We start from the raw sequence: 56,848 nt of genomic DNA, 5'->3' as shown, positions 1-56,848 counted from the left end.
TCGCAAAAATCTTTAAAGTAAAATGGATCATTTATATCCTCCAAAAACTCATGCACTACATAAAAATCATCTTTGCTAAGAATATCATCTATCCAAGTGATAAGCGACTTAATAGGCATAAATTTTTCAAATTCTTCATTATCTCTTTTTAGCAAGACCTCCTTATAAACCAAAAGCGCCTCTTTAGCGGCCTTTAGCCTCTCTTCTGTACTATCCTTATCTTTTGCAGCAAGTAGCATGATATCTCTTATAATATCCTTTACTTTCCAGCCTGGATAGACATTGTAAGAGATAAAAGCCACGCCGTTTTGGCTTAAATTTTCTCTTACAACCCTTAGTATCGCATCTTTTACAAAGTCAGGCACCCAGCTAAATACACCGTGAGCTATGATGTAGTCAAATTTCTCATCACTTTTAAACTCACAGATATCGCCGTGAATTAGCTCTAAATTGCTTAATCCTATCTTTTTTACGATCTCTTTGCCGCGCCTTATCTGCTCACCGCTAAGATCAATGCCAACTACTCTTGCATCTTTATTATTTACAGCAAATGGGATCAAATTTCCACCAAAGCTGCACCCTATCTCAAGCACTTTTGCGTTTTTGCAAGGCGGTGGATTGATGCCAAGAAGTGTGGCGCAAGCCTCTAGTTTATAGGGCGATGACTGCGCAAATGCTGCTGATTTATATGTTAGCTCGTCATAAGACTTTTCGATCTTGTTATTTTTGTCCATTTTCTATCCTTAGTAGTCTTCGTTTTTTATCTTCTCCAGCATATTTTTAGCGTCGTTTTCAGGCTCATCAACGATATATGCGCGCCTTATATTGCTGCCTTTTATGATAAGTGTTTGACGAAAGTAAAATTTATGCCCATTTGAAGCTGCAAATACCGGAAGCTCAAGCGCTCGCTCTAGCATAAACTCGCTATCGTTTAAAAACATCACGCCAGTTGCGGTCTCTTCTTCAAATTTCTTCTGAGCTGCGATATCTTGGGAGCCAATAGCTACTACCATAAAGCCAAGATCGTTAAATTCTTTAAGAAGTTTTTTGTAGTTTATCGCTTGCTTCGTGCAGCCTTTCATGCCTGCAGTATTTTGCAGCTGCTTGCTTAAAAGCTCAAAGTCCTCGCCTATCTTTGGGTAGATAAAAACCACGCAGTCATGGCTCCTTGCAAAGGCAGAAAAGTCAAATTCTTTACCGTCTAAAGTCCTTAGATAGATGCTTGTAGGCACTTTTATCATCTTTCATCCTTTAAAATTTTTATCTATTATATATCTTTAAGCTTTTTTTGAATTTAAGAGATAGACGACAAAAAGAACGAAAAAGCTAATTGTTAGCATCAAAAGTGCGTAGATGTGAGCTTTGGTATAGTCAAGCATCTCAACTGCTTCAAATATCGCGATACTAGCGACCTTGCTCTCGCCAGCCACGCTGCCACCTATCATCAAAACCACTCCAAACTCGCCCATCGTATGAGCAAAACTAACGACGATCGCGGTTAGTAAGTTTGATCTGATACTTGGTAAGATGACCCTAAAAATGGTCGTAAGCTTGCTTTTGCCAAGGCTGTAGCTCGCCTCAAAAAGGCTCTTTTTTAGGCTATTTAGTCCAGCGTAAATGGGCCCAAACATAAATGGCAGCGAGTAGATGCAGCTTGCTACAACAAGGCCCGTGAAGTTAAAAACCAGTCTCACGCCAAAGAGCTCTTCTATAAATTTGCCAAAAAATGAGTAAGGCGAGAGAAAAATGAGCAGATAAAAGCCAAGAACGCTTGGTGGCAGCACTAAAGGCAGCGAGATGATGGACTCTAAAAATGCCTTGCCAAAGAATTTCTTTTGCGACATAAAGTAAGCAAGTCCTACGCAGAAGAAAAATAGTATAAAGGTCGTGATAAAAGAGAGTTTTAGCGAGAGCCAAAACGGCTCATAATCAATATTTGCTAGCTCGTTCATCATGCTTTTACCAAATTTACGCCAAAGGCTTTTGTGCTAACTATGGCCGCGTCACCAGCTTTTAGCCCACTAGCTTCTGCGCTACTTAGCACGACCTCGCAAATTTGACGGTTTATTAGCACGCTTGCCACAAAAATGGCGTCACACTTTTTGATCTCCAAAACCTTAGCGTTAAATGCAAATTTCTGCGATCCAGCACTTTTTAAAAATATCTCGCTCGCACTGCCAGACCTTGAAATTTTGCCATTTTCAAGGACGAAAACCTTGCTACAAAGCTTATAAATTTCAGCTATGTCGTGACTTACTAAAATAACGCTCATCTTAAACTCATCGTGAAGTGCTAGCAAATAGTCTTGTAGCTTCTCGCGCATGGCGTTATCTAGGGCACTTAGTGGCTCATCTAGCAGTAAAATTTCTGGCTTTCTCATCACCGCACGAGCGAGTGCCACGCGCTGCTTTTGACCGCCTGAAAGCTCGCCTATTTTGGCGTTTTTTAGGCTCTTTAGCTCGCAAATTTCAAGCAGTTTGTTTGCTAAATTTTCATCATTATTTGCAAAGAGCAAATTTTTAAAGACATTCATATTTTCAAAAAGGGCGTAGTCTTGAAACAAAAAGCCGATATTTCGCTTTTGCGGGGCTAAATTTGTCTTTTCATCAAAAAAGATCTTATCTGCAACCTTTATCACGCCACTTTGTGGGGCTTCAAAGCCAGCGATGAGCCTTAAAATCGTAGTCTTGCCTCCGCCACTTGCTCCATAAAGTGCGACAAACTCGCCACTTTCAAAGGCAAGCTCAGCCTCAAGCATAAATTTACCGCCACCGCCATTTAGCTCTTTTTTGCAAGAAATTTCTATCATTTTTAAGCACTTACGTGGATACTTGTTGATTTAATGTAGGCAAAAACCTGCTCGCCTACCGCTAAATTTAGCCCTTTTAGAGCGTGATCTGAGATGATAGTCTCAAAGCAAAGCTGCTCACACTTTAGGCTAACTATACTTAAAATTTCGCCACGAGTTATGCCAGCGACCTCGCATTTTAGCTCATTTTCAAGCGAACTAGCCTCAAGTCTAAGCCTTGATAAGATGACGTCTGAGCTTTTGAAATTTAAGCTCACCTCATCATTTAGAGCAAATTTGCTAGCCTCATTTAAGGCTAGCATATATAAATTTGTCCCTAAATCTAAGCACTCAAGCTCAAAAAAACTGACGCCATCTTTGGATGAAATTTGAGTGATCTTTGCTCTAATCATTTAGCTGGGACGTTGTAGCCAAATTTCTTGAAAATTTCTTTTGCCTTTTCGCCCAAGATAAACTCATAAAATGCTTTAGCATCAGTGTTGCCATCAGCATGTTTTAAAAGCACGATGCCTTGATCGATCGGAGTGTAGAGCTCTTGAGGCACGAAGATGTAGTTAGTGCCCTCTTTGTATTTTGCCATTTTCTCGCTAAAAAGCGCGCTAGCAGCGATAAATCCAACATCTGAAGCGCTCAAAGCTTGAGAAAGTGTCTCAGAAATTTTTTGAGCGTAGACGATGTTTTTCTCTACTTCGTCATAGATTTTTGCATTTTTAAGAGCCTCGATACTAGCCTTGCCGTAAGGTGCTGTTTCTGGATTTGCTACCGAGATCGCTTTTAAGCCGCGAACCACTTCGATACCTTTTTTAAAATCCACATTTCTTATAGAAAAGATCGCTACAGCGCCTTGCGCATAAACTTTTGGAGCAGCCACTGCAAACCCTGTGTCGTAGGCCTTTTGCGCAAAGCCCATATCAGCAGCCATGAAGATATCAGCTGGAGCCGAGTTTTGTATCTGCGTGACAAGGCCGCCGCTTGCGCCAAGAGTTAGATTGATCTTAGCGTCTGGATGAAGCTTGTTAAACTCTTTTATAAGCTCAGGAAACGCATAAGTCGTGTTTGCTGCGGCATAGACATTTACCTCTGCGCCAAGTGCGTTTATGGCAAGCAGAGCTGCCACACATAGAAATTTAAAAACCTTTTTCATTTATACTCCTATTATGATTTGAGATGATTTTACTATGGCTAAAAGCGTGTCACCAACGCCTATTTGCATATCCATCGCGCTATCTTTTGTGATGATGGCAGTTAAAGTTTGCTCATCACTTAGTTTTAGCGTGACCTCAGCATTTACAGCACCTATCTTTGCCTCGATGACCTCACCTTTTAGCTGATTTTTAGTGCTTATTTTTATATCAAGATCTTTTGCAAGGATGACAGATGGCGCTTTAAAGATGAAAACTACCTTTTGACCCACTTTTAGGCCTAAATTTTTCTCGCTTTCAACTGTTATGGTGGCTTCAAGCGTGTTGCCATTGCTTAGCTTTGCGATGATTTCAGAATTTACAGCACCTCTATTTATACTGACGATCTCACATGAGAGCTGATTTCTCGCACTTAAATTCATATTCATCCTTTGTAAATTTATGATATCGACATCTTCAAAATCAACCTTTTGGCAAATTTTTTGCAAAAAATCCTTTTGTGTCTCGAGGATAGCGTCGTAAATTTTTATCAGTTTTTTGGCGTATGGGCTAAGCTCTGAACCGCTATTTTTCTTGTTGCCATCAGCTCTTATGATGAGAGGCTTGCTGCTTTTGTTATTTATCGTATCTAAGCAGTCCCAAGCGTTTTTATATGATATGCCGACAACCTCAGCCGCTTTTGTGATACTTTTTGTCTCTTTTATCGCCTTAAGTAGCGCTATATGCTTTGCTAAAACCTGCGTATCTTCGCCCAGAAATAGCTCTAAATTTATATCTGCTTTCAAATTTTTAACCTCTAAATATATAATAATAACTTGCAAAGTATATCTAATTATATTAATACAAAAGCTTAAAATTACAAATTTTCTTTAATTTCTTGTAAAGTTTCAAGAGGATAAAATCAAGCTGTATTTTGTAAATAAATTTTAAGGTTTTATGATGAAATTTTTGCTTGCTATCTTTTGTAGCCTGCTTTTAGCCTGTGCAAGTGCTGATATAAATGCGACTAATGGCAATGAAAATGACGATTTTGACGTTGAATTTGAAGCAAAAAAAGATGTGTTTGACCCGCTTAGTGGCTACAACAGAGTGATGACAAATGTAAATGACTTTATCTACATAAATATGCTAACTCCAGTTGCAAAAGGCTACGCTTATGTCGTGCCAGCTACGGCTAGAACGATGGTTGCAAATTTCTTTGACAACCTCCTTTTTCCAGTGCGTTTTGTAAATAACTTACTTCAGTTTAAATTTCAAAACGCTGGTGAAGAGACTTTGCGCTTTTTGGCAAATACGATAATTGGCTTTGGAGGGCTAACAGACGGGGCAAAATACTATGATCTAAAGGCTCACAACGAGGACTTTGGACAAACACTTGGCTACTGGGGGCTTGGAAGCGGCTTTCACATCGTTTGGCCACTTATCGGACCATCAAATTTAAGAGATACTGGAGGCCTAGTTGGCGACTATTTTGCCGATCCTATCAGCTACGTAGACCCTATGCTTTTATCGCTTGGTATCATGTCTTATAGGACGTTTAACAGCTTTGCACAAGACCCAACAGCATATGAAAAACTACGCAAAGACGCGATCGATCTATATCCATTTTTACGCGATGCTTACGAGCAAAGACGCGATAAACTTATCAAGGAGTAAGTATGAAAATTTTTAAAGCTTTTGCGGTGATTTTACTTTTAGCAACTAGCCTTTTTGCCCTCTCAAAAGAGCAGATAAAGCCTGAGATAGAGGCAAAGACAACAAAGGTGATTGAAATTTTAAAAAATACAAATTTAGACAACAATGCAAAGACAAAGGAGATTTTTGCTCTGCTTGATCCACTATTTGACTACAAGCAAATGGCAAAGATCAGCCTTGGCAAACGCTACAACAGCCTAAGTGCTGACGAGCAAGCTAAATTTGACACAGCATTTGAGCAAAAGCTAAAAAGCTCATATATCGACAAGCTCTTAGGCTACAAAGACCAACAGATCCACATCACTGGAGAGAGTGAGCCTCAAAAAAATAGATACTGGCTCACATCAGAGCTTCTAAATGACGGCAAAAACTATGAATTTGTCTATAAATTTTACGATGCAAAAGAGCGTGGATGGCTCATTTATGACCTTGATATCGTTGGTGTGAGCATCATTCAAACTTATAGAAGCCAGTTTGGCGACGTGCTAAATAACGCTGATTTTAATACGCTTTTACAAAAACTAAACGAAGCGGTTTTGCCTGATCAAAACAAAACTAATCCTTAATGCGACAAATTTTTAAATTTATCATTGCCAAAAACAAGCTTGTTATCTCGCTTGTGCTAGTTCTAAGCGTGGTTTTTGGCTGCCTTAGCACAAAGCTTAGCATCGATGCTTCGGCTGAGACCTTACTGCTTGAGCATGACCCAGATCTAAAAGCCTATAGGCAGATCGCAAAGCGCTACGACTCGCCAGGGCTTTTGGTGGTCGCTTTCACCCCAAAAGATGATCTTTTTTCACCTAAAAATTTAGAGCTTATTAAAAATTTGAGTGGCGAGCTAGCCAAAAACGATATGGTTAGCAGCGTTATCTCTATCTTAAACGTGCCACTTCTAAATAGCGTAAAAGGTGGCGTTACAGGCATCTTAGATCACACGCCAACACTAAGTGATAAAGATATAAATATCTCAAAAGCAAAGCTTGAGTTTGCAAAAAGCCCCATTTATAGCGGAAATTTGATAAGCAAAGATCTAAAAACCACAGCGATCGCGCTAAATTTAAAGCAAGATGATAAATTTAACGAGCTTTTAAATGAGCGAAATTTACTTAGTCAAAAAGAGTCAAACGGCACTATCACGCAGGCTGAAAAAGAGAAATTTAAAGCGCTTTTAGCGGAGTTTAAAGCTTACCGAGATGAGCTTAGAAAGAGCGATCACAAAAACCTTGAAGCCATAAAGGCAGCCATCGCTAAATTTAACGCAAACGATGAGCTCTTTTTAGGCGGCGCAAACATGATCGCTGATGATATGATAGGCTTTATAAAGAGCGATCTTTTGGTTTATGGCCTAAGCGTTCTAGCGCTTCTTAGCTTTAGTTTGTGGCTATTTTTTAGGCAGATTAGATGGATCGTCTTGCCGATGTTTATCTGCGCGGTAAGTGCCATTTTTACGACTGGGATTTTTGGTATGTTTGGCTGGGAAGTGACGGTCATTAGCTCAAACTACATCGCACTTCAGCTCATCATCACCATCTCAACAGTCATCCACCTAGTCGTTAGCTACAGAGAATTTTACGCAAAGCATCCAAAATACAGCCAAAATCAGCTCATCTACCTGACACTTCGTGACAAATTTTCTCCATCTTTTTGGGCGATATTTACGACAGTCATTGGCTTTAGCTCACTCATGAGTGCCGATATAAAGCCAGTTATCATGCTTGGCATTATGATGAGTGCTGGCATTAGCGTTTCACTTGTGCTTGCCTTTTTGCTATTTGGCGCGATAAATGTAAATTTAAAGAAGCTTGCCCCTGTTAGGACATTTGAAAACAGCTTTAAATTTACAAAATACTGCGCAAATTTAGCCCTAAACTCAAGAAAGATCATCTACGCAGTTTGCGTGCTTGTTGTCTGCTTTGGCGTTTATGGCATCAGTAAGATAAAGGTCGAAAACAGCTTCATTGGCTACTTTAAAGAGAGCACGCAGATCCGCCAAGGCATGCAGGTCATCGACACAAAGCTTGGCGGCACGATCCCAGTTGATGTGATAGTTAAATTTAAAGAGAGCGAGCCAAAACAAGAAAAAAGTGATGAGAAAGATGACTTTGAAAGCGAGTTTGAAAACGACGCAAAGAGTGCGAAATACTGGTTTAACAGCTATCACACAAGAGTTGCAGAGAAAATTCACGACTATCTAAAAGAGCAAAATTTTGTAGGCAACGTAAGCTCGCTTGCAACGCTCATAAAGGCGATAAAAGAGCTAAATAACGGCGTTAGTGATGATTTTTTGCTAGCTGCGATGTACGAAAAACTACCACTTGAGTATAAAAAGATCTTGCTAAGTCCTTACGTGAGCGTCGAAAACGACGAGCTTAGATTTAGCCTAAGGATCGTTGATAGCGATCCAAATCTTAGACGAAATTTATTTCTAAAAGAGCTTAGAGAGGGGCTTGCAGAGCTTACTAAAAACGATAACGTAAGCATCGAAGTTGTCGGTATGATGGTGCTTTATAACAACATGCTTCAAAATTTACTTAGCTCGCAGGTTGATACATTTGGACTAACGGTTGCGATACTTTTTGTTATATTTTGCTTTGTTTTTAGAAGTATCAAGCTAGCAACCATCGCCATAGTTTCAAATTTGATCCCGCTTTGCACCCTTTTTGGCGTGATGGGATTTTTTGGCATTCCGCTTGATGTGATGAGCATTACGATTGCTGCCATTAGTATAGGTATCGGCGTTGATGATATCATCCACTACATCCACCGCTTTAAAGAGGAGCTGCTTACAAAGGACGTTTTTGAAAGCATCAAGGCTGCGCACGCTAGCATTGGATACGCGATGTATTACACCTCATTTACCATTTTCCTTGGCTTTAGCGTGATGATAACAAGCAACTTTATACCGACAATTTATTTTGGCTTGCTAACTGATCTTGTTATGGTCTTTATGCTACTTGGTGCGCTCATCATCTTGCCAAGTTTGATAGCAAGCTTTGTGAAAAAGCGCGAGGTATAAATTTATTTGATAACTTTGATAAACGAATAGACATCAGCCACGCCGTCAATGTGCTTAGCGTACCAAATGGCGTGCTTTTCTTGCTCGATGCTATCTACCACACCGCTAAAAACAACGTCACAGCCAACGATGCTAACACGCACATTTGTGCCCTCAACGACGCTATCTTTGAAGAGATTTTGCTTTAAATTTGCAAGAATGCTTAGGCTATCGCACGGATACTCGCTCTTTTTTACCCTAAGATAGGTGTAAATTTTTCGCACTCCGTCCGTGCTTTTGGCAAGCTCAACTAGCTTATCTCCTAGCTCTTTGCTATCAACAAGCCCTATAAGATAGGCGTCGCCATAAAAGACCTCTATCTCGATGTCAATGTTGCTAAGCCCTTTTGAAAACAAAATTTTGCTTTGTAGCTTGCTTTGGATAAATTTATCACGAGAGATCGAGTAGATGCCGCGTTTATCGCGAGAAATGGAGTATGCGTCATATACATTTAGCGGCGCTGTTGCTGGGGTGAGGACTGAGGAGCAAGAGCAAAAAAATAAGACCAAAAATGCAAAAACGCTAAATTTAGAAATCATAAATCCTTTTGTAATTTCAAAAAGTTTATATAAAATGGGCTAAAATTTATCTAAATCTGCTAAAATAACGCACACGGAGGATAAAGTAATCTGGTGATGCTCACGGGCTTCAAACCCGATGACTGGGCGGTTGACCGTCTGGTGGGGAGTTCGATTCTCTCATCCTCTCGCCACTTTTGCTTCTTTTAATTTCTACTTTTTAAATTATCTGTTTTTTGATTTAAGGTGCAGTTAGCTAGTAAAATTTTAAAAATAATGGTCGCAAATTTAAACCATGGTCTTTAAATTAAAGTTTAAATTTTTATATCCAAAACGTGCGGCTCTTCGCTCTCTTCTTCGCTATCAAGCTCGTCTTCAAAGACCTCTTCATATTTGGCTTTTGCGTTTTGCTCTTCGTTCTCAAACTCGCTCGCCTCTTCTTCGCTCTTTTGACGCTCGTGCTCTTTTTCAGGGTCTATTTTATATGACTCCTCCATCGGGCGCACCTCTTTGATCTCCTCATTTTGCTGGGTGGCTAGCTCAGCAGCCATTAGCGCTTGCATGTCAAAGCGTGCTTGCTGGTTTGCATGCACCTGCGAGACGACTGGGGCGTTTTGGTTGATGAAGTTGCTGTTTCCTAAAGGTGTTACCGCCATTTTTAGCCTTTATTTATGATGATCGTTTTGTAGTGTGTGTAAGTGACATTTGCGCCATTTTCGCGCCTTAAATTTTCACGTTTAGTGTAATCCACCTCATATCTGCCAGCCCCTTTTACGCTAAACTCCACGCAAAATTTGGCAGCCATTTCTAGCACGTCTTCTGGCACTTTGCTCTTATTTGTCTTGATGATGACGTGAGCGCTTGGAGCGTCTTTTAGATGAAGCCAGATGTCATCTTTTTTGGCAAGATCAAGCAAATTTATATTACCTTTTTCATTTCTGCCAACTAAAATTTTAAACTCTCTAACGTAGAAAATTTCAGCATTTTCGCTCACATCTTTTATCTGTCTCTCTCTTTGTTTTGCCTTGTTTTTTGGGCTTAAAATTTCAAGCTCGTAAGCACTTTTTGCCTCTTTTAAAAGCGACTTTAGCCCTTCTAAAAACTCTATTTTCTCACTTAAATTTCTCTTTTCTATCTCTACACCAAGGGCTTTTGCACGAAATTTTTTTGACCTTGCGTAAAATTCATTTGCGCTATTTTTTGGCGTGTCGCTAAGAGTTAGTTTTATCTCATTGCCGTCAAAATCATTAAGAGAAATTTCTCTCTCATAGCCCTTAAAATTTGCCAAATTTGCAAGCAAAAGTGAGCCATAGTTTGCAAACTCCTCGCTCTTTTTCATAAGCTCATCTTTATCTTCAAGCGAGTTTAAAATTTCACTCATGCTATCTATCTTTTTTTGCACGCTAGTAAGCTTTGCCTCTTTTAAGCTAGCTATCCTAGCCTCATTTATCCTGGCTGCTTCACTTTTAAAAAATGCCTCAAAGTCAGTTATAGGCTCGCACGGCTTTTCTTTGATGGCGATGGTTGGCAGCTCTTTTAAAACCTCGCCAGTTTCTATCTTGCGGTAGCTATTGTCGATATGTCTTAGCGCCTCGATGATCACGCTATTTTCATCAGTTATCACGGCGTTTGTAAAGCGGCCTGTAAATTCAAGATAAAGGATGAAATTTTCGCTTTTATATGAGCCACTTTGCGTGCAGGTAAATTTTAAAATTCTATTGTCTTTTAGGCACTCGACGCTTTTTATATGCGAGGCGTTAAAGCGCTTTTTTAGGACATTATCAAAGGGCGCTTGATAAATTTTCACCTCTTTTAGCTCATCATCTTTATATATCGCAGAGTTTGACTTATTTAGATCAAAAATGATCTTTTCGCCGCTAAATTCAATAAGTATAGCCATGTCGCTTACGCGCTTTGCTTGGCTGATCTTTTTAAATTTTGATAGATAATTTGCTATTTGAACTAAATGTGCGTACTTCATGCGGGGATTATATCAGAAATGTTGCAAAAATGTTTTAATGAAATGTCCTAGCTGGCTTGCTAGGACAAAAGTTAAAATTTGTTTTTAGCGACCTCTTTTACGATCTGATCAGCGATCTCATCGACCTCGTTTGTGGCCTTGTTTGTTTGATTTGCCACTTCGAGATTTTCTTTTGTTAGGTTGTCGATGTCAGCAACTAGAGTGTTTATCTGAGCGATCGCTATGGTTTGCTCGTTTATCGCCGCACTCATGTCGTCGATGTTTTGCGTTAGGATATTTGCATTTGCTTCGATCTCACCAAGGCTTTTTTGAGTGCGCTCGGCTAAATTTCTAACCTCATCAGCCACAACCGCAAAGCCCCTGCCATGCTCTCCCGCACGTGCTGCTTCAATGGCAGCGTTAAGGGCTAGCAAATTTGTCTGATCAGCTATGTCGTGGATGATGGTGATGATATTTTTTATCTCCTCAGATTGCCTTTTGACATCATCAGATCTTGCATTTACCTGCCTCATAGATGCGCTCATTTGCTCAACCGCAGCCGCACCCTCAGAGAGCGATGTAGCACTCTTGTTTGCCTTAGTGGTAAGCTCCTGCATATAGCCTTTTAGCGCCTTTGCGCGGTCTTCTAGCAGTTTTGCGACATCTTCATTATTTTTTAGCATCTGCGCGATCTTGTCGCCAAGTGCGTCAATGCCTTTTGCGATGACGCCCTCGTCGTTTATCCTGGCGGTAAAGTCATTTTTAAAGTAAATTTCTAGCGCTTTTAAGATATCGTGCTCATTTGAAGCGATATTTGTCTTTAGTGAGTCACGTAGATCGCCAAATGCCTCTTTTAGTTTAAGCAGAGCTTGGCTATTTGTCGTCGCTTCAAGCGTTGCTCTAAAGTCACCACCTTTTATCTTGCTTACAAATTCTTGCGTTTTGGCTAAAAACTCGCGCTCGTTATTTAAATTTTCTTTTGTGCTCTCGATGTTTTCGTTGATGATACTAGCCATAACGCCTAGCTCGTCGTTACTTTTTAGCTTGATAGGCTCGACGTTTGAAGTTTTGTTGTTTATAAATTTAAAGACCTCGATTAGTCCATTTTGTATTGTTAAAACTGGTCTTAAGAAGTATCTAACGACCACGATGATGGCGATGATGACTGAGATCAAAAACAGACTAAACATCAAAATTTGCTTGTTTGAAGCGCTTTTTATCTCAGCTACAAACTCATCAGCATCAGCCACTATACAGACGTTCCAGCCTGTTAGCTTTTGTTTTTGGCAGTAGATGACGTTTCTCATGCCTTTATAGAAAAACAGTGAGACCTTGTCGCCATCTATGCTGTTTTTCATATTTTCTTTGATGAGGTTTTTGTAGGTTTCATCTTCTTTTGAAACTAAATTTATATCAGGATGAACTATCACTTTGCCGTTATCATCGGCGATCATGATGTTTGAAGTCTTAGTTGTTTTTATCTCTAAAAGCTCTTCGCTAAGGCCGTTTAAGAAGATATTTGCGCCGATTACCGCTACAAGCTTGTGGTTGCTATCAAAGATAGGAGCGTAGGCTGTGATGGTTAAATTCTTTGTCGTGACATCTATATATGGCTCTGAAAATCCAGGCTTGCCGCTACTGCTTGCACCCTGAAACCAAGCCCTCGTGCGACCGTCAAAATTTGGTATCAAAAATGGCTGATTGTTTTTCAAAAGATCAGTCTTTATGACGTTGCCGTTATCTGCATAGCCCACAAATAGCGCGTCAAATGGCGAAATGATAAACGCACCCTTTAGTGCCTCGGCTATATCGTCCTTGCTAGCGTAGGTCTTTTTATCCTCAAGCTCTTTTGCAAAATTTTGCACCATGTGAAGTCTTGATTTTAAAAACTCATCGACAAAATACATCGTCGATTTTAGTCCAGTTTTACGCACATTGTTGTAAGACTGAATTTTTTCCGATTTGGAATTTGAGTAGTTTATGCTAAAAAATATGCCTATGCCTATTAGCATCCAAGCTGTCAGCAAAAAGGCTATCTTGTTAGACAAGCTAGAAAATAGTCTCTTCATCTTAAATCCTTTTAAAATTTTCGGCGTATTTTATAATAAAAGTTAAATAATATCTCTTAATTTTTATTTTTAAGAAAAAATGGCAAAAAGTAGCTAAATAACGCTTGTTATGATAAATTTTGCTAAATTTTATTAATTTAATTATCCAAAGTAATAAACAAAGTATTTTAGGGATTTAGCATAAAATTTAAGGCTAAATTTTACGTTGAATTGATTTTAGTTGCTTAAATTATAATTTTAAAATATATAAAAAAGAAAATTCTATCTTGTAAATCTTATCCGCACAAATTTTTTATAATAAATTTTTTGTCAAATTTATAGTGATTTAAAGCGCTGGCTAAATATCTTTTTATACAAATTTCGTTAAAATCGCCTCAAAATTTAAAGGAAATTTATGAAACAAACTATCACCGAAAAAATATTTTCAGATCACGTTGGCAAAGAGGTAAGCGCAGGAGAGATTATCGAGAGTAAGATTGATATGATCATAGGCAACGACATTACGACGCCTATCTCGATCAAGCAGTTTGAGCGAAGTGGCGCTAAAAAGCTAGCCAACCCAGACGGCTTTGCCATCGTGATGGACCACTACATCCCGACAAAGGACATCTTAAGCGCAAATCAAGCCAAAATTTCACGCGAATTTGCCTACAAACACGACCTCAAAAACTACTTCGACGAAAAAGATATGGGCATCGAGCACGCGATTTTGCCTGAAAAAGGGCTAGTCATCCCAGGCGACGTCATCATCGGCGCAGACAGCCACACCTGTACGCACGGCGCTCTTGGGGCATTTAGCACCGGTATGGGTAGCACCGACCTAGCTTACGCGATGATCACTGGCAAAAACTGGTTTAAAGTGCCTGAGAGCATCAAAGTCGTCTTTAAAGGCAAGCTTGATAAGCACGTCTATGGCAAGGACCTCATCCTTGAGATCATCCGCCAAATAGGCGTTGATGGCGCACTTTACAAGGCGCTTGAGTTTAGCGGCGAGGTGATAGATGGCCTTAGCATGGATGATAGATTTTCAATGTGTAACATGGCGATCGAAGCTGGCGCAAAGAGCGGTATCATTGCGGTTGATGAGATCACAAAAGAGTTTTTAAAAGATAAAAATTTACGCGATAAACCAAAATTTTTCTACTCAGATGAGGGTGCAAAATACGACAAAATTTTAGAGATAGATGTCACAAACCTTGATCCAGTCATCGCATATCCATTTTTGCCAAGCAACGGCAAGAGCGTAAGACAGGCGGTTCGAGACGATCTAGCTATAGATCAGGCATTTATCGGCTCATGCACAAATGGCCGTCTAAGCGACCTTCGCATAGCAGCGCAAATTCTAAAAGACAAAAAAGTAGCTCGCAAAACAAGGCTCATCATCACTCCAGCTACGCAAAAGATCGCAAGAGCTGCTGAAAAAGAGGGGCTTATCGACATTTTCATAGAAGCAGGTGCGATTGTGAGCAACCCAACATGTGGTGCTTGTCTTGGCGGATATATGGGCATTTTGGGCGCAAATGAGCGCTGTATCTCAACGACAAATAGAAATTTCGTCGGTCGTATGGGCGATAGGACGAGTGAAATTTATCTGGCTAACTCGGCGGTTGTGGCGGCGAGCGCGATAGCTGGTAAAATCGCCGATCCAAGGGACTTATAGGCGTTAGCTTTTAAGTATCTTTGAATGAGTTAGAAATTTTCACACTTTGATAAACTATGTGTTTTATCTTGTGTGAAAATTTCGTCACAACATCCAAATCTATCTTAAAATCTTGCCGCTAAATTTTTAAAATATAAATCCGACCTAGCAATCGACATATTCTTGCATTAATCTTGAGATGAAATTTGCCCTAAAAACTATTAAACCCATCTCACGATACTTTGCCTTACGTTTTGACAAAATTTGACTATTTTTTATTTAGCATCTAATTTTCTTTTTGAAATATCACAGAAATTTGAAGAGTTTGTATAAAATAAATTTAACTGGCAAATCCAGCTATTTTTTGCAAATTTACCGGTTTTTAGCGCATTAAAACGCTGTTATAGTTGCCAAAAGTCCAAAGATTATGCCTGGTAAGTTTGCAGCTGAAAGCGGATAGTCTTTTTTAGCTTTTAGTAGGCCGTAACTTGTCCAGATCGTGCAGTTTATCGCAGCTGCTAGTGGCTGGATAAAAGGCGTTTTATGGCCATCGAGGTTGCCCATTATTTGTGGGATGTATGAAAAGTACATAACAACCGATAAGCACGTGCCTATCCAACCTAAAATTTGTAAATTTCTTTCACTCATGTGATCTCCTTTAAAAGTAAGCCATTATATTATTCTTAGCTTTATGATTAGCGTGGTAAAAAAATTAATTTTATCTGCCAGAAAGTAGCCCATTGTTTTGGCAAAAGCGCTTTTTTGCAAATTTAAGGGCAAAGCTTTGTAAAGTGATAATAAATTTAAAACAATATGGGTTAGAAAATTTGGTTATACTTTTGTAATTTTTAAAATTTAAAAGGATAAAAGATGCAAACTTGCGTCATTTTAGCAGGGGGCAAGAGCTCGCGCATGGGGCAGGATAAGACCTTGCTTCCATTTGGGGGCTTTGAAACGCTTACGCACTATCAGGTCGCTAAATTTAGCAAAGTTTTTGATGAGGTTTTTGTAAGCTCCAAATTTGAGAAATTTAGCCCACCACTAAAGCTCATAAAAGATGAGAACAGCGAGGAGTATTCGCCGATGTTAGCGCTTTACTGCGTGCTAAAAAGCTTTGATCACAGCGTCTTTATCATCCCAGCTGATATGCCATTTTTTGATCTAAAAAGCTTAGAAGAGCTCGCTAAATTTAAAGATGAATTTGAGATGGTCGTGGCTGGTGATGATGAGCATATACATTCGCTTTGTGGCTTTTTTAGCCCAAATTTAGCCCCATTAGCCAAAGAGCTTTATCTAAAAAATGAGCATAAAATAGGTCTTTTAAGAAAAAGTTGCAAGCTTAAGGTGGTAAATTTTGAAAATAAAGAGCAGTTTTTTAACGTAAATTTCCCAGAAGAATACAAAATAGCAAATGAAATTCAAAAAAAGGAGCAAAAGGATGCGTAAGTTTATACTATTTTTGGCTCTTGCCTTTAGCCTTCTAACAGCAAGCGAGCTTAGCGAGTTTCAAAGGGCGCAGGCACTTGAGCAAAGTGGCGATATAAAGGGTGCTATGCAAATTTATAAAAGCATCGCCGCAAACTCTATAAACGCGCAAAGCGTAGCTTCCAAGACTAGCCTAAATACCGAGCCAGCGACGCCAGAAGCAAAGGTAAAGCAGGCTAAGATCACACAAGAAAACAAGGCTGACCACCATCTGCAAAACGCACTTGGCATAGAGCTTTATAAATTTAACTACCTTTTGCCAATAACTTATGCGAAAAATATACCAAATGACAGCAGAAAGAGCGTTGAGACTAAATTTCAAATAAGCCTTGCAAAGCCGCTATTTTACGACGTTTTTGGCCTTAGAGAGAGCCTTGTAGCGGCATATACGCAGACTTCGTGGTGGCAGATCACTAAAAAGTCATCGCCGTTTCGCGAAACAAACTATCAGCCAGAAATTTTCTTAAATTTTGCCTCACCAAAATATCTAGAGAAAATCGGCGTCCAAAACCTAAAATTTGGCCTTTTACATGAGTCAAACGGACGAGATGGCAGCAAATCAAGAAGCTGGAACAGAGCCTATGTGCAAAGCGACTTTGTCTATGGCAACTTTAGTGTCTCGCCAAGAGCTTGGGTAGTCGTTGGCGACAAGGGCGACAACAAGGACATCTTAAAATACATCGGACACGGCGATGTGAGGCTTAGCTACAACCTAAACGACCACATCTTTAGCCTAATGCTAAGAAATAACTTACATTTTGATAAAACAAATAAAGGCGCGGCCGAGCTTTCATATATGTTTCCGATATTTTCAAGCGGCGTTTATGGCTATTTGCAGTATTTTACAGGATACGGCGAGAGTTTGATTGACTATGATAGGCACACTGACAAGGTTGGTCTTGGCTTTGTTATTTTAAAATAGCCTTAAAAATTTAATCTTATAAAGTGGCTAAATTTGGGCAGATGAAGTAAATTTTAGATAAATAACGAAAAAAATTTAACTAATAGAAAAACTTAAAAATATTAGAAAAAATATAAGCAAATTTTGCTAAAATCACTGGCAAAATCTCACAACAAAGGAGTTTTCATGAGCGGTATAGCTTTGATTGTCTGTTTTGTTATAGCAATCATCCTTATGATCGTTATGATCTCAAAGTTCAAGGTGCATCCATTTTTGGCACTTATGAGTATATCTTTGGTACTCGCGATCGTCGCAGGTATCGATCTATCCAAGATCCCAGCGATGATAGGCGTTGGCTTTAGTGGCACATTTAAGAGCATCGGCATCGTCATCATCTTTGGAACGATCATCGGCACAGTGCTTGAAAAAACGGGAGCTGCGCTAAAGCTAGCAGACATGGTCGTTAAGCTAGTCGGACAAAGACGCCCTGAGCTTGCCATGCTTATAATGGGCTGGGTTGTTGGCATACCAGTATTTTGCGATAGCGGTTTTGTCGTCTTAAACTCTATCCGCGAGGCACTTTATAAGAAAATTTCAGCAAGTCCAGTTGCTATGTCAGTAGCACTTAGTGGCGGTCTATACGCTTCTCACGTCTTCATCCCGCCAACTCCTGGCCCGATAGCCGCTGCTGGCACACTTGGCCTTGGAGGAAATTTACTTCTTGTCATCATCATGGGTACAGTAGTTTCAGTGCCTGTTTTGGTAGCTGTTTATTTCTTTTCAAAAAGTATCGCTAAAAGCGTAACTATCAGTGACAAAGAGGCTGACGCTACGATAACAGCTAGCTACGAGGAGCTTTTAAAGAAATTTGGCAAATTGCCTTGCGGATTTTTGAGCCTTGCTCCTATCATCATGCCTATCATCTTCATGGCGGTTGGCTCTGTGATCGATGTTTTAGCAAAACAAGGCATGCTTGATAAAGCCGCGCTCTTACCAAAGATATTTTTATTTTTAGGTAACCCTATCATCGCCCTTGCGATCGGCGTGATCTTTTGCGTATTTTTACTAGCTGAAACTAAAAAGATGAGAGAATTTGACCATATAACAAACGAATCATTAAAGATCGCTGGTCCAATACTCTTTATCACCGCAGCTGGCGGCGTTTTAGGCAACGTCATCACCGAGGCTGGCTTTGTAAATTTCATAAAAGAAAATGCCTCAACTATAAAAGCGGTAGGAATTTTCTTCCCATTCATCATCTCAGCCGTCCTAAAAACAGCTCAAGGAAGCTCGACCGTGGCTATCATCACGACAGCCTCTATCATGGGCGCATTTAGCGATGGCAACTCGCTCATGCACATACTTGGCTTTACGAGCGAAATTTCAGCCGCACTTTGTGTCATGGCGATAGCATCAGGTGCGATGTGCGTATCTCACGCAAACGATAGCTATTTCTGGGTCGTGACAAACTTTAGTAAGATGACCGCAGATCAAGGATACCGCACGCAAACTGCGATGACATTTATCATGGGCGTTGTTGGAATGATCAGTGTTTATATTTTATCTTTGGTGCTTTTATGAGAATTTTGGTTGCGATAGATTCATTAAAAGGCTCGCTAAGCTCACTTGAAGCGGGCCTTGCTATAAAAGAAGCCCTTGAGGATTTTTGCGACGTCGTCGTAAAACCAGTCGCTGACGGCGGCGAGGGCAGCGTAGAGGCTATGGCTGACGCGCTTGATGCTAAATTTATAGATACCATTGTTAAAAACCCACTTGGGACTGAAATTTTAGCTAGATATGCCCTAAAAGACGACCTTGCCATACTTGAGATGTCAAGCGCTTCAGGACTTACTCTTATAAATCCTGATGAGAGAAATCCTATGAAAACTAGCACATTTGGCTTTGGTCAGATGATAAAAGATGCCATTAGCAAGGGTGCAAGGAAATTTATCATAGGCATCGGCGGAAGTGCCACAAATGACGCTGGCACAGGTATGCTAAGCGCTCTTGGTTTTAAATTTTATGATAAAAACGGCGCTTTGCTTGAGGGCAAAGGCGAGGATCTGGCTCAAATTTGCGACTTTTCATATGAAGAGGCGCTAAAAGAGCTAAAAGAGTGCGAATTTTTAATCGCCTGTGATGTGGATAATCCACTTTACGGTCAAAAGGGCGCAGCCTACGTCTATGCACCACAAAAGGGCGCAAATGGCCGCATGGTAAAGCAGCTTGATGACGGCCTTAAGCACTTTGCAAGCCTTGTAAAAGAGAAAAATGGCACCAAATTTCACACGCAAAAGGGCGCTGGAGCAGCTGGCGGACTTGGCTTTGCTTTTGTGGCATTTTTGGGAGCGAAGCTCAAGCCTGGCATCGAGATCATCACGCAGACCATCGCACTTGAAGATGAGATCAAAAAGGCCGATCTTGTCATCACTGGCGAGGGCCGCATGGACTTTCAAAGCACCATGGGCAAGACCCCAACAGGCGTGGCAAAGCTAGCTAAGAGGCATCATAAGCCAGTCATCGCGCTTGCTGGAAGCGTGCAAAGGTGCGCCAAAGACTGCCATAAACACGGCATAGATGCCTATTTTTGCATACTAAATGAGCCAATGAGCCTTGAAGAAGCCATGCGAAAAGATAATGCCCTTAGAAATTTAAAGATGACTGCCGAGCAAGTCATCCGTCTTTATATGCTAAACCATAAAGCATAAATTTAAAAAGATAGAAGCTAAATTTCTATCTTTTTCTCTCTAAATTTCAACTTCAAATTCTACTCACAAAGTGCTACAAAAATTCTCAAAATTTAATACATTTTGTAAAAAGATAAAATAAACTTTAGAAAAAAAATTTACTATGTTAAAATAAGAAAGACTTCTAAAAAGAAAGGAGAATTTCTTATGCAACAGACCCTAAACTCTCGTCGCAGTTTTATCGCAGCTGCAGGACTATTTTTCGCTACGACTGCGCTAAAGGCAGCACCAAAGGACTTTAGTGGTAGTGGCGTTCGCTACGGCATGGCGATAGATCTAACAAGATGTGTTGGCTGCCAGTCATGTACTATGAGCTGTATGTTGGAAAATGACGTTCAGCCAGGTGCTTTTAGGACCATCGTCTCTGAGTACGAGGCAAAGGATAAAAGCGGCAAAATGGCAGTCATTGCGTCACTTCCAAGACTTTGCAACCACTGCAACAAACCAGCCTGTATCGACGTTTGTCCAACAGGAGCAAGCTATCAAAGAAGCAACGGCATCGTAAAGATCGACACAAAAGAGTGCATAGGCTGTGCGCTTTGCGTGGAGGCCTGTCCATATCACGCAAGATATCTTAGCTTGCATACCTACAAGGCCGATAAATGCACCTTCTGCGACCACAGACTAAGAGCGGGACTTCAGCCAGCATGCGTAGAGAGCTGTGTGGGCGGTAGCCGTATAATAGGCGATCTTAACGATCCTAACTCAAATATCAGAAAATTTCTAGCCACACACGAGACTATGGTTATAGATAGCCCTAAAAATACAAATCCACAGGTGTTCTACCACGGCGTTAGCGAAATTTTGGCTAAAAACGATAAGAAACTCGAGCTTGATAATGGATACAAAAAGGTTATCAGCTGGAGCGAAGAGATAGCACAGTAAAAGGAGATAAGCAATGCAAAGAAGAGAATTTTTAAAAAGATCAGCCGTACTCTCAACACTAACCGCGAGCGCTGTGCTAGCAGATGGAGAAAAAGACGACTACAAACCGCAGTCAAACTCACTAGAGCCTGAATTTAGCGTAAAAGATGGCAAAATTTCACTTAACGACGGACATAGCGTTGTCTTTTCTATGTGCCACGGCTGTACAACGAAGTGTGGCATAAGACTTCACGTAGATGATAAAAACGACCGAGTTTTAAGATGTAGCGGAAACCCATACCACCCACTCTCAAACGTACACTGGGCAAATTTTGACACATCTATAAACGACGCTTTGCTTGCCACAACACTAAGCGGCGAAGATGAAAAGCGAGCCACAGTTTGCGCTAGAGGAGCGATATTACCTGAGATGATAGACTCGCCTGCAAGGATACTAACGCCACTAAAAAGAGTTGGCAAAAGAGGCGAGGGCAAGTGGAAGAGCATAAGCTTTGAGCAGCTAGTAGAAGAGGTCGTAGAGGGTGGAGATCTCTTTGGTGAGGGGCACGTGGATGGGCTAAGAGCGATATATAGTGACGAGCTAATAGACAGCGAAAACCCAGAATACGGCACCAAACGCAATCAATTTTTAAGCTTTTACCTATATGACGGACGCTCAGACATAGTTGATCGCTTTGTCAAAAAGTCATTTGGCACTATCAATCACTACTCACACGGCGGAATTTGCGGTGGTGGCTTTAGGGTCGGCGGCAAGATCGCACACAACGCAAAGGGCTTTGCACACACAAAACCAGACTATGAAAACTCTAAATTTGTTATCTATTGGGGCACTTCGCCGTCAAATGGTGGCAACCCTTTCCAAAAACAGGCAAAAATGCTCTCTTACGCAAGAGGCACTAGAGATGACTTTAGCTATGCAGTTGTAGACCCGAGCGTTACAAACGCTGTAAAATACGCCTCTTCAGATAAAGGCCGTTGGATAGCGATAAAGCCAGGCACCGACTCAGCTCTAGCTATGGCTATGATACGCTGGATCATAGAAAATGAAAAATACGCTACAAACTACCTTATCCAGCCAAATTTAGACCAAGCAAAGCTAGCAGGCGAGATACACTGGTGCAACGCCACGCATCTAGTCATCACCGAAAAAGGTCACAAAGACTACGGCAAATTTGCACTTATCAATAACGAGTGGCAGGTCTGCTCGCAAGATGGCAAGATACAAAGCTACAAGGTAAATGAACCAGCCAAGCTCTACTACAAAGGTAAAATTTTAATAGACGGCAAAAAAGTCGAGGTTAAAAGCTCGATGCAGCTTTTAAAAGAGTCAGCTTATAAGCATAGCTTAGAGGAGTACTCAAAAATTTGTGGCGTGAGCGTTGAAGATATCATCTGGCTTTGTGAAAATTTCACCAAAAACGGCAGACAGGTGAGTACAAACGTGCATGGTGGTATGATGCATACGCAAGCTGGTATGACTACTTTTGCGATACTTTGTCTAAACACGCTAATGGGCACTTACGGCTATAAAGGCGGCAACGTCAATGCAAGTGCCGGCACACACGAGTTTTTAAAGGGCAGATATGACCTTGAGAGCTTTGAGGGCGCTTATAAGCCAAATGGTTTAAATTTATCAAGATCAGGCAAATACTACGAAACAAGCTCTGAGTATAAGCGCAAAGTAGCAGCTGGTGGCAGTGGCTATCCATCAACTCAGCCATGGTACCCTATCTCTATGCCACTTGTAAACGAAACGCTTACAAGCCACAAGGCTGGCTATCCATACAAAGTAAAAGTTTTCATAAATTACATGACAAACGTACTTTACGGCCAAGCAGGACTTGAAAGAGCGGTTTTAGACGCGCTAAAAGATAGTAAAAATTTACCACTTTTTGTTGGCATAGACGCCTTTATGAACGAGACAAACGCCTATGCTGACTACATCGTGCCAGATGGGGTAAATTTAGAAAACTGGGCGCTTCCAAACTCTCTTTGGGGAACGATCGCTAAAACTTCAGTCGTGCGCTATCCAGCTGTTAGCTCAAAGCAGGCAAAGGATAAAAATGGCGGCGTGATCGACGTTGAGGCGTTTTATATAGCCGTAGCAAAGAGGCTTGGACTAAAAGGCTTTGGTAAAAATGCCTTCAAAGACAAAGACGGAAATTTCATGGACCTTGACGTAAAAGAGCAGTACTACGCGGCTGCACTAGCAAATTTAGCCTTTGATGGCGAGGGCGTGAAAGATATAAGCGACGAGGACAAAAAGCTTAGTAAGATTTCAAGAGTGATGACAAAACTCGATCCTTATCTAAAAGACGAAGAGAAGCCAAAAGTAGCACACGTACTAGCAAAAGGCGGTAGATATGATAGCTACGAGAGCGCGTACAAGGGCGATAAAACAACCGTAAAAGTGCCAGCACCTACGCCAGCTTCTATCTACTATGAGCCACTTGGCGGACACAGACACTCGGTAACGGGCGAATTTATGCCAGGAGTGCCAAGTCTGATGCTACCAGTAGCAAGTGACGGCACGCCGCTTGAGAAATTTTTCCCACGCTCTGAGTGGAAATACACAGTTAGCTCAAGAAAGTCAAATATCCAGCACTTCTACACCTTTGTTAGCCCAAGGCTAAGAGCTGTGCATCCTAGCAACTTCGTAAGGATAGCGCCAGATGTAGCGAGCGAGCAGGGCATTCGCTCAGGCGATAAGGTCAAAGTGACTACGCCTTATGGCGCGCAAGTTGGCGAGGCTTTTGTAACTGACGGCGTTGCTAGCGGAGTTATCAGCATAGAGCATGGATTTGGCCATGATGAGTTTGGTATAAGAACGCACATCGTCGATGGAAAGCCAGCTTTTGGGATAGCAAATTTAGAAAAAGGGGTCAATCACAACAAGCTTGGACTTCTTGATCCAAAAAGAAATGGCGAATTTAGCCTAAATGACTGGCTGGTTGGTACTTGCGCTAGACAAGCACTTCCTGCAAAGATAAGAAAGATAGGTTAGTTTGATATAAATTTGGCGAGCAGAGTAAAATTTGCTTGCCAAATTTGCCTATTTGTAAAGCAGTTTGTGTCTAAAACTTCTTACCCAAAGAAGGATAAGGACAAGCGACTTTAAATTTAAAATCGCTATCTTTTACGCCAGCTCATCAAGCCTTTTCTCATCAAGTGCGCCGAGTTTATTTTTTAGCATTTTTAGCAATGCAAAGTCCTTTGGTAGCTTGTTTTGTGGTGGTAAAATGATAAATTTGCGTTTTTCTCGCTACTAATGTATAAATTTTGATTTAAATTTACTCATTTGCCAGATCCTCAGCTACTTTAGCAGCGAGTTTTAGCTTGTCACTATCAAAGTGTGTGTAAATTCGTGAGGTGTTTAAGCTTGCATGTCTAAAAGCTTTTTGCACTAGTTTAAACCTTTATGTGGTTACGACCAAGAGAAATTTAAAAGGTAGGCTTAAATTTAAATATAAAAACTATAAAAGCTTAAGCACATATCCATTTTCGGCAGCTTCAAGCTTATATTTGTGCATCTTATCAAGCTCTAAAACCACTCTAAAATAGCTATCGTGCCAGCCGATTATGACGTTTTTAAATGTCTCGTTTTCGAGCTTTAAATTTCTTGTTTTAAAGCTTCGTGGAAGTTTTGCAAAGTCAAGCACGATCTTGTTTTTTTCATATGCAAAGTGCTTTAAATTTTTAGCTTTTGTGATGATATTTAGCTCTTTCTCGTGCACTAAAAAGCTGATAAACCCTAAGAATTTAACCTCTTTTTCGCTGCTTTTTATCTCCCCAACAGGTTTTGTGGCTGGCTCGATCTTAACTTCTACTACCTTTTGCTCAGGCTTAGCTGGCTCTTTTGCTTTTTTTGTGCCAAGGTCGATCACTACGACGTTTGGAGTTGGTACGTCTGAGGTTTTATTTCTATCTTTATTTGAAATTTTAGTCTCATTTTTTTCTATTATTACTGGCGTGCTCACCTTTTGAGCTGGCACCTCTGCCATCGTAACAGAAACATCTAGCTTTTTAGCTGCGACTGGCTCTGGATTTTTCATCTTGCTTAGGGCAAATTCATCGTTCCAGTCGATAGTTTTGTTTATATCAGTTAGTCTTTTTTCTTTTATGCTGCCGTCACTCGCCCTATATCTTATGCTCACATCCATCAAAAGCGCTGCGTCGCTTGGAAATTTAAACGAGAGCGAGTTGAAGCTGTCATATTTTTCGACGATATTTGTCGTCATGACGCTTGTATTTAGCTCGCTAATAGGCATAAATGGGTTTTCTCTAGCGCATAAGCTCGCAGTTAAGATAGATAAAACTAACCAAATTTTCTTCATCGTTCCTACTTTTTATTAGAGTCTGGCTCAAGGCCTTGTAGTTCAAAATAATCTTTTTGCAGACGTGCGTTTAGTTTTTTCAAAATTTCCACGTCTTCGCTAAGCCTCTCTTTTTTGCTCTGAAGGCTTAGCATCACATCAAGTGAGCGTTTGCCAAACATCATGTTGCCCACGTAAAAGGCAAACATAGCCACACAAATGGTGGCTATGACGTAGCGTAATGTCGGCCGAACAAATTTTATGATTTTATGAAATATGCCATCTTCTTTGCCATATTCATCTAAAATTTCGCTCAAATATTATCCCCTAAAAACTCACCCGCCTCAAGCTCGATCTCGAGCAAGCGGTTGTATTTCGCGTTGCGCTCGCTTCTTGAAGTAGCACCCGTCTTTATCTCGCCAGTGTTTAGTGCGACCGCAAAGTCAGCGATAAACGCATCTTCGCTCTCGCCGCTTCTGTGGCTCATTATGCAGCGGTAGCCGTTTCTTTGAGCAAGGCGGACAGTTTGCATAGTTTGCGTGACTGAGCCTATTTGATTTGGCTTGATTAAGATCGCATTTGCGATGTTTTTCTCGATGCCTTCGCGTAAAATTTTCTCATTTGTAACAAATAGATCGTCACCAACTAGCTGCACCTTGCTGCCAAGCCTTTTTGTAAGCTCAGCCCAACCGCTCCAGTCGTCCTCGCTAAGGCCATCTTCGATAGAGAATATCGGATATTTTTCGCAAAGTTTTTCATAGTAGCTAATAAGCTCGTCGCTGCTAAATTTCTTGCCCTCAAGCTCGTATTTGCCGTCTTTATAAAGCTCGCTTGAAGCGACGTCAAGGGCAAGTTTTATCTGGCTGCCTAGCTCATATCCAGCCTCTTTTACAGCTTGTGAGATTAGTTTTAGTGGCTCTTCGTTGTCTTTTAAATTTGGAGCAAAGCCACCCTCGTCGCCGACAGCCGTGCTGTGACCAGCTGCGTTTAGGATAGATTTTAGCTTGTGGTAAATTTCAGTTGCAGCTCTAAGTGCCTCGCTAAATGTGCTAAAGCCAAATGGCATGATCATAAATTCTTGAAAATCAACGCTATTGTTTGCGTGTGCGCCGCCATTTATGATGTTGAACATCGGCACTGGCAAGATGCTAGCGTTTGCACCGCCAAGGTAGCGATAAAGCGGGGTATTTAGGCTCTTTGCAGCTGCGCGAGCTACCGCCATAGATACGCCAAGGACTGCGTTTGCGCCTAAATTTGAGTAGTTGTGCGTGCCATCAAGCTCAAGCATCTCTTCATCGACTGCTTTTTGGTTATAAGCATCAAGGCCGATTATCGCTTCAGCGATCTTTTCATTTACGTTTGAAACAGCCTTTAAAACGCCTTTGCCAGCGTATCTCACATCTTTGTCGCGAAGCTCTAGCGCCTCGCGCTTACCAGTACTTGCGCCGCTTGGTACGATCGCGCTTGCCTCGGTTCCGTCGCTTAGTCTAACTGTCGCACGAACTGTTGGGTTGCCTCTGCTGTCTAAAACCTCGTGAGCTTCTACGTCTTCAATAAATACCATTATTCATCTCCTGCTTCGTTTGTGTCGTCGTCTTCGTCTTTTGCACCGCTGCTTATTAGGTGGTCTATACCCATTGAGCCTTTTATCGCCGCTACTATCTCATCAGAAATTTCTGGGTGCTCTTTTAGGTAGGCTTTGGCGTTTTCTCTGCCTTGACCTAGTTTTTCGGCCTTGTAGCTAAACCACGCGCCTGATTTGTCGATGATGTCGAGCTTTACGCCATAGTCGATGATCTCGCCCTCTTTGCTCACACCCTCGCCAAACATAATGTCAAATTCAGCCACTTTAAATGGAGGCGCGACCTTGTTTTTAACGACTTTTGCTTTTGTGCGGTTGCCGATAGGCTCGTCGTTTTGTTTAAGTGTGGCTATCTTTCTTACATCGATCCTTACAGATGAGTAAAATTTAAGCGCATTACCGCCAGTTGTGGTCTCTGGCGTGCCATATCCCATCATGCCGATCTTCATACGAATTTGGTTGATGAAGATAACAGTTGTCTTCATCTTGCTTAAAATTCCAGTTAGCTTTCTAAGCGCTTGGCTCATTAGTCTTGCTTGAAGGCCCACGTGCTGGTCGCCCATATCGCCGTCTATCTCGCTCTTTGGAGTAAGAGCAGCGACGCTATCAACTACGATAAGATCGATCGCACCACTTCTTGCAAGCGTTTCAACGATCTCAAGTGCCTGCTCGCCAAAGTCAGGCTGGGAGACGTAGAGGTTGTCGGTATTTACACCTAAATTTGAAGCGTATTTTACGTCTAGTGCGTGCTCTGCATCGACAAACGCACAAATTCCACCAGCTTTTTGCGCTTCAGCGATGATGTGAAGTGTGAGCGTGGTCTTACCAGAGCTCTCTGGTCCGTAGATCTCGATGATCCTGCCTTTTGGAACGCCGCCTATGCCAAGAGCCAGATCAAGCCCTAGTGAGCCAGTCGGTATCGACTCGATAGCCTCAACCTCTTTGTCGCCAAGTCTTAAAAGCGTGCCTTTGCCAAAAGCTTTATCGATCTGCTTTAGCGCAAGCTCAAGCGCCTTTTTCTTGTCCGCTTCGCTCTCTGGGATAGCTATCTTTTTGTCACTATCTTTTTCTTTTGCCATTTTTTACCTTATAGTTGAAATTTGGCTTGATTTTATCTAAAAAGAGATGAATTTTACTTGATTTACTCGCAAATTATAATATTTTCGCCAAGCAACGCAGCGCTATCAATAAGAGCAAAAAGCTGCTCTTTTTCAAACAAAAATCCATAAATTTGATCTTCATTTTTTAGTATCGCAAGCTTAAGTGGCTCTACAAGCGAACTTGCGCAAAGGTTTAAAAAAGCTTCGTCGATATGATTTTGCGAAATTTGGGGCTTATTTTTAAAATTTTCATCTTTTATAAAAGAGATAAATTTTTCTTGTGAGGTAGATTTATTAAATTTAAAAATTAATTTTTCTTTTAAGGCCTGAGCTAAAATTTCATCAAATTTAACTAGGTCGATGTGATCTTTTACGTCTAAAATTTTGGCAAAATTTAGCAAGTTTTTATCATAACTAGCCACATTTTTCTCATGCTCACTTTGCGCCTTTTTAGCCCTATAAATGGCGTAAAAACCGATAGCTATAAATAAAAATGAAAGGGTAAAAACTTCGCTCAAAAACTCACTCATCATCATCCTTATAAAATGCAAACTTCAGTCTTAAGCTCTACGCCAAATTTCTCTAAAACTCTAGCTCTAGCCAAATTTATAAGGCCAGTGGCGTCTTCAAAGCTTGCGTGGTTAAAATTTATCAAAAAATTTGCGTGCTCTTCGCTAAATTTCGCTCCGCCGATCACGTATCCCTTTAGCCCAACTGCCTCAATCAATGCCCCTGCAAAGTGCCCTTCAGGATTTACAAAACAGCTGCCAAAGCTAGCGCCTTTTGGTTGATTTGCCCTTTTTGCGCTTATAGCTTCAGATATGCTCGCGTCAAAGCCACTAGAAAGCTCAAATTTAGCCCCCAAAATGGCCTCATCTATGCCACTGTGACGGTAGCTAAAGCTTATCTCATCTTTGCGTACCCAGCCACGAGCCAGACGCACATGCGTGAGATTGTCGCTTATGCTAAATTTAAGCAGTCCAGCGTTCATTTTTATAAGTCCGCCAAGAGTGCCTGGGATATTTTTTAAAAACTCAAGGCCAGCTATGTTGTTTTGCTTGCAGAAGTTATAAATTTTAGCGGATTTTGTCGCAGCACCTATCTCAAGGTAAATTTTCTCATCACAAATTTCTAAATTTATATAGTCAAAGCTCTTGCCAAGCATCGCCATTTTTGGGGGATTTGGCGAGATAAGAAGGTTGTTGCCCCCGCCTATCATCACAGAGCCTAAAAAGTGAGGCGAGCTTAGATCTTCAAGGCTATCAACCTCGAAAATTTCATGCACGCCGCCTATCCTAACCGAGGTAAATTTAGAAAAATCAACAAGCCTCGTCACTGGATAAATTCCGGTATAAAATCAAGCATGCGAGTGGTAAATTCAACCATCATCGAGATCATCCAAGGCATTAAAAATATGATAACAACGACGACTAGCAAGATTTTTGGCACGAAGCTTAGCGTGGTTTCGTTTATCTGCGTGGTCGCTTGAAAGATGGAGATGATAAGACCTGCTATTAGTCCGCTTAGTAGCATCGGAAGGCTGATATAAAGGGCGATCTTAAAGGTTTCAACTCCAAGTGAGACAAGCGTGCTTTGCATCAGCTAAACCTTACTTCGTTGTATTCAGTTGGAATTAGATAGTCGTTTACGTCGATTGGCTTTTCAAAAAAACCTTTGTCGTAGCCTATTTGATATAGCTTATTTAGTGCTTTTAACTGCGTTTCGTTCATGCTTATTGACTCGTCATTTGCGTATAAATTTAGATACGCTTTAAGCTCGTCTTTGCCAACTCTGATGAGGTTTCGCTCCATTAGCATGTGAGATAAAAATGGCTTGTGCGAAGTGGCGATCCTAACGGCCTCGCTAAGCACTCTCTCGCACTCTATCGCGTCGGTTATCGGTAGGCTTCGTCTAAGCGCCATGCCACCAAGTGGAAGCGGTAAATTTTCGCCGTTTAGCTCGCTCCAGATATCCCAAATTTCGCGCTCTACGCAGAGCTGGTCTGAGAAATTTAAGATACTTTCATGTATAAGCACCCCAGCATCGACCTCGCCGCTAAGCACGGCATTTTCGATCTCTAAGAAATTTTTATAAACGATCCTTGCCTCTGGGTAGGCTATGCGAAAGAGCAGGGCGTTTGTCGTGTTTTTGCCAGATAGCGCGACCTTGAAATTTCGCTTTAGCTGCTTATCTTTTAGCTTGATAAGCTTTGGTCCGTATCCTTTGCCAAAGCTCACCGCACAGCGTAAAAGCGCAAATTCATCGCAAATTTTAGGATAGAGCGCAAAGCTGATCGCTGTGGCCTCATAAGTGCCTTTTAACGCCTCTTCGTTTAGCGTTTCTATATCAAGCGCCTTTGATGTGAAGGCTAAATTTTTACTGCTAACCCAGCCAAATTTGACCGCGGCATACATGAAAATATCGTCAGCGTCCGGCGAGTGAGCGACGTTTATGGTTTTTAGATTATGCAAAGGTGATCCTTTTTTTGATTACGCCATTTTAATGAAATTTATTTAAAATAAAGTTTTAAGGGTGGTTTTGAAACGATTTTACCAGCTTTGCCTCTTTGAAATTTAGCACGTATTTCACGTCTATGGCGTCTTTAGCACCTTTTCTTCGAGATAAGATCGTCGAGTAAAATGGATGCTTAAGTTCTAGCATCTTAAGCAGTTTTTGATCGCTATCTTCTTTTTTTATATTTTCAACGATTATTGTCGTTATAAATTTGCCCTCAAACTCGTAAAATGACCAGACCATAACGCCAGCGTCGCTTGTTTTAAAGTCCGTGATTTTAGATTTTTTAGGGATATTTAGCATGGAGATGATCTTTTTGCGTGAGCTATCTGCATTTTGCACTGAGATCACCTTTACAAGCAGGTCTTTTTTGACACCGATACCATTTTGACTAAAGCGATAAACGCCGTCTTCAACTATGCCAACCTTTTCAAAAGCGTTAGCGTAGTTTGCTGCGGTGCAGGCGGTTAGAAAAAGCGCTAGAAACGTTAAAATTTTTATAAATTTCATCTTTCTCCTAAAATTTCACTCTTTTTAGTCTATCTGAAGCGTAATTTTTCCTGCCAAATTTAGCCTCGCTTTTGCCGTTTAACTCGACTAGATCGCCTGTAAAGCCACAAATATCATTTTTAACAAGATAGCTTCCCACGCCGTAAATATCAACTGGGGTGTTAAATTCCTCAAATTCGCTCATTTTTTGCGGGTTAAAGCCTGAGCTAACGACGATTTTAACGTGCTTAAAGCCAGCCTTATCAAGCGCCTCTCTTAGGGCAAATATAAGCTCCTTGCAAACGCCGTGTGGGTCAAATTTACTCGTATCTTTGCCTTCAAAATACTTGTCTATCAAATTTTTACTAGTATCCACTCTAACCGCGCCAAGTCTCTCTTTTAGGGCATTTGCAGCCTTTAGTGCGTCTGTTATCACGTCGTTGTTGTAATCAACTAGTGCTGTGATCTGCTCGTTTTCAAAGGTTTTAGCATAAATTTGGCAAGCCTTCACCACGTCTCCGCCGCACATTTGAATGAGTGCGTGAGGCATGGTGCCACCACCTTTTAGCCCTGTAAGCTCGCCCTGAGCGTCTGTGGCGACCTTTTTTATACCGCCGATAAATGAAGCGTAGCCGTCGCCTGGCTGCGTGCAGATGTCGTCTTGTCTGTCCGCCATGCTAAAGACGTCCTTGCCATTTGCCGCTTTTATCACGTCTCTGGAGTTTGTCGCCACGCAGCTTCTTCTAGTAAGCGTCGCGTCGATGACGTTTTCTAAAAAGCCAAAATCCTCATACTTGCCACTTATCTTTAAAACTGGCTCGTTTGCGTTTATGATATCGCCATCATCAAGCGCGTAAATTTCAAGCTCGCTTGGGTTTTTGGCAAATTTATTGATTATCGCTAAAACCTCGTCGATACCGCAAAGCACGATATCATCACGCCTTTGAAAAAACTGCATCGTCACGTGCTGTTCAGGCAGGTTTTGCTTAATTATCTCATTTACTTTTAGAAAGTATTTCGCTGTAAAGTAGCCCTCGCCGATCCTAAGATCTAGCCTAAAAGTCTTATCTGTTAGCCTATCTATCTTGCCTTGCATCTTTAGCTCAAGTTCGTTCATGTCTGTCCTTTTGTTTTTGCGAGATTATACCATTTTGGCAAAATTTGGCGCAGGCAAGAGGGCTAGTAAATTTATGCAAGCAATCTTTATGCCTCAAAAAAGCGTGGCAGCAGCCTTTATCCTAGCGCTCTCGCGAGGGCTTGGCGAGGTTGGCATAACGCTCATTTTAGGTGGCAATATCATAGGCAAAACAGACACCATCTCACTTGCTATCTATAACGCTGTCTATGACGGCAGAAGCGATCAGGCACTCGCTTTAAGCTTTGTTTTAGTTGTGCTTAGTTTTATCTTATTTTTTATTATAAATTTGCTAGAAAAAAGTAGAATTTAGCACAAATTTTATGCTAGCTAAAAATTAAATTTATTTAAATTTCGCTACAATTAGGGGCTTATATAAAAATTTAGGAGAATTTTCTATGAAAAAAGAAGATATAAAAGAGCTTATCGAATTTTTTAATGGTATGGAGATGAATCATATCAAGATAAAAAGTGGTGATTTTGAGGTCGAGGTAGAGAAATTTGCTGATTATTGCGCGCCTGCAAAGCCAGCGGCACAAGCAGCAGCTCCAGCGCCAACACCTGTAAATGTTGTCGTTAGCTCAGAGGTAAAACCATCTGCAAATTCGCCAAAAGATAGCATAAAATCTCCTATGGTAGGTACTTTCTACGCTGCTCCAAGCCCAGGTGCTGCTCCATTTGTAAAAGTAGGTCAAAGAGTGAGAAAAGGCGATGTGGTGGGCATCATCGAAGCTATGAAGATCATGAACGAGATCGAGGCTGAGTTTGACTGCCAGATCACTGAGATGCTAGTCTCTGACGGACAGCCAGTTGAGTTTGGATTGCCGTTATTTGGCGTGGAGAAAAATTAATGGAATTAAAAAGAATTTTAATCGCAAACCGCGGTGAGATCACTCTTCGTGCTTTGCGAACGATAAAGGAGATGGGCAAAGAAGCCGTTGTAGTTTATTCAACTGCTGACAAAGACGCGCTTTATGTAAAATACGCTGATGTGGCCATTTGCATCGGTAAAGAGCGCTCAAGCGACAGCTACCTAAACATCCCAGCTATCATAAGCGCAGCTGAGATCAGCGAAGCAGATGCTATCTTCCCAGGTTATGGCTTTTTAAGTGAAAATCAAAATTTTGTTGAAATTTGCTCACACCACAAGATTAAATTCATTGGACCAAGCGTTGCTGCGATGGCTTTAATGAGCGATAAGAGCAAGGCAAAACAGGTCATGCAAAGAGCTGGCGTGCCAGTCATCCCTGGCTCAGACGGCGCTGTGGCTGATACAAAAGCTGCAAAAGAGCTAGCTAAAAAGATAGGCTACCCTGTCATCTTAAAAGCTGCGGCAGGCGGCGGCGGACGCGGTATGCGCGTGGTTGAAAAAGAGGCTGATTTAGAAAAAGCGTTTTGGTCTGCTGAGAGCGAGGCGATGAGTGCATTTGGCGATGGCACGATGTATATGGAAAAATATATCCTAAACCCACGCCATATCGAGGTTCAAATCATCGGCGATAGCCACGGCAACGTACTTCACATAGGCGAGCGTGACTGCTCTATGCAACGCCGTCACCAAAAGCTAATCGAAGAGAGCCCAGCCATCTTGCTTGATGAAAAAACAAGAGAGAGGCTACATGAAACTGCCATAAAAGCGGCAAAAGCGATCGGCTACGAGGGAGCAGGTACGTTTGAGTTTTTGGTTGATAAAAATTTAGACTTTTACTTCATCGAGATGAACACAAGGCTCCAAGTCGAGCATACTGTGAGTGAAATGGTAAGCGGACTTGATATCATCGAGCTTATGATAAAAGTGGCTGAGGGCGAAAAGCTACCGTCACAAAAGAGCATCGAGCTAAAAGGCCATGCGATCGAGTGCAGGATCACAGCTGAGGATCCAAACACCTTCACTCCGTGCCCTGGCAAGATCACAAAATATGTCTGCCCAGGTGGCCGCAACGTGAGAATGGATAGTCACATCTACCAAGACTACTCTATACCGCCGTATTATGACAGTATGATCGGCAAGCTCGTTGTTTGGGATACTGATAGAAACAGAGCCATTCACAAGATGAAAGTTGCTCTTGATCAGCTCATAATAAGCGGCATAAAAACAACAAAAGACTTTCACATTGCCATGATGGAAAACAAAGACTTTTTAAGCAACAACTACGATACAAACTATCTTTCAAGACATTAAAACTAAATTTTAAACCATTGCCTTTTGGCTTTGGTTTAAAATTTCATATTTAAATTTATTTTATATAAGCCAAATTTTTGTGAGTTGAACTATTTTTAAATTAAGAGAAATTTAGCCAGTCTATGACTATTTGCAAAACGTAATAAATACTAAAAATTTATCTAAATTTATTAGTAGCAACTAAGTTTTGTGATATTCATACCGTTTTTAAAATATGGCGGATAGGGCATAGTCACGGTAAATGGCACTGCTTTTTGCTTTGGTAAATTTTGAGCTACGTCAAATTTATATGCCACAGTGTTTGGTCTCTCCTCCTCATCGCCTCCAAAAACCCATGAGAAAAATGAGATCCCGCTTGGTTTAAATAGCGCCTCGCCACCGAGGTCATTTTTATTTAGTGGTTGATTTATGAGCTTAATTGTAAGGGTGCATTTGCTAATGGTAAATTTGCCAACATTTCTTACTTGACCTCTAAAGACGATGCTTTCATTTCTTAACACTCGCTCGCTTTTTACGCCTTCGACTATGCCTTTTTTGGTGTATTTATCAAGAACTAGCATCAAAAAAATGGCAAGCGTGGTTGAGACCAAAATATTTGTAAAAAGTAGTGATAAAAATAGCTTTCGCTCAGCTCTAAGCGAGAGCACAAGAAACAAAATAGAAAGTAGTGCGATCGCAAAAAGCACGATGATATGAACGATAGTAAAGTAGTTTGAACTCATCAAAAACACTCCGCTTTTTTGGTGATATTGTAGTCAATGAAGGCAAAATCATTGACAAATTCTCTTATCTGCTTGCTCTGCTTTGGCAAAAGCACTTCATTTAAAATGATCCTTTTTTTAGCAAAAGGGTTTAGTGAATTTAGAAAATTTCTCGTGCTTTGCTTTGAGCCAAGGTAGAAGCCAAGCTCGATTTTGCAAATGTTTAATGTGTAGTTTGAATTATTTGTGATGTTAAAATCAACCATTAGCGCATCAACGTATTGAAGCTGTTTTGTATTTATTTTGCTTATGCTAACTGATCTTAGATTTTCATTTATATATTTGTTTGCATAGTAGTTGCCTGCGAAAAGTCCTAAAAAACCAGCTAGGATAAATAAAAATCCTATCTGCCACCATGATTTTATCGCAACAAAAATTCCTAAAAGCACGATAAATACAAATGCTAAAAAAACCCAACCATAGGCTAGAAAGTCGATAAGTTTGGCGTTTTGAAGTATGAAAAGTATGTTGTGCTTGATGCTATTTAACATCTCGCGATCTTTTTTCTTCGATGCCACTCATGCCAAAACGCCTTGCAAGCTCGTTTTTGACGGCATCTGGATGTATGTTGTGGGCTGAAAGTGCCACAAGTGCGTGAAAGCAAAGATCGGCTGCCTCATAGATGAGGTCATTTTTTGCTTTTTGCTCATCTTGTTTTATCTGCTTGGCAAAACTAAGCTCTTTTGCCGCCATGACAAGCTCTGTAGCTTCTTCGCCAACTTTTTTTAGAATTTGATTTTCACCCTTTTTAAAAAGGCTTGCCACGTATGAAGTTTGCGGATCAGCATTTAGCTTTCTATCTTCTATAACGTGATAAAGCTCGTCAATGACGCCGTAACTTGGCTTTTTAACCTCGCTTTTTTCATCTGAAATTTCTAAATTTTCTAAATTTATCTCGTTAAAAAAGCAAGACCTTGCCCCAGTGTGACAAGCAGCGCCTCCATTTTGAATGACTTTTAAAAGCAAAGTGTCGTTGTCGCAGTCTAAAAACGCAGCCTTGATCTCTTGCGTGTTGCCACTCTCTTCGCCTTTTTTCCAAATTCTATTTTTAGTGCGTGAAAAGTAGTGAGCGTAGCGGCTAGATAGACTTAAATTTAGTGCTTCTTCGTTCATATAAGCAAGCATCAAAACCTCGTTTGTAGCGTGATCGCAAACCACCACCGGGAGCAATCCACCAACCTTTTGCCAGTCTATACTTTTTGCTACGCTATTCATTTTTACCTTTCGCTAACCGAGCTAGCTTTTGCTCTATCTTTTGCATCTAGCCAGATATTTGGCACAGCTCCGCCAGGTGTTAAGAAAATTTTGGCATCTTTGTTCTCTTTAAGAGCGTCGTTAAATCTATTTTGTGTCTCGATCTGTTTTAAATTTAATAAATTTTGATCGACACTTTTTGCGATCTCTTTGTTTGCATACGCAGTCGCATCAGCTTCGATCTTGATAGCATCAGCCTTACCTTTTGCCTCGATGATAGCAGCTTTTGCGCTACCTTCTGCGAGGGCAGCTTGTTTTAGAGCCTCTTGATTTGCACGCTCAACCTCGTATTTTGTCCTCTCAGCCTCTTGTTTAGCGATCTGGACACGCTCGATCTGCTCTTTTACCTTTGAAGGCAAGATGATCTCGCGAAGCTGCACTGTTAGAAGCTCAACTGGCTTGTTTGGCTGTGAGTCGATATCTTTTCTTATGCCCTCATCGATCTGCCTTGCTAGGTCGTTTCTTTTGGTTGGTAGCTCTTCGGCTGTGTATTTACCAGCGATGCTACGAACCACGTCGCGCACGACAGGATCAACGATCTTGCTCTCCCAGCTAAGACCCCAAGATGCGATAGTTTGTGGTGCATTTTCTGGATTTAGACGGTATTGCACGGTGATATCGATGCTAACTGGTAAATTTCTAGCGTCCAAAACTGAGATAGAGTTTTTGCGTAAAATTCCAGCTCCCTGATAAGACTTTTGCAAGCTCTCGCCCATATCTTCACCTGAAGTGTAGTTGATGATCCTAACTCTAGTATCAACTACGATGATATTTTGGATAAATGGCAAAAAGAAGTGAAATCCTGGTTGCAAAGGATTTGGCTCATATTTACCCGCTGTGGCTTTGATGCCGACCTCGCCTGAGTGTATCACTTTAAACGGCTGAGTGATAGCAAGGATCGCGATAATGGCGATTATGATGTAGGCTAGCGCACCAAATTTGCCAAAGCCACTTGGTATATTTGGCATTTTAAAATCCTTTTTAAAAGGTGGCTCTTTGTCGTTATTTTGACCTGAGCCCCTGTTGTCATTACCTGGCTTTTTTTTGTTGAAATAATCATTTAAATCAGCGGGCATTTCGTTCCTTTAAATCTTAAATATATGTTAAAAATGATTCGTATTTTTTGTTTAGACCATAAACTACGTCAAAGTAAGCTTTTTGTAGTCTCTTTGTCACTTCGCCTCTAGCGCCGTTGCCGATGATGCGGTTATCTATGCTGTTTATCGGAGTTACTTCAGCTGCAGTGCCAGTGAAAAATGCTTCGTCAGCTGTGTATGCTTGATCCCTTGTGATGCGCTCTCTTCTTACTTCGATGTCAAGGTCGTGAGCTAGTCTTATGACTGTATCTTGAGTGATGCTAAGTAGGCTGTTGTCGTTTGGTGGAGTGATTAAAGCACCATTTTCAACGATAAAAAAGCACTCGCCTGGACCTTCAGCCACAAAGCCCTCGCTATCAAGAAGTAGCGCCTCGTCGTATCCAGCCTCTTTTGCTTCGTAGTTTGCCATTTGTGAGCTTAGGTAGTTTGAGCTAGCTTTTGCTCTGTTCATTTGAGCAGCAGGGGCTAGTTTAGCAAAGCTTGAAATTTTAACTCTGATGCCTTTTTCTAAGCCTTCATCGCCAAGATAAGCACCCCACTCCCATGAAGCGATAGCAGTTTGCACTGGTGCTTTTGTGTGCGCTACGCCCATTACGCCGTATCCTAAAAAGATAAGTGGGCGGATATATACGTTGCTGTTATATTTATTTGCGCGAAGTAGCTCGATCTGTGCTTTTTCAAGCTCTTCTTCGGTGTAAGGCACATTTAAAACGGTCATTTTTGCTGATCTTAAAAGTCTTTTTGTGTGGTCTTTGAGTCTAAAAATAGCTAGACCTTTTTTTGTTTTATAAGCTCTTGTGCCCTCAAATACGGCATTAGCGTAGTGCAAAGAGTGAGTTAGAACGTGTACTTTTGCATCGTCCCATTTTACTAGTTTTCCATCCATCCAGATGAATTCTGAAGCGTTCATAATTAAACCTTTCTTTTTTAGAAATTTGATCCGAGTTTATCTAAAATTGCTTTAAATTTACATTTCTAAGCCCAAAATGTCCGTAAATTTTAGGCTAAAGTTACTTATCTAAAAGCTCTTTTATCGTCTTTGCCATCTCATCGATCGACGAAGCTGCGCTTAAATTTATCAGATATTTGCCGCTTACCACAAAGGCTGGCACACCGCTGATATTTGCTACATCATAAGAGGCAAACCACTCGTTTAAAAGCTCTTTTGCGCGATCTGAGCTTAGCGCTTTTTCGTATTCGTCTTTGCTCACGTGAGCCGCATTTAGCGCTAGATCTATAAATCTTTGCTTATCTTTGCCGTCATTAAAGTCATCTTTTTCATCGTGCCTTGCTTTATAGATCGCAAATTTAGCTTGCTTAAATTTAGACTCATCGCTTAGCAGATCAGTCCCATTTGCCTCATCTATCGATATAAGAGCGGCGAAAATTTGACTTGTTGTCTCGCCAAGTTTGCCTTTGGTGCTTAGGTGATATGGGATAAATTTGACCCCGTCAAGCTTTGACATCAGCTTTCTTGTGATCGTTCGGTCAAATTTATAGCAGTGAGGGCAGTCGTAGCTAAAGACCTTGACGACTGAGTTTTTAGGCACGTTGAGCGGTTTTGCTAGAGTTTGATATTCAATGCCTTCAGTCAGTGCTGATAAATTTAGCGCAAAAAACGCACTTAAAATTAGCATTTTTATAAGCTTCATCTTTGCTCCTTACTTCACCAGATCAGCTAGCACTTTTGCGGCGTGGTCTTTGGCTTTTACGCTTTTATAAATTTTAGCTATCTTGCCGTCTTTGCCGATTACAAAGGTGCTTCTAACTATGCCAAGATACTCTTTGCCGTAGTTTTTCTTGACCTGCCAAACGCCATAAAGCTTTGAAATTTCTTTATCCTCATCGCTTAAGAGGATGTGCTTTAAATTTTGCTTGGCGATAAAGCCAACGTGAGACTTCACGCTATCTGGGCTAACGCCGATGATAATGGTGTCATTTTTGATGAACTGATCGTAGTTTGCGCTAAATTCGCAAGCCTCAGTCGTGCAGCCTGGAGTGTTGTCCTTTGGGTAGAAGTAAAGCACCACGTTTTTGCCTACAAAGTCCTTTAGTGCGACCTTTACGCCGTCTTGATTTAGCGCTTCAAACTCTGGCGCCTTGTCGCCAACTTCAAGCGTTATCTTTCTTTCCATGTCTGCTTTGCTAAATTCGCTCATTTTATCCCCTTTCTCTTATCTTCTACGCTCTCGCCTGCTACGCCGATATTGCCAGCATCGTGAGTTTCTAAAAATATCATAACCGCCTCTTTTTTCTTACCAAGCACTCTTACAAGCGTCTCGGTCACCTCTTGAAATACTTGATCTTTTTGCTCTTTTGTAGGCTCTGGGCCTGCTATTTTGATATTAACATAAGGCATTTTTGCTCCTTTTTTAAGATGCAAAATATTAGCCAAAATGAGTGAAATTTCAGATTAAAGCCGTTATTTAAGAATTTGGCATTAAAATAAGCAAACTTCCAAAAGGAGCGAAAAATGGACTATAACAGGCAAAATAAGGGCTTTGTTTGCTTTATGTATGGCTTTGGACGAAGCAGGGCGGTTTATGCAGTTTTGATGATAGTAATGGCGCTTTTAGCTGGCTTTTTAACACTTACTTCAAACGCTCAAGCTGACGTTTCAAATTTACAAATAGCCCTTGGCATCATACTTTGTGGCCTTTTGCTGATCCTTGTAAATCCTAAAATTTTCATCATCAAGCTAATTGGCTACTTAATCGCTTTGGCTGGCGTCATGATCGCCCTTCACAACGCAAATTTGCTAGGAGATAATTTTAATTTATATTTTTATGCAAGCCTTATTTTTGGGGCATTTATGATGCTTATGCTTCTTAGCTGGTTTGTCTATAATGCAAGAAGCAGCGAAATAAATGAAATTTAGTTCGCCACTCCCATTAGCACGCTTGTGTAGGTGTTTTGCTTAGGCTCTGAGCTTGTTGCATCGTTTATATTTATGCGACCAGCCTCAAGCCCAGCTTTTATAAGCGCCTCTTTTACCGCATTTGCACGCTCATTTGCAAGCTCTACTAGTTTTGCTTTATCGACCTCGATGCCCTTTAGCGCCTCTTCTCTTAAGGCTTTTTCGTTTCTATCTTTTAAATTTGGCACAAGCTCATTTAAAACTGCGATGTAGTCTTTGCCACTTGAAGCGATGATTTGATTGATCTTTTGATCTAGTTTTTTGCTCTTATAAAAGCTCTCATCGAGTTTTGAGTATGTTGGCGTTATACTAAGCTTCATTTTAGGTTTTGAGCCAGTTAGCTTTATAAAATCAGCTATCTTAGGCGCTTCTGAGCTTATGAGCTCGCTACTTCCTGCAAGAAAATCAATAGAGCTAAGATCTTTGCTGCCAAGTCCTAGGGCGTTGCCTAAAAATCTAAATGGAGCTAGCGTGATGTCAGCAAAGAGTTTTTTCACAGCTGCCCAGATGACGCCGCCATATTTAAAGTCAGGATCGTCTAAATTTCCCTCAACTGGCAGGTCGATGTTTATTTGATTATTTTGATCGCTAAGTATCGATATAGCAAGGGATAGCGGTAAATTTACAGCGTCTTTTGACTCAACCTTCTCTCCAAGTGTAAGTGAGTCAAAATTTATGAAATTTGAGCCATTTAGTTTTGAGTCGACGACGCTATAGTTTAGGTTTAAATTTAGCTTGCCTTTTTTGATCTTATAGCCCACAAACTGCCCACTATATGGCGTTATATCAGTTAGATCGATATCTTTAAAGTCAAGCTTTATGTCGGTATTTTGCTTTAGCTCAAATGGAAAGAGTTTTGCAGTGATCTGCGCAAAGCCATTTTTGCCAACCACACCTTGAAACTCGCCTGAGCTCGGGCGCTTTTTATCGATGTCAGTGAGCTTGCCATTTAGCTTTGAGATCGTTGTGGCAAATGGCATAAATAGCGATGCGTCCGAGAAATCAACCTCGCCATTTTTAAGAGAGAAGTTTTTCACGCTAAATTTTAGCTCGTCATCTTTCTTGCTAACTACCTTTTTGTTCTCAGGTTTTGCCTCGGTTTTAGCCTTATTTTTATCCTCTTTTACGATCTGAGATAGGTTAAATTTACGCTCTTTGCTTAGATGAGTCTTGATAAATGGCGAATTTAAGCTCACTCCGCTTATGGCAAGGTCATTTTTGGCAAATGAAATTTTTTCAAGATCAAGGCTTTTAAAGGCGACCAGTTTTTCGGCTTTTTTGCCATTTAGCCTTATATCTTTGATACTAACTTTTGCGTCTGCTTTGATATCTTTTGCGTAGCTTATCTCAGCGCTACTTTCAAGCTGTCCGCTAGCCAGATCGGCCTCTAAAAAGGGCTTTGCGTAGGCAAAATACTTTGGTAAATTTGTATCATTTAGCTTGATTTTAGCACTCACGTCAAGTGGCTCGATCTTTATCTTCGAATCAACATCCAAATTTAGCTTTTGTGAGCTTTTCATCGCCACTTTTGCGTCAAATGGCTTGCTAAAATCGCTACTTAAATTTGCTACTTTTACAAAAAGATTATCAAATTTATGAGCGATCTTTTCGCCCTCAAAAAGATGCGTTAAAGCGATGTCAGCGTTATTTACACTTATATTTTTTATATCAAATTTAAACTCATTTTCTTTGCTTTTTGAAGCACTTTTATTTTCAGCTTTTTTCTCCACTTTTTTAGTGTGTTTTGCCGTCTTTGTAGCTTTTGTGCTCTGCTCGCCAAATCCTAGCTCATTCACAGCGCTTAGACCATTGTCGTTTAGTTCTGAAGTAAATTTAGGCTTATTAACATCGACACTAGCGATATTTAGAGCCATTTTTAAAAGATCAAAGCTTACGCTCTTTACCCCCGCATCAGCGACGCTTGCTATCTCTTTATTTTTTGCTTTAAGCTCTATGTTTTTTACGTTTAGCTCATCAAGGCTCGCAAGGCTCTTGTTACCATCCATTGTAAAATTTGTATTTGTTACACCAGCACTTGCTACATTTGCATTTGCACTTTTGCTAAGTGGCGCGTTGATGCCATTAAGTGCTATTTTTTCAAGCGTTAGAGCGGTTTTGTTGTTTGCTAAATTTAGATTTAAATTTGAAGCATTTATATCTTTTAAATTTGCCAAATTTCTATCTGCTTCATCTATTTTAAGAGCGTTTACGCCTATGCTTTTTAGCTTGGCTGTGGCGTTTAGCTCGCTTTTTTCATTTAAATTTGCAAGAAGCGAGATATCACTTAAATTTAGTGATTTTACGCTCGCAGTGATAGCATTTTTAAAAGAGATATCATTTAAATTTATAGCACTTAAATTTAGCGTGGCCTCTGTTTTGTCGGCTATCTTGCTATCAAGGTCAAATTTTGGCAGATCAAGCTCGCCAAGGCTAAGCTCATTTGCGCCTTCATCAAGGCTTAGTCCTTTTACATTTAAAAAGCCATCTTTTAAATTTATCCCAGTTGCGTTCTCATCGGCATTTAAAGCGTAGTTTATCTTTAAGTTTATAATGGCATTTTTTAGATTTAACGTGTCATTATCGATAAAACTTATCGCAACTGGCTTTATGCTAAAGTCTTTTATGCTGACGTTGCCATCTATTTTTAGTGGATTTAGCTTGATATCGCCATTTAGATCGATCTTGTGCGCTAGGCTTGAGTTTGAGTCAAAGATGTGACTACCAGCGCTATTTTTCTTCGTATTTAGCGAGCTAAGCTCGTAGTTTATATCATCAAAGCTTACGTTAAATGGCTTTGTTAAATTTTGATCGCTATATGAAAATGAACCTTTAATGATTTTTGCGTTATTTAGCGCGAAATTTATCGAGCTGGTGCTGTTATCTTCGCTAGTTGGGTTATCATCGCTTATAAAATTGCTAAAGTTAAAATTTGCTTTTTTATCTCTTGTGATCTTTACTTTTGGCTCATCTAGCCTAAAAATGTCTATCTCAACTAGCTTGTTAAAGATAGAAAATGGCTTTAGCTTAAGGTCGATCTGCTTCGTGCTAAAAAGCGGCGAAGTGGTGTTTAGCTCGGCATTTGTAGCGTTTAGCTCGAAGGTAAATGGGTTAAATTTAGCATCACCAACAAAAAGCGTTGCGTTGTAGTCTTTTAGATATTTTGGCGCGATATTTTTGATAGCATAAGGCAGACCAAAAAAGCCAAGAAGCGTATAAATAAGCAAAAGTGAGACTACGCAGATGCCGGTGATTAGGGCTATTTTTTTCTTTTTATCCATTGTGAAATTTACCTTTTTGTTAGCTAAAATGAGCCTCGATTTTACTTTAAAAAAGGTTAAAAGTTAGTTAGAAATTTCAAATTTTCTATACATTAAATTTACACTTATCTTAATAATACTTTTATGCATTTCGTATTACTATTCGTCAAATATTTTTTAAACAAAGGAGCGAGTGATGAAGAGATTTTTGGCTTTATTGTTTTTGTTGTTTTCTGCCTTTGCTTATGCAAATGAAAATGCCGTTGTGGTCGCTATCGAGGAGCAAACACCTCGTATAAATCCACTCTACGACGAGGACCACGATCCTACACTTTCGCTGGTTTTTTCTGGACTTACTAGCCACGATGAAAATAGCAACGTGGTGCCAGAGCTTGCCAAGTCTTGGCAGGTGAGCGATGACGGCTTGGAGTATATTTTTGAGCTAAGAGATGATGCCTTTTGGCATGACGGGGTAAAATTTAGCGCAAAGGACGTTAAATTTAGTATCGAAGCGGCTCAAGATAAGAAGCTAAACGCACCTGCTATCTCAAACTACGAGGTAGTAAAAAGCGTTGAAATTTTGGGCGATTATAAAGTTAAGATCACGCTAAAAGAGCCTTTTCCGCCGTTTTTGGATGCGCTTAGCTTTGGCGTTTTGCCTGAGCACATTTTAAAGGGCAAAGATATCGCGACTGATAAATTTAATGACGCCCCTATCGGCACTGGCGCATACAAGCTTGTAAAATGGAAAAAAGATGAGAGCTTGGAGTTTGTGGCAAATGATAAATTTTATAAAGGTGAGCCAAAGATAAAAAGGCTATTTTTAAAGATAGTTGGTGATGAAAATTTAAGACTTGTTGGGCTTAAAAGCGGTGAGATCGACGTTGCACTCATCTCTCCAACAGGTGTAAATTTCATAAAAGATGATAAAAAATTAAGCTTGCTTAAATTTAAAAGTGCGGACTATAGAGCTTTGATGTTTAACTTTAATGATCCTCTTTTTCAAGATAAAAATGTAAGGATAGCCCTAAACTACGCGGTCAATAAAGATGAGATAGTTAAAAATTTATTTCACGGATATGCAAGCGTAGCGAACAACCCGATAGAAAAAAGCTTTGCAAACGACAGCGAGTTTAAATTTAGCTATGATCCGCAAAAGGCTAGGGAGCTACTTGAAAAGAGTGGCTTTAAGAAAAACAAGGCTGGCTTTTTTGAGAAGGACGGCAAGGAGCTTGCCTTTGACATCTACGCCTTTAATAACGACATCTTAAGGGTCAATCTAGCTAAAATTTTAAGCAGCGAGTTTGAGAAATTTGGCGTAAGAGCCAAAGCCTATGCAAAGCCAAAAACAGCCTTTAGCATAAGTAAGGTTGATAGCTTTGTGATCGGCTGGGGCAGCCCATTTGATCCAGACTTTCACACATATAGAATTTTTGGCGGATTTGCCGACATCGATGTCAATGAAAATGGCTGGAACTTTAGTCACTACAAGGACGCAAACGTCGATCTTGCCTTAAAAAACGCGAGATATACAAAGGACGTGGAGCTTAGAAAAAAATACTATAAAGAATTTCTAAAAGCGCTTTTTGAAAATCCACCTTACATTTTTATAGCATATCTCGACTATCCGCTCGTTTTTAACAACAAAATTTCAGGCATAAAGACGCAAATTTTAGGTCACCATGGGGCTGGATTTTTATGGAACATAAGAGAGTGGCAAGTAAAATAGTGGATAAAAACTTTGTTTAGAGCCATTTTGAAAACAGCGATCTCAAGCCTTGGGTTGCTGTTTTTTATCTCATTTTTTCTATTTTTGCTCATATATTTTTTGCCAGGAAACGTCACTGACGCGATGTTTTTGCGAAGTGAGGCGGTGAGCGTGGCTATAAAGGAGCAAATTTTAGAAAATTTGGGGCTAAAAGATGGCTTTTTTGTGCAGTATTTTAGATGGCTAGTTCACTTTGTTACGGGGGACTTTGGCACTAGTTTTGTAAGCGGGGCAAGTGTGTCGCTGCTCATTAAAGAGCGGATATTAAATTCGCTTATTTTGTTTTTTGCTTCGTTTTTTCTGATAGTTTTTTTGTCATTTTTCTTGGGGCTTTTAAGCGCCATTTATAAGAATAAATTTGCCGATATTTTTATAAATTTTAGCTCCTTTTTGCTAGCTTCCCTACCGCATTTTTACGTAGCACTCGTGCTAATAGCGATCTTTAGCGTCTATCTAAACGTGCTGCCAAGCTCTGGCGCAAACGAGCTAGGATCTAGCGGAGTTGGGGCTAAATTTATCATCTTGCCAACGCTTGCCATCATCTTGCCACACCTTGGCGCAAACGTGAAATTTGTAAGAGACAGGCTAAATCAAAGCCTAAACGCCGACTTTATCCAGACGGCTCACGCTAGAGGCTTGGGACGCGGCAAAATTTATCTCTTTGCCATAAAGCACGCAAGCACCGACATAGTCTATTATTTCGCAACCCTTGTAGCTGGCGTTTTTGCTGGCTCATACGTCATTGAGAGCATTTTTTCATTTCCGGGCATAGGCAAGCTTAGCCTTGATGCGGTCATCGCTAAAGACTATCCAGTCGCACTTGCGACCATTTTGCTAACGGCTGTTTTTGTCGTTTTTGCAAATTTACTGGCTAAAATTTTTGCCATTTTGGCAGATAAGAGAAATTTATGAGAAAAGTCATATTTTTCTTAGCCTGTTTTGTCTTTTTAGCACTTGTCACATTTGCCTTTGTGACGCCGTTTTTTTCTAAATTTGAGCCAAATTTCACTGACTTTATGGCGGTAAATTTAGCCCCAAGTAGCGGGCACATCTTTGGCACTGACATCCTAGGCAGGGACAATCTCATAAGAGTGGCCTACGCGCTTAAAAACTCGCTTCTTGTCTTGCTTTTAGCTGGCTTTTTAACGACGCTCTTCTCGCTCATCTACGCATATTTTGGCACGAGCAAGAGCAGAGCCTGTGAGAGCCTTTTTGATAAGGGACTTGATGCTTTTTTAAGCATACCAAACATCGTTTTCATCATGCTTTTTAGCTCATTTAGTAGCGGAGATCTGCTCATAACCTCTTTTATCATCGCCATTTGTTCTTTTATGCAGGGTGCAAAAGTCTTTATGCAAAATTTAAGACTTAGTAAAAAGTGCGACTACGCCGAGCAGGCTGTGATAAATGGAGCTAGTAAATTTAGCCTTATCTGCTTTGAAATTTTGCCAAATTTAAAGCATCTAATAGTTAGCATCTTTGGCATAAACGCGATAAACGCGGTCGTAATGGAGGCCACGCTTGGCTTTTTTGGCGTGGGTAGCGACGCAAATAAAATAAGCCTTGGCATCATGCTAAATGAGAGCAAAGAGGCGCTTTTTCTTGGCTCTTGGTGGATGGTGCTTTTCCCTGGCGTGACGCTCTTTTTGCTCATCCTTGCAACCTCGATCATCACGTCAAATTCAAAAAATGGCAATATAAAAATATGATAGAGATTAAAAATTTAAACGTTTTTTATAAGGATAAGAAGCTTTTGCGTGAGCTTGATTTTGCCATGGGCGAGGGTAAATTTATAGGTATCACGGGTGCAAGTGGCAGTGGCAAATCGCTCTTTGCAAAGAGCCTAATAAGGCTTTTTGATGATGATTTTAGAGTGAGAGCGGATAAATTTAGCATTTATAAAAAAGATATCTTAAAACTTAGCCAAAATGAGCTAAAAGAGCACCGAAAAAAGGTCGCCGCGCTCATCTTTCAAAACTCAGTTGCAAGCCTTCATCCGCTCTTAAACGTGGGCGATCACTTTAACGCCTATCTTGGCGGCGATAATAAATCAAATAAAGAGCTTGCATTTGCTTATTTTAGGGAGTTTGGGCTGGGTAATGCAAATCTCATCTGGCACAAATACTCATACGAGCTAAGTGGCGGCGAGGCGAGCCGTGTGCAGATCGCTCTTGCGCTTTGCTTGAAGCCAAAAATTTTAATCTGCGACGAGATAACAAGCGGGCTTGATAGCATTAGCGGTAGCCACGTGGCGGGCATCTTGGAGAGTTTAAAGGGCAAGATGAGCGTCATTTTTATCTCGCACGATGAGGCGCTGACAAGCTATCTTAGTGATGAAATTTGGCAGATGAGAGATGGGCGGCTAAATTTAAAGGAAAATGCGTGAAAATCAGGCTTGAAAATGTATCAAAAAGTTTAAGCTTTAAGGAGCATTTTAACGCTAGAGCTGAAGTGCTACACCTTTTGGAGGGGATAAGTTGCGAGCTTGATGATGGCGAAAATTTAGCCATTTTGGGGCAAAGTGGCAGTGGCAAAAGCACGCTTGCAAAGCTCATATCATTTAGCGAGCCAAAAAGTGGGGGCAAAATTTATATAAACAGTGAAGAGATCACGGACAAAAATGAGCTAAAAAAAGATATCAGATATATCTTGCAAAACCAAAAACAAGCCCTAAATCCAGCGCTAAAAGTAAAAACCGCGATCGCTCATGTGAGGTCATATCTTAAGCTTAGCTTTAGCGAAAATGAGCTCAAAGAGCTTCTGGCAAATTTAAATTTAAAAGATGAAATTTTAGAAAAATATCCATCTCAGCTAAGTGGCGGCGAGGCGACAAGGGTCGGGATACTGCTAGCGCTTCTTTCAAAGCCAAAAATCCTAATCTGCGACGAGATAACAAGCGGGCTTGACAACGAGACGAAGCAAAAGATTATAAATTTGCTTTTAAGCTTAGATAAAAAGATCAGCATTATCTTTATCACGCACGATATCCTAAGTGCGATGAAGATAGCGCAAAAGGTGCTAATCATCGAATCTGGCAAGCAAGTGGCGTGGGGTAAATTTGATGATCTTGCAAGTCAAAATGTCCTTAAAAAATACCTTGATGCAGCTAAATTTTATGACGCCAAACTTTGATATAATGCAAGCAAAAAAGGTCAAATTTGCTAGTTCATATCTGCTGCTCGGTCGATAGCCACTACTTTTTACAGCGCCTACGAAAAGATCATCCAAATGAGCGAATAGTAGGCTATTTTTACGATCCAAACATACATCCATATAGCGAATTTTTACTGCGTTTTGAGGACGTGAAGCGAAGCTGCGAGAAGCTAGGCATCGAGCTAATATGTGGCGAATACGACTACGAAGCGTGGCTTGGCGGCACAAAAGGGCTTGAAGATGAGCCAGAAAAGGGCAAAAGGTGCGAATACTGCTTTGACTTTCGTATGAAAGACTCTGCTAAAAAGGCGCTTGAGCTTGGTCTAAATAAGATCACGACGACACTTTTAATGAGCCCAAAAAAGGACTTTACTCAGCTTAAAAAGGCGCTTGATGAGGCGGTGGCTGGCTCAAATTTAGAGGCGGTTGCGGTTGATTATAGAAAAAATGGCGGTACAAGCGAGCAGTTTATCCTCGCTAAAAAGGACAAGCTCTATCACCAAAACTACTGCGGTTGCGTCTTTGCGCTAAAAAAACAGCGTGACTCGCAAAATTTACCCCAAAGTGAGCTAATGAGCGAGCTACACGCAAGGGCACTTTATGGTAGCATTGAGGCTAGACTTGAGCTTTACAAAAAGGTGCGCCTTTGCGAGGCGAGAGGGGAGAAATTTCACCTTTTTAGAAGGCGATTTTTAAACTACAGGCTTTTGCGTGCTAGTGTTAAATTTCAAAACGCTGTGGTGCCAAGCTACTTTGTGCTCTATTCTGGCTTTAAAAGAGAAAATTTAAAGCTAAATGTAGAGCGTGACTGCGAGATCGATGATGAGCTAAAAGAGGGCGCGATATTTATGAGCATAGAGCGCTTTAATAAATTTACAAATAGCAAATTTAAAAGTGTAGATGAGCTTTGCAAAAGGCCGCTTGAGCTTTGCACTGAGATGAAATTTCGCCGTGATATAAGCGGGGAGTTTTCGCAAAATCCTATCATCATCTTAGACGAGGTCAAAAAGGGCAGCTACGAAATTTACGCAAAGGCTGTTTTTTACAACGATAGCGAAGAAATTTTGGTTTTAGAGGACTAAATTTAGACCCATTAAGGCTAAATTTCAGAGATTTTAAAAGAGACTAATAATTTTTTTCTTAGTATAAATTTGTTACAATCTGCAAAAATTTACATTACTAAGGCCAAAACGTGATAGACGTCGTAGAAATTCAAAAAATTCTCCCACATAGATTTCCTTTTTTGCTTATCGATAGAGTTGTCGAGCTAGAGCCTGCAAAAAACATCGTCGCTTATAAAAATGTAACCATTGGCGAGCCGATATTTCAGGGGCACTTCCCAGGTCACCCGATCTATCCTGGCGTGATGATCATTGAGGGCATGGCGCAAGCTGGTGGCGTGCTAGCGTTTAAGAGTATGAGCGACGAGCATCAAGCTGGCATCGAGAACAAAGTAGTCTATTTTATGAGCATTGACGGAGCGAAATTTCGCCATCCAGTCCGCCCTGGAGATAGGCTAGAGTACAGACTAAACGTGCTAAAACACAAAGGTAATATTTGGGTGCTTGAGGGCAAGGCATATGTTGATGATGTGCTATGCGCCGAGGCTGAACTTAAAGCGATGATAGTCGATAAATAGGCTTTTGCTTAAAAAAGAGAGACAATGAAAAACATCCACCAAACAGCTGTTATAGAAGATGGAGCGATAATAGGAGATGACGCAAATATCGAGGCTTACGCATTTGTAAGTAAAGATGCAGTCCTTGGCAACAACGTCACGATAAAACAAGGCGCAAGGGTGCTTGGCAAGACGAGGATCGGCGATAACTCTCGTGTATTTAGCTACGCGATCGTGGGCGACATCCCGCAAGATATCAGCTATAAAGATGAGGTCGATACTGGCGTCATCATCGGCGAGCACGCAACTATACGTGAGTTTTGTACGATAAACTCAGGCACGCACAAGGGCGATGGTATAACAAGGATCGGCGATAATGCCTTTATCATGGCATACTCTCACATCGCACACGACTGCATAATAGGCAACAACGTCATTTTGGCAAATAATGCAACACTAGCTGGCCACGTCGAGCTTGGCGACTACGCTGTTGTGGGCGGTCTTACGCCTATTCACCAGTTTGTTAGAGTGGGTGAGAGCTGCATGGTCGCAGGAGCAAGTGCGCTAAGCCAAGATGTAGTGCCATTTTGCCTAGCTGAGGGCAACAGAGCCTATATAAGAAGTTTAAATTTAGTTGGCATTAGGCGTAGATTTGACAAAGAGCAGGTTGAAGAGCTTGTTCGCGCTTATAAATTTTTGTTTAATCAAGGCGTTAGCCTAAAAGATCAAGCAAATGAGCTGATCGCAAAAACAAGTGACGAAAATGTTAAAAAAATGTGTAAATTTATATTAGAAACGACAAGAGGAATTCCGCTTGCAAAAGGAAGAGATTAATGGCTAGAAAGTGTAATTTTTGTGGCGAGGCTGAGTCTGCTGAGAGAAGATTATTAGCAGATATCGAAGGAAACGCCTATATATGCGAGTACTGTATAGCAGCAGCATACGATATGATACATGGTGATACGAGTGTAGAAGAGAGCAAAAGTGAAGAGGCGATAGAGTATCAAAAACTCACTCCAAAGGAGCTAAAAGCGGTACTTGATAACTACGTGATCGGCCAAGATAGGGCTAAAAAGGTCTTTAGCGTCGGCGTATATAACCACTATAAGAGAATTTTTAAACAAAGCGACATCAAAGACGACACCGAAATTTCAAAGTCAAACATCTTGCTTGTTGGTCCAACTGGAAGTGGCAAGACGTTGATGGCTCAGACTTTGGCGAGATTTCTTGACGTGCCTATTGCGATTTGCGATGCGACAAGCCTGACTGAGGCTGGATATGTCGGCGAGGACGTTGAAAACATCCTTACAAGGCTCTTGCAAGCTGCAAATGGCGACGTGAAAAAGGCGGAGCAGGGCATTGTATTTGTCGATGAGATCGATAAGATCGCTAGGATGAGTGAAAATAGAAGCATTACAAGGGACGTCTCAGGCGAGGGCGTGCAGCAAGCGCTTTTAAAGATCATCGAAGGCAGCGTCGTAAATATCCCACCAAAAGGCGGCAGAAAGCATCCAAACCAAGACTTCATCCAGATAGATACGACAAATATCTTATTTGTTTGCGGCGGCGCATTTGACGGACTTCTTGATATTATCGAGCGCAGAGTTGGTAAAAACGTACTTGGATTTAACCAAGAAAAACGTGGCAAAAATGAAAAAGAAAATTTACTAAGCATGCTTGAGCCAGACGACCTTGTAAAATACGGCCTCATCCCCGAGCTTATCGGCAGACTTCACGTGGTGGCTACATTAAATGAGATAACAAAAGAGGATATGGTTAAAATTTTGACCGAGCCAAAAAATGCGATATTAAAACAATATCAAAAGCTTTGTGCGATCGACGGCGCTGCGCTTAAATTTGATGATGAGGCGCTTGAAGAGATAGCGAGCCTTGCTATCGAGCGCAAGACTGGAGCAAGAGGGCTTAGAAGCATAATGGAAGAGCTTATGACAGATATAATGTATGATCTGCCAGAGCTAAAAGACTACGATATCGTGATCTCAAAAGAGACGGTAAAAGATAAGGCAAAGCCGATTTTGGTAAAGCACAATAAATTAACAGCGTAAAGGAAATAGATGTTTTTAGATCAGGTTATAGGTTTTTTCTCAAGTGATATGGGTATAGATTTAGGTACGGCAAACACTTTGGTTTTGGTAAAAGATAAGGGAATAATCATAAATGAACCATCAGTTGTTGCAGTAAGACGTGAAAAATATGGAAAACAAAAAATTCTAGCAGTCGGCCACGCTGCAAAAGAGATGGTGGGAAAAACTCCTGGCGACATCGAGGCGATAAGACCGATGAGGGATGGCGTTATCGCGGACTTTGACATGACAGAGAGGATGATACGCTACTTTATAGAAAAGACTCATAGAAGGAAAAATTTCTTACGCCCAAGGATCATCATCTCAGTTCCTTACGGACTTACTCAGGTTGAAAGAAAGGCTGTTAGAGAGAGCGCACTAAGCGCAGGAGCTAGAGAGGTATTTTTGATAGAAGAGCCTATGGCAGCAGCTATCGGAGCAAATTTACCAGTTCGCGAACCACAAGGCAACCTTGTAGTTGATATCGGCGGTGGTACGACTGAGATCGGTGTCGTCTCACTTGGCGGTTTGGTAATATCAAAATCTATCCGCACAGCTGGTGATAAGATAGATAGCAGCATTGTTAATTACATAAAAGAAAAATACAACTTACTAATAGGCGAGAGAACAGGCGAGGAGATAAAGATCGCTGTGGGCTCTGCTGTGCAGCTAGAAAAAGAGCTAAGCGTAGTGGTAAAAGGACGCGACCAAGTGAGCGGTCTTCTAAGCAGGGTTGAGCTAACAAGCGAGGATGTGAGAGAGGCGATGAGAGAGCCGCTAAAAGAGATCGCAGATGCGCTAAAAACTGTGCTTGAGATGATGCCGCCTGATCTTGCTGGCGATATCGTCGAGACTGGTATCGTGCTAACTGGCGGTGGAGCGCTTATTAGAGGGCTTGATAAGTTCTTGTCTGATATCGTTAAGCTTCCAGTATTTGTAGCTGATGAGCCGCTTCTTGCTGTTGCTAGAGGCACAGGCAAGGCACTTCAAGAGATCGGACTTTTACAACAGCTAACAAATGAAGAGTAAGATTGTTCTTTTTGTTTTTATAGCGTTGCTTGCTGGCGCCTCGATGTTTAAGGGCGAAATTTTAAGCAACATATCTATCAAATTTAGCAACTACGCTATAAATTCATACGACAATTTTGCCAAAAGCGTGAAAGATTACATAAACGAATATTTTAGGCAGGCTAGCGAGATAGAAAAACTAAGAGCGCAAAACAAAGAGCTAGAGCGTTCAGCCACGCTTCTATCTACTTTTGCAAACGAGCTAAATCAAATTTTAAAAGATAAAAACTCAACTGCCTACGCCCCAGCTGTAAAGCTAGTAAAAGGGCTTAGTTACGTACATATCGGGGATTATAATAAAATTTGGATAAGCGAGTTTGAAGGATACGACCCAAATAAAATTTACGGGCTCATCTATCAAGGAAGCAGCGCTGGCATCGTCATCGCAAAAGATGGCAAGCCGCTAGCATACTTGCAAAATGACCCAAAAAGTATATTTGCAGTCTATATAGGAAATGACAAAATTCCAGGCGTCGCGCATGGAAATCAAGGCCAAATAATGGTGAAATTTATCCCACAATGGCTCAGCCCAAAAGAGGGCGATGAGGTCTTTACGAGCGGGCTTGACGGGATATTTTTTAGTGGGGTGCCAGTAGGGCGCGTGAGTAAAATTTTAAAAGAGAGCTCCTATCAAAGCGTGATAGTTGAGCCCTATGCGAAGCTAAACATACCAAACTACCTATACGTTGTAACAAAGGAAAAATGATGCCAAAAAGAACAGATATAAATACCATTTTGCTAATCGGCTCAGGCCCTATCGTCATCGGTCAAGCCTGCGAATTTGACTACTCAGGCACGCAAGCAGCCAAGACGCTAAAAGAGCTTGGATACCGCGTAGTGCTTATCAACTCAAACCCAGCCACCATCATGACTGATCCAAATTTCGCCGACGCAACGTATATAGAGCCGATCACAAAAGATAGCATTTTAAAGATCATCGAAAAAGAAAATATTGACGCCATTTTGCCAACGATGGGCGGTCAAGTGGCGCTAAATGCCGCTATGGAGGTCTTTGAGAGTGGTCTTTTAAAGGATGTCAAATTTCTTGGTGCAAACCCAGAAGCGATAAAAAAGGGCGAAGATAGACAAATTTTTAAAGCGACCATGCAAAAGATCGGCATGGATCTGCCTGAGAGTAGATATGCCTACAATATGGACGACGCGCTAAATGCGGCAAACGAGATAGGCTTTCCACTCATAATAAGAGCTAGCTACACGCTTGGTGGCGCAGGAAGCGGCGTGGCTTACAATATGGACGAATTTAAAGAGCTAGCCAACACTGGCCTTGACGCAAGCCCGATACATGAAATTTTGATAGAAGAGAGCTTGCTTGGCTGGAAAGAGTACGAGATGGAGGTCATTAGAGATAGAAATGACAACTGTATCATCGTCTGCTCGATCGAAAATTTTGATCCAATGGGCGTGCATACAGGCGATAGCATCACGGTCGCACCAGCACTCACGCTCACAGATAAAGAGTATCAAGCTATGCGTGACGCTAGCTTTGCCATACTTCGTGAGATCGGCGTTGATACTGGTGGCAGCAACGTGCAGTTTGCCATAGACCCAAAAACTGGCCGCATGATCGTTATCGAGATGAACCCACGCGTTAGCCGAAGCTCAGCACTTGCCAGTAAGGCTACTGGCTACCCGATCGCAAAGGTAGCGACACTGCTTGCAGTTGGTTTTAGCCTAGATGAGATCAAAAACGATATCACAGGCACGCCTGCTAGCTTTGAGCCGGTGATCGATTACATCGTGACAAAGATCCCGCGTTTTACATTTGAGAAATTCCCAGGATCAAACCCATATCTAGGCACTGCGATGAAGTCAGTTGGCGAGGTTATGGCGATAGGTAGGACATTTAAAGAGAGTATCCAAAAGGCGCTTTGCAGCCTAGAGCGTGATCTTTGCGGATTTAACAGCCTTAGCCTAGAGAAAAACGCTTTGATTTATGGCATCAGAAATGCAAATGAGAGAAGAATTTTATATCTAGCGCAAGCCTTTAGAGATGGCTTTAGCGTGGCTGAGGTGCATGAGTTTAGCAAGATCGACCCTTGGTTTTTGGAGCAAATTTATGAGATAGTTAAATTTGAAGATAAGATCGACATGGATATCTTAAACAACGAAGAGCTACTGCGAGAGGCCAAAAGCATGGGCTTTTCAGATAAGATGATAGCTGTGCTTATAAATGAAAAAGACGATCTTGAGCTTAGCCAAAATGATATCTATTTTGCTAGGCAAAAGCTTGGCATCGAGCTTGAATACAACGAGGTCGATACTTGCGCGGGCGAATTTAAGGCGCTAACGCCATATCTTTACTCAACCACAAATATCACTAAATTTCCTAAAAAAGAGCCTGTAAAAGACGCTAAAAAAGTGATGATAATAGGCGGCGGTCCAAACAGGATCGGCCAGGGTATAGAGTTTGACTACTGCTGCGTGCATGCAAGCTACGCCCTAAGAGACCTTGGCATAAAAACGATAATGTATAACTGCAACCCAGAAACCGTCTCAACCGACTACGACACGAGCGATATTTTATACTTTGAGCCGATCGATTTTGAGCACGTGAGAGCTGTCATCGAGCGTGAAAAGCCAGACGGCGTGATCGTGCATTTTGGCGGCCAAACTCCGCTTAAATTTGCAAAGCGCCTAAGCGTGATCGGCGCTAAGATCATCGGCACAACCGCAAGAGTGATCGACGTGGCCGAGGATAGAAAAAAATTTAGCGAATTTATAAATAAAATAGGCGTCCTTCAGCCTAAAAATGACACCGCCACTAGCCTAGAAGAAGCCTTGCAAAAGGCCGCGACTATCGGCTACCCAGTGCTTGTTCGCCCAAGCTACGTCCTAGGTGGTAGGGCGATGAGAAGGGTGCATAACGAGAGCGAGCTAAAAGAGTATATGAACGAGGCAGTAAAGGTTAGCAATCACTCGCCAGTGCTACTTGATAAATTTTTACAAGATGCAAAAGAGCTCGACGTGGATGCGATATGTGACGGCAAAGAGGTCTATATAGGTGCGATAATGGAGCACATCGAGGAGGCTGGAATTCACTCTGGCGACTCAGCTTGCATATTGCCACCAATGAGCTTAAGTGCAGAAATGATAAAAAAAGTGGAGAGGCAAACTAGAGATATCGCGCTAAATTTAGGCGTTGTTGGTCTTATGAATATCCAGTTTGCTATCTATGAAAACGAGCTTTATATGATCGAGGTAAATCCTCGCGCAAGCAGGACTGTGCCGTTTGTGAGCAAGGCTACTGGCGTGCCTATGGCAAAGGTGGCTACAAGAGTTATGTGGCAGGGAAATTTACGTGAGGCGCTTAAATTTTATGATGATTATAAGGTTGTTTATGAAGATGGCGATATCTTAAAACCTCGCGTAAGTTCGCATGTTTGCGTAAAAGAGTGCGTGCTGCCGTTTAACAAGCTAAGTGGAGCTGATCTCATCCTTGGCCCTGAGATGAAGAGCACGGGCGAGGTCATGGGTATCAGCCACGACTTTGCAAGCTCATTTGCAAAGAGCCAGATCGCTGCTAGCAACACTTTGCCAAGCAAGGGCAGGGTATTTTTAACGCTAGCTGACGCTGATAAATCTTACGCGCCTGATCTTGCAAAAGAGCTAATAGCACTTGGTTTTAGCATC

At 41.1% G+C, this 56,848-nt stretch carries 57 protein-coding genes, 1 tRNA gene and 2 pseudogenes (2 of these 60 running past the window's edge); 27 read left to right on the top strand and 33 right to left on the bottom strand.

Annotated features, from left to right (window positions below):
• The 7 genes in view from MTT09_RS09845 to MTT09_RS09815 are tightly spaced (at most 36 nt apart) and all read right to left on the bottom strand, a layout consistent with a single transcriptional unit that may run on beyond the window.
• Positions 1–734 carry the 5' end (the start) of a methyltransferase domain-containing protein gene (locus tag MTT09_RS09845; protein ID WP_429803670.1) on the bottom strand. 823 nt of this gene lie to the left of the window's left edge, so only the first 734 of its 1,557 coding nucleotides appear in the window; the start codon lies at positions 732–734; its stop codon lies off the left edge, out of view.
• A gap of 9 nt (positions 735–743) precedes the next feature.
• On the bottom strand, positions 744–1,241 hold the full coding sequence (locus MTT09_RS09840) for a redoxin family protein (protein WP_429803669.1): 498 nt from the start codon (positions 1,239–1,241) through the stop codon (positions 744–746).
• A gap of 36 nt (positions 1,242–1,277) precedes the next feature.
• Complete coding sequence (modB, locus tag MTT09_RS09835) at positions 1,278–1,952, bottom strand: molybdate ABC transporter permease subunit (RefSeq protein ID WP_429803735.1); 675 nt, start codon at positions 1,950–1,952, stop codon at positions 1,278–1,280.
• Positions 1,952–2,809, bottom strand: a complete 858-nt coding sequence (locus MTT09_RS09830; protein WP_429803668.1) for a sulfate/molybdate ABC transporter ATP-binding protein — start codon at positions 2,807–2,809, stop codon at positions 1,952–1,954. The genes modB and MTT09_RS09830 overlap by 1 nt, the downstream gene beginning before the upstream one ends.
• Positions 2,810–2,811: 2 nt before the next feature.
• Positions 2,812–3,201, bottom strand: a complete 390-nt coding sequence (locus MTT09_RS09825; protein ID WP_429803667.1) for a TOBE domain-containing protein — start codon at positions 3,199–3,201, stop codon at positions 2,812–2,814.
• Entirely contained in the window at positions 3,198–3,953 is a 756-nt protein-coding gene (gene modA / locus MTT09_RS09820) for a molybdate ABC transporter substrate-binding protein (RefSeq protein ID WP_429803666.1), read from the bottom strand. The genes MTT09_RS09825 and modA overlap by 4 nt, the downstream gene beginning before the upstream one ends.
• A complete protein-coding gene (locus MTT09_RS09815) occupies positions 3,954–4,736 on the bottom strand; it encodes a TOBE domain-containing protein (protein ID WP_429803665.1) in 783 nt (260 codons plus the stop codon).
• A 154-nt stretch (positions 4,737–4,890) separates the two neighbouring features.
• Between MTT09_RS09815 and MTT09_RS09810 the strand changes: the two genes are divergently transcribed.
• Genes MTT09_RS09810 through MTT09_RS09800 form a run of 3 tightly spaced genes read left to right on the top strand, consistent with a single transcriptional unit; the run spans position 4,891 to position 8,662 of the window.
• Entirely contained in the window at positions 4,891–5,607 is a 717-nt protein-coding gene (locus tag MTT09_RS09810; protein WP_429803664.1) for an MlaA family lipoprotein, read from the top strand.
• Positions 5,608–5,609: 2 nt separating this feature from the next.
• On the top strand, positions 5,610–6,212 hold the full coding sequence (locus MTT09_RS09805) for an ABC transporter substrate-binding protein (RefSeq protein WP_429803663.1): 603 nt from the start codon (positions 5,610–5,612) through the stop codon (positions 6,210–6,212).
• On the top strand, positions 6,212–8,662 hold the full coding sequence (locus MTT09_RS09800; protein WP_429803662.1) for an efflux RND transporter permease subunit: 2,451 nt from the start codon (positions 6,212–6,214) through the stop codon (positions 8,660–8,662). Before MTT09_RS09805 ends, MTT09_RS09800 begins: the two co-directional genes overlap by 1 nt.
• A 2-nt stretch (positions 8,663–8,664) precedes the next feature.
• Here the strand turns inward: MTT09_RS09800 and MTT09_RS09795 are convergent, their stop codons facing one another.
• A complete protein-coding gene (locus MTT09_RS09795; protein WP_002940841.1) occupies positions 8,665–9,240 on the bottom strand; it encodes a BON domain-containing protein in 576 nt (191 codons plus the stop codon).
• A 75-nt stretch (positions 9,241–9,315) separates the two neighbouring features.
• Here MTT09_RS09795 and MTT09_RS09790 point away from each other — a divergent pair.
• Positions 9,316–9,413: transfer RNA gene (locus MTT09_RS09790), tRNA-Sec, on the top strand.
• Between the two features lie 120 nt (positions 9,414–9,533).
• Here the strand turns inward: MTT09_RS09790 and MTT09_RS09785 are convergent.
• The 4 genes and pseudogenes from MTT09_RS09785 to MTT09_RS09770 form a co-directional block, all read right to left on the bottom strand.
• Positions 9,534–9,875 carry a hypothetical protein gene (locus MTT09_RS09785; RefSeq protein WP_429803661.1) on the bottom strand — a complete coding sequence of 114 codons (342 nt, stop codon included), beginning with the start codon at positions 9,873–9,875 and terminating at the stop codon, positions 9,534–9,536.
• A 2-nt stretch (positions 9,876–9,877) separates the two neighbouring features.
• Complete coding sequence (locus MTT09_RS09780) at positions 9,878–11,200, bottom strand: NFACT RNA binding domain-containing protein (RefSeq protein ID WP_429803660.1); 1,323 nt, start codon at positions 11,198–11,200, stop codon at positions 9,878–9,880.
• Between the two features lie 71 nt (positions 11,201–11,271).
• Positions 11,272–11,796, bottom strand: coding sequence for a methyl-accepting chemotaxis protein (locus tag MTT09_RS09775; protein WP_103575376.1), 525 nt, complete (start codon positions 11,794–11,796; stop codon positions 11,272–11,274).
• 753 nt (positions 11,797–12,549) lie between these two features.
• Positions 12,550–13,086 (bottom strand): annotated as a pseudogene (locus MTT09_RS09770) (cache domain-containing protein); the annotation flags it as partial.
• Positions 13,087–13,642: 556 nt separating this feature from the next.
• On the opposite strand from MTT09_RS09770, the gene leuC reads away from it, so the two are divergent.
• Entirely contained in the window at positions 13,643–14,908 is a 1,266-nt protein-coding gene (gene leuC / locus MTT09_RS09765) for a 3-isopropylmalate dehydratase large subunit (RefSeq protein ID WP_429803659.1), read from the top strand.
• Between the two features lie 369 nt (positions 14,909–15,277).
• Here the strand turns inward: leuC and MTT09_RS09760 are convergent, their stop codons facing one another.
• A complete protein-coding gene (locus MTT09_RS09760) occupies positions 15,278–15,535 on the bottom strand; it encodes a SemiSWEET family transporter (protein ID WP_087583541.1) in 258 nt (85 codons plus the stop codon).
• Between the two features lie 222 nt (positions 15,536–15,757).
• Here MTT09_RS09760 and MTT09_RS09755 point away from each other — a divergent pair, with 222 nt between their 5' ends.
• From MTT09_RS09755 to MTT09_RS09730, 6 genes are all read left to right on the top strand, one after another.
• Entirely contained in the window at positions 15,758–16,333 is a 576-nt protein-coding gene (locus MTT09_RS09755) for a molybdenum cofactor guanylyltransferase (protein ID WP_429803658.1), read from the top strand.
• Positions 16,326–17,294 carry a phospholipase A gene (locus tag MTT09_RS09750; protein ID WP_429803657.1) on the top strand — a complete coding sequence of 323 codons (969 nt, stop codon included), beginning with the start codon at positions 16,326–16,328 and terminating at the stop codon, positions 17,292–17,294. Before MTT09_RS09755 ends, MTT09_RS09750 begins: the two co-directional genes overlap by 8 nt.
• Positions 17,295–17,459: 165 nt before the next feature.
• The gene (locus MTT09_RS09745) at positions 17,460–18,854 is read left to right on the top strand and encodes a GntP family permease (protein WP_103571842.1); all 1,395 of its coding nucleotides are present in this window, start codon (positions 17,460–17,462) and stop codon (positions 18,852–18,854) included.
• Complete coding sequence (locus tag MTT09_RS09740; protein WP_429803656.1) at positions 18,851–19,981, top strand: glycerate kinase family protein; 1,131 nt, start codon at positions 18,851–18,853, stop codon at positions 19,979–19,981. Before MTT09_RS09745 ends, MTT09_RS09740 begins: the two co-directional genes overlap by 4 nt.
• 186 nt (positions 19,982–20,167) lie before the next feature.
• The gene (locus tag MTT09_RS09735) at positions 20,168–20,905 is read left to right on the top strand and encodes a 4Fe-4S dicluster domain-containing protein (RefSeq protein ID WP_103574068.1); all 738 of its coding nucleotides are present in this window, start codon (positions 20,168–20,170) and stop codon (positions 20,903–20,905) included.
• A gap of 13 nt (positions 20,906–20,918) precedes the next feature.
• Positions 20,919–23,909: a molybdopterin dinucleotide binding domain-containing protein gene (locus MTT09_RS09730; protein WP_429803655.1), complete on the top strand. Its 2,991-nt coding sequence runs from the start codon at positions 20,919–20,921 to the stop codon at positions 23,907–23,909.
• A gap of 286 nt (positions 23,910–24,195) precedes the next feature.
• Here the strand turns inward: MTT09_RS09730 and MTT09_RS09725 are convergent.
• The 11 genes and pseudogenes from MTT09_RS09725 to MTT09_RS09675 form a co-directional block, all read right to left on the bottom strand.
• Positions 24,196–24,312 (bottom strand): annotated as a pseudogene (locus MTT09_RS09725) (integrase); the annotation flags it as partial.
• A 66-nt stretch (positions 24,313–24,378) separates the two neighbouring features.
• Entirely contained in the window at positions 24,379–25,239 is an 861-nt protein-coding gene (locus tag MTT09_RS09720) for an AMIN domain-containing protein (RefSeq protein ID WP_429803654.1), read from the bottom strand.
• A gap of 5 nt (positions 25,240–25,244) precedes the next feature.
• On the bottom strand, positions 25,245–25,427 hold the full coding sequence (locus MTT09_RS09715) for a hypothetical protein (protein WP_180385140.1): 183 nt from the start codon (positions 25,425–25,427) through the stop codon (positions 25,245–25,247).
• A gap of 104 nt (positions 25,428–25,531) precedes the next feature.
• Positions 25,532–26,782, bottom strand: a complete 1,251-nt coding sequence (gene eno / locus MTT09_RS09710; RefSeq protein WP_429803653.1) for a phosphopyruvate hydratase — start codon at positions 26,780–26,782, stop codon at positions 25,532–25,534.
• Positions 26,782–27,879 carry a recombinase RecA gene (gene recA / locus MTT09_RS09705; protein WP_002940852.1) on the bottom strand — a complete coding sequence of 366 codons (1,098 nt, stop codon included), beginning with the start codon at positions 27,877–27,879 and terminating at the stop codon, positions 26,782–26,784. The genes eno and recA overlap by 1 nt, the downstream gene beginning before the upstream one ends.
• A gap of 62 nt (positions 27,880–27,941) precedes the next feature.
• Positions 27,942–28,430 (bottom strand): hypothetical protein, encoded by a 489-nt coding sequence (locus MTT09_RS09700; RefSeq protein ID WP_429803652.1) that lies wholly within the window; start codon positions 28,428–28,430, stop codon positions 27,942–27,944.
• Between the two features lie 8 nt (positions 28,431–28,438).
• Complete coding sequence (locus tag MTT09_RS09695; RefSeq protein ID WP_429803651.1) at positions 28,439–29,236, bottom strand: UDP-N-acetylmuramate dehydrogenase; 798 nt, start codon at positions 29,234–29,236, stop codon at positions 28,439–28,441.
• On the bottom strand, positions 29,233–29,502 hold the full coding sequence (gene fliQ / locus MTT09_RS09690) for a flagellar biosynthesis protein FliQ (RefSeq protein WP_223154231.1): 270 nt from the start codon (positions 29,500–29,502) through the stop codon (positions 29,233–29,235). Before fliQ ends, MTT09_RS09695 begins: the two co-directional genes overlap by 4 nt.
• The gene (locus MTT09_RS09685; protein WP_429803734.1) at positions 29,499–30,314 is read right to left on the bottom strand and encodes a menaquinone biosynthesis family protein; all 816 of its coding nucleotides are present in this window, start codon (positions 30,312–30,314) and stop codon (positions 29,499–29,501) included. Before MTT09_RS09685 ends, fliQ begins: the two co-directional genes overlap by 4 nt.
• Positions 30,315–30,426: 112 nt before the next feature.
• Positions 30,427–30,924, bottom strand: coding sequence for a chemotaxis protein (locus MTT09_RS09680; protein WP_148824900.1), 498 nt, complete (start codon positions 30,922–30,924; stop codon positions 30,427–30,429).
• Between the two features lie 7 nt (positions 30,925–30,931).
• Positions 30,932–32,020, bottom strand: coding sequence for a nicotinate phosphoribosyltransferase (locus MTT09_RS09675; RefSeq protein WP_429803650.1), 1,089 nt, complete (start codon positions 32,018–32,020; stop codon positions 30,932–30,934).
• Between the two features lie 73 nt (positions 32,021–32,093).
• On the opposite strand from MTT09_RS09675, the gene MTT09_RS09670 reads away from it, so the two are divergent.
• The 3 genes from MTT09_RS09670 to MTT09_RS09660 all read left to right on the top strand — a co-directional run bounded on the left by MTT09_RS09670 (position 32,094) and on the right by MTT09_RS09660 (position 34,220).
• On the top strand, positions 32,094–32,351 hold the full coding sequence (locus tag MTT09_RS09670) for a molybdenum ABC transporter permease (RefSeq protein WP_107831585.1): 258 nt from the start codon (positions 32,094–32,096) through the stop codon (positions 32,349–32,351).
• 85 nt (positions 32,352–32,436) lie between these two features.
• Complete coding sequence (accB, locus tag MTT09_RS09665; protein WP_107831557.1) at positions 32,437–32,889, top strand: acetyl-CoA carboxylase biotin carboxyl carrier protein; 453 nt, start codon at positions 32,437–32,439, stop codon at positions 32,887–32,889.
• Positions 32,889–34,220, top strand: coding sequence for an acetyl-CoA carboxylase biotin carboxylase subunit (locus tag MTT09_RS09660; RefSeq protein WP_107791095.1), 1,332 nt, complete (start codon positions 32,889–32,891; stop codon positions 34,218–34,220). Before accB ends, MTT09_RS09660 begins: the two co-directional genes overlap by 1 nt.
• A 170-nt stretch (positions 34,221–34,390) precedes the next feature.
• Here the strand turns inward: MTT09_RS09660 and MTT09_RS09655 are convergent, their stop codons facing one another.
• The 8 genes from MTT09_RS09655 to MTT09_RS09620 form a co-directional block, all read right to left on the bottom strand.
• Positions 34,391–34,942, bottom strand: a complete 552-nt coding sequence (locus MTT09_RS09655; RefSeq protein ID WP_103636268.1) for a DUF2393 family protein — start codon at positions 34,940–34,942, stop codon at positions 34,391–34,393.
• Entirely contained in the window at positions 34,942–35,472 is a 531-nt protein-coding gene (locus tag MTT09_RS09650; RefSeq protein ID WP_429803649.1) for a DUF2393 family protein, read from the bottom strand. Before MTT09_RS09650 ends, MTT09_RS09655 begins: the two co-directional genes overlap by 1 nt.
• Positions 35,462–36,196, bottom strand: a complete 735-nt coding sequence (hisIE, locus tag MTT09_RS09645; RefSeq protein ID WP_429803648.1) for a bifunctional phosphoribosyl-AMP cyclohydrolase/phosphoribosyl-ATP diphosphatase HisIE — start codon at positions 36,194–36,196, stop codon at positions 35,462–35,464. Before hisIE ends, MTT09_RS09650 begins: the two co-directional genes overlap by 11 nt.
• A 2-nt stretch (positions 36,197–36,198) precedes the next feature.
• Positions 36,199–37,311 carry a prohibitin family protein gene (locus MTT09_RS09640; protein WP_004317857.1) on the bottom strand — a complete coding sequence of 371 codons (1,113 nt, stop codon included), beginning with the start codon at positions 37,309–37,311 and terminating at the stop codon, positions 36,199–36,201.
• Positions 37,312–37,327: 16 nt separating this feature from the next.
• Entirely contained in the window at positions 37,328–38,242 is a 915-nt protein-coding gene (locus MTT09_RS09635) for a branched-chain amino acid transaminase (protein WP_002939975.1), read from the bottom strand.
• A gap of 100 nt (positions 38,243–38,342) precedes the next feature.
• Positions 38,343–38,984, bottom strand: a complete 642-nt coding sequence (locus MTT09_RS09630) for a thiol:disulfide interchange protein DsbA/DsbL (protein WP_429803647.1) — start codon at positions 38,982–38,984, stop codon at positions 38,343–38,345.
• Positions 38,985–38,993: 9 nt separating this feature from the next.
• Positions 38,994–39,491: a thioredoxin-dependent thiol peroxidase gene (bcp, locus tag MTT09_RS09625; RefSeq protein ID WP_429803646.1), complete on the bottom strand. Its 498-nt coding sequence runs from the start codon at positions 39,489–39,491 to the stop codon at positions 38,994–38,996.
• Positions 39,488–39,691: a tautomerase family protein gene (locus MTT09_RS09620; protein WP_149705175.1), complete on the bottom strand. Its 204-nt coding sequence runs from the start codon at positions 39,689–39,691 to the stop codon at positions 39,488–39,490. Before MTT09_RS09620 ends, bcp begins: the two co-directional genes overlap by 4 nt.
• 114 nt (positions 39,692–39,805) lie before the next feature.
• On the opposite strand from MTT09_RS09620, the gene MTT09_RS09615 reads away from it, so the two are divergent.
• On the top strand, positions 39,806–40,210 hold the full coding sequence (locus tag MTT09_RS09615; RefSeq protein WP_204510386.1) for a hypothetical protein: 405 nt from the start codon (positions 39,806–39,808) through the stop codon (positions 40,208–40,210).
• Here the strand turns inward: MTT09_RS09615 and MTT09_RS09610 are convergent.
• Positions 40,207–43,527 carry a DUF748 domain-containing protein gene (locus MTT09_RS09610; RefSeq protein WP_429803645.1) on the bottom strand — a complete coding sequence of 1,107 codons (3,321 nt, stop codon included), beginning with the start codon at positions 43,525–43,527 and terminating at the stop codon, positions 40,207–40,209. The genes MTT09_RS09615 and MTT09_RS09610 overlap by 4 nt on opposite strands.
• 175 nt (positions 43,528–43,702) lie before the next feature.
• Between MTT09_RS09610 and MTT09_RS09605 the strand changes: the two genes are divergently transcribed.
• The 12 genes from MTT09_RS09605 to carB form a co-directional block, all read left to right on the top strand.
• Positions 43,703–45,235: an ABC transporter substrate-binding protein gene (locus MTT09_RS09605; protein ID WP_429803644.1), complete on the top strand. Its 1,533-nt coding sequence runs from the start codon at positions 43,703–43,705 to the stop codon at positions 45,233–45,235.
• 27 nt (positions 45,236–45,262) lie between these two features.
• On the top strand, positions 45,263–46,186 hold the full coding sequence (locus MTT09_RS09600; protein WP_429803643.1) for an ABC transporter permease: 924 nt from the start codon (positions 45,263–45,265) through the stop codon (positions 46,184–46,186).
• Complete coding sequence (locus MTT09_RS09595; protein ID WP_429803642.1) at positions 46,183–46,983, top strand: ABC transporter permease; 801 nt, start codon at positions 46,183–46,185, stop codon at positions 46,981–46,983. The genes MTT09_RS09600 and MTT09_RS09595 overlap by 4 nt, the downstream gene beginning before the upstream one ends.
• Positions 46,980–47,660 carry an ATP-binding cassette domain-containing protein gene (locus MTT09_RS09590; protein ID WP_429803641.1) on the top strand — a complete coding sequence of 227 codons (681 nt, stop codon included), beginning with the start codon at positions 46,980–46,982 and terminating at the stop codon, positions 47,658–47,660. The genes MTT09_RS09595 and MTT09_RS09590 overlap by 4 nt, the downstream gene beginning before the upstream one ends.
• Positions 47,657–48,406: an ATP-binding cassette domain-containing protein gene (locus MTT09_RS09585; protein WP_107964714.1), complete on the top strand. Its 750-nt coding sequence runs from the start codon at positions 47,657–47,659 to the stop codon at positions 48,404–48,406. The genes MTT09_RS09590 and MTT09_RS09585 overlap by 4 nt, the downstream gene beginning before the upstream one ends.
• 26 nt (positions 48,407–48,432) lie before the next feature.
• Positions 48,433–49,509: an epoxyqueuosine reductase QueH gene (locus MTT09_RS09580; RefSeq protein ID WP_107964715.1), complete on the top strand. Its 1,077-nt coding sequence runs from the start codon at positions 48,433–48,435 to the stop codon at positions 49,507–49,509.
• A 110-nt stretch (positions 49,510–49,619) separates the two neighbouring features.
• Positions 49,620–50,066 carry a 3-hydroxyacyl-ACP dehydratase FabZ gene (gene fabZ / locus MTT09_RS09575; RefSeq protein WP_004317884.1) on the top strand — a complete coding sequence of 149 codons (447 nt, stop codon included), beginning with the start codon at positions 49,620–49,622 and terminating at the stop codon, positions 50,064–50,066.
• A gap of 24 nt (positions 50,067–50,090) precedes the next feature.
• On the top strand, positions 50,091–50,879 hold the full coding sequence (gene lpxA, locus MTT09_RS09570) for an acyl-ACP--UDP-N-acetylglucosamine O-acyltransferase (protein WP_107964716.1): 789 nt from the start codon (positions 50,091–50,093) through the stop codon (positions 50,877–50,879).
• Positions 50,879–52,111, top strand: coding sequence for an ATP-dependent Clp protease ATP-binding subunit ClpX (gene clpX, locus MTT09_RS09565; RefSeq protein ID WP_107964717.1), 1,233 nt, complete (start codon positions 50,879–50,881; stop codon positions 52,109–52,111). Before lpxA ends, clpX begins: the two co-directional genes overlap by 1 nt.
• A gap of 9 nt (positions 52,112–52,120) precedes the next feature.
• Positions 52,121–53,158 carry a rod shape-determining protein gene (locus MTT09_RS09560; protein ID WP_002939972.1) on the top strand — a complete coding sequence of 346 codons (1,038 nt, stop codon included), beginning with the start codon at positions 52,121–52,123 and terminating at the stop codon, positions 53,156–53,158.
• Positions 53,148–53,903: a rod shape-determining protein MreC gene (gene mreC / locus MTT09_RS09555; RefSeq protein WP_004317872.1), complete on the top strand. Its 756-nt coding sequence runs from the start codon at positions 53,148–53,150 to the stop codon at positions 53,901–53,903. The genes MTT09_RS09560 and mreC overlap by 11 nt, the downstream gene beginning before the upstream one ends.
• Positions 53,903–56,848: the 5' portion of a carbamoyl-phosphate synthase large subunit gene (gene carB / locus MTT09_RS09550; RefSeq protein ID WP_107964718.1), read on the top strand. Its footprint extends 315 nt past the window's final position; only the first 2,946 of its 3,261 coding nucleotides appear in the window; the start codon lies at positions 53,903–53,905; the stop codon falls past the right edge of the window. The genes mreC and carB overlap by 1 nt, the downstream gene beginning before the upstream one ends.

The sequence above is a fragment of the Campylobacter concisus genome (assembly GCF_050447505.1).
GTDB lineage: Bacteria > Campylobacterota > Campylobacteria > Campylobacterales > Campylobacteraceae > Campylobacter_A > Campylobacter_A concisus_BP.
The sequence above is the reverse complement of the archived record's forward strand: the minus strand, read 5'-3'. Positions and strand labels throughout refer to the sequence as shown.

Excerpts from the sequence above, each read along its gene's own strand:
- MTT09_RS09840 (WP_429803669.1), bottom strand. The coding sequence starts at position 1,241 with ATGATAAAAGTGCCTACAAGCATCTATCTAAGGACTTTAGACGGTAAA.
- MTT09_RS09715 (WP_180385140.1), bottom strand. The coding sequence starts at position 25,427 with ATGTTTGCCTTTTACGTGGGCAACATGATGTTTGGCAAACGCTCACTT.
- MTT09_RS09610 (WP_429803645.1), bottom strand. The coding sequence starts at position 43,527 with ATGGATAAAAAGAAAAAAATAGCCCTAATCACCGGCATCTGCGTAGTC.
- bcp (WP_429803646.1), bottom strand. The coding sequence starts at position 39,491 with ATGAGCGAATTTAGCAAAGCAGACATGGAAAGAAAGATAACGCTTGAA.
- eno (WP_429803653.1), bottom strand. The coding sequence starts at position 26,782 with ATGGTATTTATTGAAGACGTAGAAGCTCACGAGGTTTTAGACAGCAGA.
- MTT09_RS09810 (WP_429803664.1), top strand. The coding sequence starts at position 4,891 with ATGAAATTTTTGCTTGCTATCTTTTGTAGCCTGCTTTTAGCCTGTGCA.
- clpX (WP_107964717.1), top strand. The coding sequence starts at position 50,879 with ATGGCTAGAAAGTGTAATTTTTGTGGCGAGGCTGAGTCTGCTGAGAGA.
- MTT09_RS09730 (WP_429803655.1), top strand. The coding sequence starts at position 20,919 with ATGCAAAGAAGAGAATTTTTAAAAAGATCAGCCGTACTCTCAACACTA.
- MTT09_RS09825 (WP_429803667.1), bottom strand. The coding sequence starts at position 3,201 with ATGATTAGAGCAAAGATCACTCAAATTTCATCCAAAGATGGCGTCAGT.
- MTT09_RS09795 (WP_002940841.1), bottom strand. The coding sequence starts at position 9,240 with ATGATTTCTAAATTTAGCGTTTTTGCATTTTTGGTCTTATTTTTTTGC.
- MTT09_RS09660 (WP_107791095.1), top strand. The coding sequence starts at position 32,889 with ATGGAATTAAAAAGAATTTTAATCGCAAACCGCGGTGAGATCACTCTT.
- MTT09_RS09755 (WP_429803658.1), top strand. The coding sequence starts at position 15,758 with ATGCAAACTTGCGTCATTTTAGCAGGGGGCAAGAGCTCGCGCATGGGG.
- MTT09_RS09595 (WP_429803642.1), top strand. The coding sequence starts at position 46,183 with ATGAGAAAAGTCATATTTTTCTTAGCCTGTTTTGTCTTTTTAGCACTT.
- MTT09_RS09675 (WP_429803650.1), bottom strand. The coding sequence starts at position 32,020 with ATGAACGAACTTGAGCTAAAGATGCAAGGCAAGATAGATAGGCTAACA.
- modA (WP_429803666.1), bottom strand. The coding sequence starts at position 3,953 with ATGAAAAAGGTTTTTAAATTTCTATGTGTGGCAGCTCTGCTTGCCATA.
- MTT09_RS09605 (WP_429803644.1), top strand. The coding sequence starts at position 43,703 with ATGAAGAGATTTTTGGCTTTATTGTTTTTGTTGTTTTCTGCCTTTGCT.
- mreC (WP_004317872.1), top strand. The coding sequence starts at position 53,148 with ATGAAGAGTAAGATTGTTCTTTTTGTTTTTATAGCGTTGCTTGCTGGC.
- recA (WP_002940852.1), bottom strand. The coding sequence starts at position 27,879 with ATGGCAAAAGAAAAAGATAGTGACAAAAAGATAGCTATCCCAGAGAGC.
- MTT09_RS09800 (WP_429803662.1), top strand. The coding sequence starts at position 6,212 with ATGCGACAAATTTTTAAATTTATCATTGCCAAAAACAAGCTTGTTATC.
- MTT09_RS09640 (WP_004317857.1), bottom strand. The coding sequence starts at position 37,311 with ATGCCCGCTGATTTAAATGATTATTTCAACAAAAAAAAGCCAGGTAAT.
- MTT09_RS09830 (WP_429803668.1), bottom strand. The coding sequence starts at position 2,809 with ATGATAGAAATTTCTTGCAAAAAAGAGCTAAATGGCGGTGGCGGTAAA.
- MTT09_RS09560 (WP_002939972.1), top strand. The coding sequence starts at position 52,121 with ATGTTTTTAGATCAGGTTATAGGTTTTTTCTCAAGTGATATGGGTATA.
- MTT09_RS09680 (WP_148824900.1), bottom strand. The coding sequence starts at position 30,924 with ATGAAATTTATAAAAATTTTAACGTTTCTAGCGCTTTTTCTAACCGCC.
- MTT09_RS09780 (WP_429803660.1), bottom strand. The coding sequence starts at position 11,200 with ATGAAGTACGCACATTTAGTTCAAATAGCAAATTATCTATCAAAATTT.
- MTT09_RS09775 (WP_103575376.1), bottom strand. The coding sequence starts at position 11,796 with ATGCAGGAGCTTACCACTAAGGCAAACAAGAGTGCTACATCGCTCTCT.
- MTT09_RS09630 (WP_429803647.1), bottom strand. The coding sequence starts at position 38,984 with ATGAAGCTTATAAAAATGCTAATTTTAAGTGCGTTTTTTGCGCTAAAT.
- MTT09_RS09760 (WP_087583541.1), bottom strand. The coding sequence starts at position 15,535 with ATGAGTGAAAGAAATTTACAAATTTTAGGTTGGATAGGCACGTGCTTA.
- MTT09_RS09670 (WP_107831585.1), top strand. The coding sequence starts at position 32,094 with ATGCAAGCAATCTTTATGCCTCAAAAAAGCGTGGCAGCAGCCTTTATC.
- MTT09_RS09590 (WP_429803641.1), top strand. The coding sequence starts at position 46,980 with ATGATAGAGATTAAAAATTTAAACGTTTTTTATAAGGATAAGAAGCTT.
- MTT09_RS09740 (WP_429803656.1), top strand. The coding sequence starts at position 18,851 with ATGAGAATTTTGGTTGCGATAGATTCATTAAAAGGCTCGCTAAGCTCA.
- MTT09_RS09720 (WP_429803654.1), bottom strand. The coding sequence starts at position 25,239 with ATGAAGAAAATTTGGTTAGTTTTATCTATCTTAACTGCGAGCTTATGC.
- MTT09_RS09785 (WP_429803661.1), bottom strand. The coding sequence starts at position 9,875 with ATGGCGGTAACACCTTTAGGAAACAGCAACTTCATCAACCAAAACGCC.
- MTT09_RS09615 (WP_204510386.1), top strand. The coding sequence starts at position 39,806 with ATGGACTATAACAGGCAAAATAAGGGCTTTGTTTGCTTTATGTATGGC.
- MTT09_RS09735 (WP_103574068.1), top strand. The coding sequence starts at position 20,168 with ATGCAACAGACCCTAAACTCTCGTCGCAGTTTTATCGCAGCTGCAGGA.
- MTT09_RS09635 (WP_002939975.1), bottom strand. The coding sequence starts at position 38,242 with ATGAACGCTTCAGAATTCATCTGGATGGATGGAAAACTAGTAAAATGG.
- accB (WP_107831557.1), top strand. The coding sequence starts at position 32,437 with ATGAAAAAAGAAGATATAAAAGAGCTTATCGAATTTTTTAATGGTATG.
- leuC (WP_429803659.1), top strand. The coding sequence starts at position 13,643 with ATGAAACAAACTATCACCGAAAAAATATTTTCAGATCACGTTGGCAAA.
- MTT09_RS09750 (WP_429803657.1), top strand. The coding sequence starts at position 16,326 with ATGCGTAAGTTTATACTATTTTTGGCTCTTGCCTTTAGCCTTCTAACA.
- MTT09_RS09700 (WP_429803652.1), bottom strand. The coding sequence starts at position 28,430 with ATGAGTGAGTTTTTGAGCGAAGTTTTTACCCTTTCATTTTTATTTATA.
- hisIE (WP_429803648.1), bottom strand. The coding sequence starts at position 36,196 with ATGAATAGCGTAGCAAAAAGTATAGACTGGCAAAAGGTTGGTGGATTG.
- MTT09_RS09805 (WP_429803663.1), top strand. The coding sequence starts at position 5,610 with ATGAAAATTTTTAAAGCTTTTGCGGTGATTTTACTTTTAGCAACTAGC.
- MTT09_RS09620 (WP_149705175.1), bottom strand. The coding sequence starts at position 39,691 with ATGCCTTATGTTAATATCAAAATAGCAGGCCCAGAGCCTACAAAAGAG.
- modB (WP_429803735.1), bottom strand. The coding sequence starts at position 1,952 with ATGAACGAGCTAGCAAATATTGATTATGAGCCGTTTTGGCTCTCGCTA.
- lpxA (WP_107964716.1), top strand. The coding sequence starts at position 50,091 with ATGAAAAACATCCACCAAACAGCTGTTATAGAAGATGGAGCGATAATA.
- MTT09_RS09685 (WP_429803734.1), bottom strand. The coding sequence starts at position 30,314 with ATGTATGCCGCGGTCAAATTTGGCTGGGTTAGCAGTAAAAATTTAGCC.
- MTT09_RS09655 (WP_103636268.1), bottom strand. The coding sequence starts at position 34,942 with ATGAGTTCAAACTACTTTACTATCGTTCATATCATCGTGCTTTTTGCG.
- MTT09_RS09650 (WP_429803649.1), bottom strand. The coding sequence starts at position 35,472 with ATGTTAAATAGCATCAAGCACAACATACTTTTCATACTTCAAAACGCC.
- MTT09_RS09745 (WP_103571842.1), top strand. The coding sequence starts at position 17,460 with ATGAGCGGTATAGCTTTGATTGTCTGTTTTGTTATAGCAATCATCCTT.